Here is a 40,713-nt window from a genome sequence, read left to right as displayed (position 1 = left end):
GTCAGCCCACCGCCACCAACGGATCCCTCGGCGTATACCAATCCTCCCGCCGATCCGGCCGCCGCGCTGGAGGCACTGAAGACCTTGCCGGAAGCCAATCAGGGCGCACTGGCCCTGCCCAATGGCGCGTTCGGCGACCGGGACACGCCGCGGGCCGACAACGTGCTGCCACCCAGCGTGCAGACGTCGTTCAACTTCCCCACCAACGGCAAACCCAGCCCCTTGTTCGGGGCCGAACCGTTTACCCAGCAATTGCTGCTGTTCGAAGAATTCGGCCCGGAAAAACTCGACCCGACCACCCCGCCGCAACTCCTGACGTTCCCGGTGCCCACCACTGGCCCGGCGCCGCAGCAGGATCCGAACAACGTCGCCCGCAGTGGCCCTTCGAGTGCCGCGATTGAAGCATTCATGCGCCAGCCGGGATTGTTTCCGTATCCGTCGCAGTTTTCCAATGTGCTGGATCGCAACCCGTGGAAGGCGCAGATCGAAGCCTTCCTCAATCGCCATCCGGTCGGCTCGCCCGCCGAGGGCCGGCCACCGGGAAAAGGCTGGTCGCATCAGCGCTGGAACGAATTTTATCCTCAGGTTCAGTACAAGACTGTGCAAATGGGCGCCCGGACCAACCAGGGCTTGCGTGACAGAAAGCAATTGCACAACTACGCCAACGGCGAGTTCGCCCCCGGCGGGCTCTACTACCAAACCTCGGACATCCCTGAAACCGCTGGCACCACCAAGGGCATCGATGTGCGTTTTCACTCCAAGATGCCGTTGCAGAATCACAACTCGCTGTGGACCTTCGACGGCTCCGTGCCGCCGAAATTGCTGATGGTGCGCTACGGTCAACCGTTGCTGATGCGTCACTACAACGCCCTGCCGATCGACCCGTCGGCCAACGCCGGTTTTGGCCTGCACACCATCAGCACCCACGAACACAACGGTCACTCCCCCGCCGAAAGCGACGGCTACGCCAACGCGTTCTTTTTTCCGGGGCAGTACTACGATTATCGCTGGCCGATGCAACTGGCCGGCTACGACACCATCAACACCACCGCGCAAGATCCGCGCGCCGCGTTCCCCTGTGCACCGGGCGAAACGCTGTACGTCAACGATGCCAACCCGGGCCTGAAAACCTGTGAAAACGGCAGCATCAAGATCCGTGGCGACTGGCGCGAAACCATGAGCACCCACTGGTTCCACGACCACATGCTCGATTTCACCGCGCAGAACGTCTACAAGGGCAACGCGGTGATGATGAATTACTACAGCGCGCTGGATCGCGGCAACGAAGCCATCGAGGATGGCGTCAACCTGCGCCTGCCCAGTGGTTCGGCGCTGCCGTGGGGCAACCGCGACTATGACGTCAACCTGGTGGTCGCCGACAAAGCCTGGGACGCGAACGGCCAGTTGTGGTTCAACCCGTTCAACACCGACGGCTTTCTCGGGGACCAGATCCTGGTCAACTGGCAGTACCAGCCGCGCTTGAAAGTCCGGGCGCGCAGCTACCGTTTCCGCATTCTCAACGGCTCGGTATCTCGCTACTTCAAACTGGCTCTGGTCCGTGAAATCAGCGGCAATGGCGGCGAGTTTCCGGGGCCGGCGGGTTCGGGGGTTTCCTACAACCGGGTGCCGTTCCACCTGATCGGCAACGACGGCAACATCATGGAACACGCCGTGCCCTTCGACGGCAGCATGGACCTGGATGCCGACGGTGACCGGCAGGACCACAATGCAATCCTGCCCACCCAGGGCATCGCCGAACGCTACGACATCATTGTCAACTTTGCGAAAAACGGCATCAAAACCGGTGACAAGCTGTACTTCGTCAACTTGCTGGAACACAAGACCGGCAAGGGTCCGGAGAAGAACGAACTGTCCCTGGCCGACGTGCTGTCCGAGAAATACAAAGCCGTCATCAAACAAACCAGCAAGGGCCCGCAATGGGACAAAGGCGATCCGACCGTTGGCAAGTTCCTGCAACTGCTCGTGCAACCCTACTCCGGCCAGGACCAGAGCATGGACCCAGTGGCCTATGAGCCTGCCAAACCGGGCAAACCCGCCGGGAAGATCATGATCCCTCTGACCATCAATCGCGACAGCCCGACTGACCAGGCCAAAATCAAACTGGCGCGGCATCGCGAGTTCATTTTCGGTCGCTCCGACGGCACCGATGAAGCGCCCTGGACGGTCAAGACCGACGGCGGTTTTGGCTACAACATGGACCCTCGCCGACTCAGTGCCGCGCCACAATTGGCCAACGGCCCGACCGACGCCGGGTTCTCCGGCGACGGCACGCTCGAAGTCTGGAAAATCAAGAATGGCGGCAACGGCTGGAATCACCCGGTGCACGTGCATTTCGAAGAAGGCGTCATCCTCAGCCGCGATGGCAAGGCGCCGCCGGAATGGGAAAAAGGTGCACGCAAAGACGTCTATCGCATCGGCGAAGGCATCGACAGTTCGGTGGACGTCGAAATGGCGATCCACTTCCGCGAGTTCGCCGGCACTTACATGGAGCATTGCCACAACACCCAGCACGAAGACTCTTCGATGCTGTTGCGATGGGATGTCGAGCATCCGGGCCAGTTCCAGTTGATGCCAACGCCACTGCCGGGTTGGGACGGTGTCACCTACGTGAACTCCGCCGCACTGCCAACCTTCCGCACCGGCGATCGGGACGACGATCACGAAGGCGAGAACAAGAAACCCATAGCCAACCCTGACGTCGCCACCAGCAGCAACGGTCTGCCGCTGACCATCAACGTGTTGGCCAATGACACCGACCCCGACGGCAACCTGCCACTCAAAGTGGTGGGCCTCAGCCAGCCGGACTCCGGCCAGGGCTCAGTCAGCACCGACGGCGTACGAGTGATCTACACGCCACCGGCCTCCGTCGCCGAGCCGTTCACCGCGACCTTCACGTATAACGCCAGTGACGCCAAGGATGCCGTCTCGGAGAACCCGGCAACGGTGTCCGTGTCGGTCGCTGCAACCACTACGGTCAACGAAGACTTGCTGGTGACCAGCGCCTCCGTCACCGCTCGCAGCAACAACCGCTACACCTGGGACCTATCCGGCACGACCTCGCGGGGAACGGGCAACACCCTGACCGTCACCGCGACCACCACCGGTGGGCCACTTAACCTGGGGACCGCGATCCTCACCCCGACCGGCACGGGAGCTCGCTGGAGGGTGTCCGTGACCACCACCGGCAATGGACCGACGCCAAACCCGACCGTCACCGTCAGTTCGACGTTCGGGAAGACCGTGACCGTGCCGATAGCGGCGCATTGAAGTGACATCGGTTGGCGCCCGGTCCATGCAAGGTGGACCGGGCGTCAGACGGTTACAGCAGTTCGGTGCATCGGTTGCTGGATGGGGCCAGGGACGGGCAGCGGGTAATCGCCATTTGATCCGACTCGACTAAAGTTGTCCCTCCGCTCGCCGACTCCTTCCTCTGAACCCACAGACGAAGGACCGTGAGATGTATTACCCCCGAGAAGCTGAAAAAGATCACCTGTTCAACCGCGTGATCCTGCTCACCGTGGCCTGCTGCGTGGTGCTGATCCTCGCCGGCATGGCCCGGCACGAGGGCATTGCCTACGCCGCCATCCGCTTGAGCCCCGTCGAGACCACCGGCACGGTGACGCAGCTGGACGACATCCTGATGAATAGCGACGGTAAAGTGATCCATTACCGCTACACCGATGACAACGGCCAGGCGCACGACGATCAATACGTTGACGAGCGCTATGCACAGAAAACCGCGTATGAAACCGGCGGCAGCATTGACCTGCTTTACTCGCGCTGGCTACCGGGGCAAAACAGCATTGCCCGAGAGCTAAACGGCAATCGTCCGGGGTTTTACATCATGCTGGGTGGGGTGTTGCTGGCGTTGTTGTTCCTGGGGATATCGGCCAGGACGCTGGTGCGGATTTATGCGATGAAGGAAGAGGACCGGTTTTATTGAGTCATGCTGTTCACTTAAGACAATCTTCAGTCGAGCAAGAACCTGTGGCGAGGGGGTTTAGCGAAACGTCGCACCGCCCCGCTCGGCTATGAAGCAGTCGTAAATTCGGACAACCCGGTCTGTCTGAATGGACGCTGGGGGCCGCTTCGCAGCCCAGCGGTAGCAAGCTCCCTCGCCACAGGTTGTCCAGCGCTCGTTGTATCGCGTGAATGCTTTCAAGCAGGGCCGAAAAACCTCTCCACATCCCTACTCCGAAACAGCCACCTGATTACGCCCACGCGCCTTCGCTCGATAGAGCGCTTTATCCGCGTTATTCAGCAAACTTTGAAAATCGTTGTCGCCGATATCCATCGCTGCCACACCGAGACTGGCCGAAATGCGGTGAACCGGCCCGGTCATCAATCCACCGATCGACTGGATCAGTTGCTCGGCGATGTTAAGGGCAACTTCAATGGAGGTGTCCGGGAGCAGGATCGCGAACTCTTCACCGCCGAGCCTGCCGAAGACATCGGTGTCGCGGAAGGACCGATTGATGATCACGCCCATCTGCCGCAACACCTGATCCCCGACCTGATGACCGTATGTGTCATTGATGTGCTTGAAGTGATCCATATCCAGCATCACCGCGCACAACGGTAACCGGTTGTGTTTGCAGTCATGGAACAATTGCTGGGCATGCTCGAAAAAAGCGCGGCGATTTTTCAGGCCGGTGAGTTCATCGGTCTGTGCGGCGTAGGTGGCAATGCGATGGGCGCGTTCCATTTCGCGGGTTAGCTGGAAGGCGGTTTCCAGGGCTTCGGACAGTTTGCGTGTCGCGCTGGCCACGAATGAGGCGAACACAATCACGGCCAGCGCCATGCCGACCTGGATCGCAGACGGTTGAAACAGCAGCCAGAACGTACACGGCAACAACACAAGGCCGATGGACGCCAACGTCATGTATCGATACGCCGAATAACACGACACCGCGCTGACCGACATGCCCACGGCAAAAAGCATGACCAGTGCCTGGGCCAACAGGTCGTTTGCCGGCATGACCGCAAACGCACCCGCCCCCCAGATACCGGCGGACAACATCAGCGTGAACCCGTATCTCTTCTCCCAGCGTTGCGGGGTGCGCTCACTGTCAGGGCAGCGAAACCAGGCCACGAACATCAGGATGCGCAGCAACGACGACGCTGTCAGCAGCCCAATCCACGTAAAAATGACGGCGTGATCAAAACGCTCCCAGCACAGCCCGCACAGCATGATCGCGGCCAGAAAGCTGCCGAAGATTGCAGGGAATGACTGGTGGAATAACTGATGCAATCGATCACTGCGCACCTGCGCTGCGATGACAAAATCCTGGTCGTGCCGAAATCCTGGGCCACCCATTTGATCCGCCTGATCATGATGCTGCGACAAAAAAAGCGATTGTGGCACCCTGCCACTCAGGCAAACAAACAATTACAACTTGTGGGTACTCGCACATTCGCTCTAATGCGCCCCTGAAGGCCTCAGTGACAATCGTCAGAAAAGTAATAGCACACAAGTGCGCTCCTCACGTCCCGTAGTTATCAAGTCCGATGACATGCATCGTCAACGTGCAATGCGTTCGCCCTGCTACGCTTTTGAGGCCTCCAATGGAATCGGGTGATAATCACAAATACGGGGGGAGCCCCTTGACTGTTGAGGTTGCGCAATGTGAGAGCCCAATTTATCAGCGCCGTCATTACCCTGACCATGATAGGTGTGACGACTTATGGATTTATCGAATGGAACGCTGGCGAGCGCGCGCGCCGGGATGCAGTGTGCAAGACAGCTCAACAGCACAAGGAAGAGGTGGAAATTCGAGCGCGAGCGATGGCTGCCGGGCTGTCTGTCGATGCTTACGCCGAAGCCGAGAAAGCCGAAGTCGGCAAACTGGTCAGTTCCCTGGATACCGCGAAGAATGATGCCGAGGTTGAGGCCGTCATAGACGCGCACGCCGCCGAGTTGCAGGCGCAGGACGCCGCCACCGACGCGGAGCTGAAAAACCAGGGCAGCCAGCAATTCCTCGAACAGAAGTTTAAGGAACAGCGGATCACCACGGACATCAAGCAGGAAATTGAACGGGCCGAGAAGGCGGTGGCGGATGCTTGCCGTTAGACCCCACTGACCGCTAACGCTGCGGCGCAACCATCCGAAACCGGATAGAGATGTCGTCGGAAACAACCGTGTCGCCCCATTCACCCTCGCCGACCTTGAAGTCGCTACGCTTGAGCGTTAGCTGGCCATCGAAGATCCCGATGGCGTTCTCCTCTTTCAGGAGGACCGGAACGGTCACCTCACGGGTGACGCCTCTGAGCGTGAGTTCGCCGGTGATCGAATAGCGGTGGTCACCCAGCGTTTTCACGCCTGTCGATTCAAACGTCGCCTCGGGATACTTCTGCGTGTCGAACCAGGCGGACTTTCGCAGTTCGGTGTTGGCGTCCTCGCTGCCGGCATCGATGCTGTCTAGTTTTATGGTCAGCGCAGCATGGCCCGCTGCGGGGTTTGCCGTGTCGAAATCCAGCGTGGCCTTGAACGTGCCAAACGTGCCGTACACCCGCGAGCTGAACTGGTTGTACGTAAAGGAGATCGTGCTGGCGGTTTCATTTACTTGCGTATATTCGGCGGCTTCGGCACAGGAAAAAACGCCAAAGGCCAACGCAACAGCCAGTACGGAAAACGACGGGAATAGAGAACTCATGGGATGCTCCGGTCGTGGCATACGCTGGCCAGACAGGTGGACTAAAGCAAAGAACCGCCGTTTATGCCACTTGGCATCGAGACTTCCGACCACCTGTCGGCAACGTGCATCCGCGCCCGATACGGCCGCCCGGGCAGGTGTTTAATGTCTCAAGCACTCACCGCTTCGGGAGACAGGACATGAAAATCGTCGTCATCGGTGGCACCGGGCTGATCGGCAGCAAGCTCTGCCAGAACCTGCAGGATCTGGGGCACGATGCTTTGGCGGCGTCGCCAAGCACCGGCGTCAATGTCATCAGCGGCGAGGGGCTGACGCAGGCGTTGAAAGGTGCGGACGTGGTGGTCGACGTCTCGAACTCGCCTTCGTTCGAAGACCACGCGGCGTTGCACTTCTTCGAAACCGCCGGGCACAAGCTGATCGCGGCGGAGAAGATCGACGGCGTCAAACACCATGTTGCGCTGTCGGTGGTCGGCACCGAGCGCATGCTCGACAGTGGTTATTTCCGGGCGAAAATGGCCCAGGAAAAACTCATCAAAAAGTCAGGGATTCCGTACACCATTCTGCGGGCTACGCAGTTCTTCGAGTTTATCCATGCCATTGCCCACTCCGGGCGCGAGGAAGGCGACACCATTCACTTGACGTCCGCCGCGCTGCAACCGGTGGCCTCGGCCGATGTAGCGGCGGCACTGACGAACATCGCGTTGAAAGCACCGACCAATCAGACCGTCGAAGTGGCCGGCCCTGAAAACCGCCCCCTCATCGAGTTCGCGAGCGACTACTTGAAGCACACCCGGGACCCGCGCCAGACCGTCGCGGACGACACGGTTCCTTACTTTGGTGCGCCGATCAATGACCAGTCGCTGACACCGGGCGCCAATCCCATGATCGGCGCAACCCGGTTTCAGGACTGGCTTGAGACTCACTAGATGACAAAGCCCAATCAAATCTGAGGCGATGCGCTATGCCACCGCCTCGATCAACTGCATCGGCGTCATCTTCGTGACCATCATCATCACGATCACAAACATCCCCGCAAAACCCGCCACGCCCATCCAGAACCACTTCTGGTAGACCGACCGGTATTGCGCATCGAGCCCCTCGCCCGTCTCCACCGCGCTCAACGCCATCCCGTGCAGCCGCTTTTGCAGCACCAAGACCGGCAGCCACAACGACCCCACGCACAGGAAAATGATCAACGAGGTCAGAATCCATTCCGTGCTCATGGGCAGCCCGGACACTTTCATCAGCAGGTAACCGGTGACGATCTGAATGAAGCCTGCCGGGGTGGTAATCCAGGTGTCAAAACGCACCACCATTCTGGCGACGTGCGCGATCACTTGCGGGTTGCCCGTGCGACTGGCAGCGATCAGATAGAGGTAGGAGCCCATGCCGAACCCGAACAGGAAAATCGCGGCAATGACGTGCAGGTACTTCAGGCACAGATAGAGCATGCTCAGCCCTGCTCGTCAGAAAAGCGCACGGACAGCTGCAGATTGGCCGGATCGTTGATCGCGGCCATGTACTCGTCGACGCTGATTTCGCCCACACAAGGACGGGCACCGGGGGCCGGCGCGTAACCCGCAACCCGTTTTGCCACCAACGCCACGGCCGCGCAGCTCGGGATTTCAGGGCCCTTGTCGTTGTGCGCCGTCAATTGCACGGTCATGGACAGCGGTTGCCCATCAACGCCCTGCCCTTCGACATCGATGTACATCGCACTCAAGCCATCACCAAATCGCTCAAACCACGTCCCCCAGCGGTGCAGCCTTGCCGCCCACGCCGCAGAGTCCCGCACCAGCCCGATTCTCAGCGCCTCGGCGAGCACGTAGTTGGCCACGCCACCGAGCTTCAGGCCCGAGCCTGCCTTGAAACTCAAGGTATGGGCGCCGTAGCGGCCGGCGAAAATATCCATGTCCGGCACATCGACATTGGACAGAACACGGGCCCCCAATTGCGGCATCTTGCGCAGGGTCAGGTCCTGCCAGCCCAGCACCTCGTTTACCTGGCCATTCTTGAGCTGCTTGATGGGTTTGCCCGCGTAGGCCAGCACGCCTTCGACGGTCGAGAGGCCGGGCATCTTCGCCGAGGAAGAAATGCCATGCTCGATCGAGTCGATGCGTTTGAAGCGATAACGATAGTGGTCGATGAGCGCCGACGACAGCGTCGGCACCGAACTGCACCCGCTGAGAATGGCCACGCCGGCGTGCTTTGCGCTCGCGTCGAGTACATCAATGCCATTGACGAAGGTGCGGCAGTCAGCCAGATCGCAGTAGTTGATGCCCGCGTCGATGCAGCTTTGCGCGACCGCATAGGATTGCCCCTGAAACGGGCCGCCGGTGTGCACGACCCACTGGATGCCCATTGCGCTCAGCGTGGAGCAGAACGCGCTGCCCATGGCGTCACCGCACCAACTTTCACAGACACGGCCGGACAGGGTTTTCAGCTCATCGACCTTGCGCTGCAACTTGTGTGAATCGCGGCCCGAGATCACCAGCTCAACGCCCGGCATCGCGACCAAATGCCTGCAAACGATGCTACCGAAATTTCCGTAGCCACCGACCACCATCACCCTGAGTGCCATTCAACGCTTTCCTTAACCATTGGATCATGTCGCCAACCTGCCCGGGACCGGGCGCGGCAAAGCTTTACTGATATCTAACGGACAGGCAAGCAGCGAAGCACTGCAGGTCATTAGCGAACATCAATACACCGTGCCCGCTTAAAGTTACGCACTGAGGGGACGACAAAAAAAGCGACCTCCCGAGTACAGGCCTGTATGGCCTCTGCACTCAGTAGGTCGCCCCTGTCAGTCTTAAAGACTTACGCGCTGAACGGGCCTAGCATTGGCTCGCAACGGTCCGCGCAGAGATAACGGCGTAGTCCTGTTGTCTGACTCGCTGAGTCAACACCAGCATGGTCAGGAAACCTAGTGCAATCAGCACCGGATACGCCAACAACAGTTCGGAAAGCGAGTATTTCCAGGCCAATGGGCGACCGACGCCCAGCATGGCCGCGTACATCCACGACACCGCCGACAGCGAGCCGCAAAACAGCGCCAGCATCCGTGCGCTGAATCCGAGATCGAGCAAAGAGCCGGCCTTTTGCAACGCGGGCAATACCAGGCGATGCAACAACATGCCGTTATAAGTCAGCAAGATGACAATAATGACTTTGGCGTGAAGTTTGGGGTTCATGAAGTAGTTCATACCTTTATCGAGGTAATCAATACCGATGACGGCGATACCGGTTACCCACAACGCGATTAACGCAACTACCACCGACTTCTGCAGACTTTCCATGTGAGCATGATCATGCCCAGTGGACGTTTTCCGTTTCAACAAATCTTTAACCATTGCAATATCACTGGTCAACACCAGACCAATAGCCACACAACACGACACCAAATGAACGTAAATAACGCCCAGTCGCAAAAACTCCATACATTCTTTGTTTTCCTGCAGGCTCATAATTGTATTTATCGCCACGGTAAGTTCTCCACCTTATTCGATAGTACAGATCAGTTCTTCAACAGGGCATTTCGCTATTCAAACCCTGTGCGATCTTACTTTTTATAAGATATGCCAAATCGTCGACCTGACACTGCTTAGCCCATTGAATTACCTGGCAATTCAATGACCGGCTTAGTTGTTACCTCCTGATTTTCAGATAAAAAAATCCTCATTTTCATTCACTGCACATGAGGTTGTTTTTCCACTTCTTTTTTTGCGAGAGCAATAGCATGTCATGGTGACATGCTGAAACATCAGAGGGCACAGAGGCTAGAATGTTCATTTTTTGAGCAGGCTACCGACAAACGGTTACTTCAGTCAAAGCAACTCATCCCGAGGGTAAGTCGGCAACTTCCCGGAAAGCCGCATGATAACTGGCCCGCTTAAATTAGAGGAGCGTCAGATTATTCTATTGGATCCATTAGTTGTTGCGCTACTTACGAAAAGTGCAAGAGAGAGCCGCTCTCATTTACTACCCTCACCGTTGAAACAGTCGGACTTTTTCACTTAAGCGAATTTACGACAACGACCAGGCCGACGTCAGTCTTCAATCGCCGACGCGAGCGGTAACCCGATGCATACTTCGAAACCCTCTTGTCGACCGGTTGCAGGAGAGACCAATTTCATACTCGCATTGACCCCCTGCGCAATGGTTTTGGCAATCGCCAGGCCCAGTCCTGAACCGCTCATTTCACTGTGACCTCGCACAAAACGCTCGGTCAGGTGCTGCAACACCGAGTCCGGCACCGCCGGGCCGCCATTGACTACCCGCAGTTGTGCCTGTTCGGTGAGGCTGACTTCGATCGATTGATCGATTGCGCCGTACTTCCGCGCATTCTCGATCAGGTTGCGCAACAAAATGCCAAAGGCATCCGGGTCGATGTTCGAGTACACGCTGGCCTGGCCTGGCAGATGCAACTCAATACGTTGGCCGCTGCGTTGGTTCCACTCGTCGACCCCATGAGCCAGCAACGGAATCAGGTCCTGAGGCGTTTCGGACAACAGCCCACCGCCCTCGGCCTTGGCCAGTTGCATGAGCTTTTCCGAAAGCCGCGCCAGTTCGCGCAAGGCGTTTTCGATTTTCGCCGCCCGCACTCGCAACGGCCCTTCGGGCGCCTCGTGGTGTAACCGCTGGATCTGCGCCAGGGTCGCGGCCAGTGGCGTGCGCAGTTCATGGGCGCTGTTGGCGGTAAAGCTGCGCTCGGCCTCCAGGGCCTTGCGCAAGCGCTCCAGCAGGTGGTTGACCGCCTCGGCCAACGGATCGATTTCTGCCGGCAGGCGGGCCACCTTGATCGGCGACAGGTCACCCACGCCACGCGCCTCGACCGCACGACGATACGCCAACACACTGCGCAGGCTGATCCGCACGAACAACCAGGTGCCCAACAGGCTGACGGGGATCAGCGCCAACAGCGGCAACAACAAGGCAAACAAGGCTTCCCGCGCGGCTTCGCGGCGATGATCCAGCGGTTCGGCGATCTCAATGAACAACGTTTCGCGCAACGCGCTGGCGCCATACAAGCGGTACTTTTCAGAGGTGGAAAATCCCTCGGTCGGCCGCTTACTGAAGATCTTCGGGTTGGCGTCGTGGGACTGCATCAGGATCTTGCCGCTGGCATCGCGCACCAGGTACGTCAGGTATTCCTTGTGCATTTTCAACGTCGCAACGTGCTGCGCTTCACGGGGTTCCTCCCGGTTGCTGATTTCCAGCACCGCCAGCGGCAAGATCCGTTGCGCAGTCTCTTCCAGCGCACTGTCGAACGCTTCGTTCAACTCATGTTGCACCACCAGCCAGGCGCCGACGGTCGCGCCCAGCCACAGCAAGGTCATGCCCAGGGTCAGGCCCAGGCCGAGGCGTTTTTGCAGGCTTGAAGAAGACTTCATGCGGTCATCAACCGGTAGCCCATGCCGCGCACGGTTTCAATCAGCTCACGCCCCAGTTTTTTACGCAGCCGACTGATGTACACCTCGATGGTATTGCTCTCGATTTCGGCACCGAACGCATACAGCCGCTCTTCGAGCTGCGACTTGGACAACAACGCGCTGGGGCGCTGCACGAACGCTTCGAACAGCGCCCATTCGCGGGCCGTCAGGTCCACGGTGGTGCCGGCACGCTGCACAGTGCGGGCGCTCATGTCGACCTGCAAATCACCAAGTCTGATCTGCGGATTGGGGTTGCCGCTGTAACGTCGGGCCACCGCTGCCACACGGGCCGAGAGTTCAAACAGGTCGAACGGTTTGACCAGGTAATCGTCGGCGCCTGCGTTGAGGCCGGCGATGCGATCGGAAATCTGATCCTGGGCCGTCAGGATAATCACCGGGGTCACGTCCCCCGCCGAGCGCTGCTGACGCAAGAAATCCAGCCCGCGACCGTCCGGCAGCATCAGGTCCAGCAGGATCAGGTCGTAAGGCGTGGTGCGCACGCTGTTGCGCGCATGGTCCAGGCGCTGCACCCAATCGACGGCGTGGCCGTCATCGGCGATCTGTTCGCGCACCGCTTCCCCCAAGCCTGGGGCGTCCTCGACCAATAAAACCCGCATCGGGCACCTCCTGTGGTGGTTGTCGTGCCGCACCTTAATCGCCTTACCTGACGTGAATCTGAAGATTCAGCTGGTTGTCAGGAATGCACCTTAGGGTATGCCACAGACGCCGACCTCGGCAGGAGACAGATCATGAAAACAGGTTTTATTGCCCATACCGCGCTGTTGAGCCTGCTGCTTAGCGGTTACGCCTTGGCCGACGACGACTGCAGCGACCCGGTGAGCGACTGGCAACCGCGCGAAAACCTGCGTGAGCAGGTCGAGCGGCAATACGGCTGGAGCGTGCAACGCATCAAGGTCGACGACGGTTGTTACGAGCTCAAGGGGTTGGACCGCAAGGGCAACGTCATCGAAGCCAACTACTCACCGGCCTCGTTGCGCCTGCGCACCCTCGAGATCCATTTCCGCAACGACGGCGATGCCAGGGATTACCTCGGCAGCCCGCTCTCCGAATGACGCCTCACCTGTCGATGAGTTTTTCCTGCGATTCAGGTTGCTGTCAGCAAGCAGGTCCAGGCTCTCGACCTAACGATCAAAAGGACACCCTCATGAAAAAGATCATCGCAGCCACCTGCCTCGCCGGCGCCATTGCCCTGCCGGGGTTGGCCCAGGCCCGGGAAGTGACCCTGACCACCCAGCTCAAGGACTACAGCGGCAATGATGCTTACCTGGCGATCTACGTGACCGACGCCAATGGCCAATACCAGAAAACCCTGTGGGTGGCCGGCAAGAAGGCCAAGTACTACAAGCACCTGGGCGACTGGGCCCGTGGCAGCGGGATGAACCGGAGCGAGTTTGACGGCGTCAGCGGCGCCAGTGTCGGCAGCGGGCGCACGCTCAAGGTCAGCGTCGAACTGGCAGACACCCTGATCGATGCCGGGTATCAGATCCGCATCGACAGCGCCGTCGAGGACAAACGCGACGCTCGCGCCGATGTCAGCGTGCCGTTGACGTCCAAGGGCACTGGCAAGCCGGCAACCGGCAGCACCTATGTCGAGTCCTTTACTTACGATTTGTAGCACCTGCCCTTTCTGGAGGCTGAACATGCTTCGCCAGTCCCATTCCCTGCCCGGCCTGATCGCGGCCCTGTTGGTCATGCTGTTGGCCATCAGCGGCGCGATCCTGTCGGTCGACCCGGCGCTGGAACGCTTGCACAACACCGCCACCGCGGCCGGGCAACTCAACGTCGGCCAACTGGCCGGGCGTGTCGCCAATCACTTCCCAGGCGTGGAGCAGATCCAGCGCACAGCGTCCGGGACGGTCATCGTCTACTACAACCAGAACGGTCAGGCCGGGGCTGAAACGGTCGACCCACTGACTGGCGAAGGCCTCGCGCCTTATGCACCCTCCGCGTTCACGCGTTGGGTGAAAGAGCTGCACCGCTCGATGTTCCTCGGCACACCGGGCCATGGCGTGTCGGGTGTCGGCGCGTTGTTCATGCTGATGCTGTCAGTGTCCGGCGCGCTATTGCTGGCCCGGCGCCTGGGTGGCTGGCGCAACCTGCTGCGGCCACTGCGCGGCACCTTCAACCAGCGCTGGCATGCTGAAGTCGGGCGACTGGCCTTGCTCGGGCTGCTGCTGTCGGCCTTGAGCGGGCTGTATATGTCCGCCACCACCTTCGGCTTTATCGCCGACGGCAGTCAGAATGAACCCGCCTTCCCCGCCCACGTCAGTGCCGGGCCGGCCTTGCCAGTGGCGAGCCTGCAAGCCTTGCAGGCCACCGACCTGAATGACCTGCGCGAGCTGGTCTACCCCAGTCCCGGCAACCCGAAGGACGTGTTTTCCCTGCGCACCGCCCAGGGCGACGGCTACGTGGATCAGGCCAGCGGCGCCTTGTTGTCCTACCAGGCCCACGACTCGATGCACAACCTCTATGAATTGATCTATCAACTGCACACCGGTGAAGGCCTGTGGTGGCTGGGCCTGCCGCTGGGGCTCTGCGCCCTCTGTGTGCCGTTGATGAGCGTCACCGGCCTCCTGTTGTGGTGGCGCCGGCGCAAGGCGAGCCCGAACATCCGCCACAACAGCCCTGCCCACTCTGCCGACAGCGTGATTCTGGTGGGCAGTGAAAACAACAGCACCTGGGGCTTTGCCAAGACCTTGCATGACGCCTTGCACCTGGCCGGACACCGGGTGCATAGCGCGGCGATGAATCAATACGCCAACGACTACCGCAGCGCCCAACGCGTGATTATCCTCACCGCGACCCACGGTGACGGCGACGCGCCAGCCTCGGCTTCGCAGTTCATGGCGCGGCTGGTCAAATCAGGCCTCAAGCCCGGCCTGCCCTTTGCCGTGCTGGGCTTTGGTGACCGGCAGTTTGCGCAGTTCTGTCAGTACGCCCATCAGGTGCAGGACGCGATGTTGCAGGCCGGTGGCTCGCCGTTACTGGGGCTGGAAACCGTCAACCGCCAGTCCTCTCAGGAATTTGCGCGTTGGGGCCACGCGCTAGGCGAAGTGCTCAAGCATGACCTGACACTGGTCCATGCCCCGCAGCGGCCACAGATCCATCCATTAGAGCTGACAGAGCGCATTGTCTACGGCGAACAGGTGAACGCACCGACCCACGTGTTGCGCTTCAAGGCTCCCGGCGAGCTGCCGGACTTCCTGGCCGGTGACCTGGTCGGGATTGTGCCTCCGGGCAGTCCGATCCCCCGTTTCTACTCGCTGGCCAGCGGTTCGCAGGACGGCGTGCTGGAAATCTGTGTGCGCAAACACAACGGAGGCCTGTGCTCGGAATTCCTTCATGGCCTGGACATCGGTGCGCAGATCGAGGTGTTTATCCAGCCCAACCCGCAATTTCGCCCGGCGTCGGGCACGCACCCGGTGATCCTGATCGGCGCCGGTACCGGCATCGGTCCTCTGGCCGGTTTTATCCGCAACAACACGGCTCGACACCCGATGCACTTGTATTGGGGCGGGCGCAACCCGGCCTCGGATTTTCTCTATGAACCGCAGCTCAATCAATACCTGGCGGACCGACGCCTGACGGCATTGCGCGCCGCCTTTTCTCAGGTTCAGGACCGCTGCTACGTGCAAGACCGGCTGATCGGCGATGCCCTGCCCCTGCGCCGCCTGATTGAAAAAGGCGCTCAGGTGCTGGTGTGTGGCAGTCGCGAAATGGCCAAAGGCGTGATGCAAGCCCTCGATGAAGTATTGGCCCCTCTCAACCTGACGGTGCTGACCCTCAAGGCACAAGGACGCTACCGTGAAGACGTCTACTGAGTTGCAGCGCTACAGCCTGAACGGCGAAACCATGGGCACGCGCTACACCGCCCTGTTTTATGCCGGGGCCGGCATCGATACCGACGAAATTGGTCATCGCCTGGCGCGCGCCGTGGCCCGGGTGGATCAGCAAATGTCCACCTGGAAACCCGACTCGGACCTCAACCGCCTCAATGCCGCCCCCGAGCAGCAATGGATTTCGGTGCCCCAGGAACTGGCAACGGTACTGTCAGCGGCACTGCGTGTCAGTCAGCAATCCGGCGGCGCCTTCGACATTGCCGTCGGTGATCTGGTGAATGCCTGGGGATTCGGCCCCGCAGAACCGACCGTTACAGAACAGGGGCTCGCGACGATGCCGCTGCGCACCCGGCTGTCAGCCAGCGCCGCGTTGGTGGTCGACCCGTTACGCAATCAGGTGCGCAAACGCGCGCCGCTGCACCTTGATTTGAATGGCATCGCCAAAGGGTTTGGCGTCGATGAATTGGCCCGTTGTCTGGAAGGTTTTGGCATCACCCGCTACCTGGTCGGCATCGACGGCGAGATGCGCGCCCGGGGCGTCAAACCCGACGGCCAGTGCTGGACCGTCGCCGTGGAAAAGCCTGACCGGGGCGTGCGTGAAGTCATGGGCGTGATGGAACTTGGCGACGCCGCGATCGCGACCTCCGGGGACTACCGACAGTGGGTCGACGTAGCCGGTCAAGCCTATGCCCATACCATGAACCCGGCCACTGGCGCGCCGCTGTGCAACCCGCTCGCCGCCGTCACCGTGGTGGCTGCTTCGTGCATGCTCGCCGATGCCTGGGCCACGGCGCTGATGGTGCTGGGTGAAACCGAAGGCCCACGCTTGGCTCAGGAACGCGAGATGGACGTGTTGTTCGTGCTGCGCGACGGCCAACAATTCAAGGAAATATCCATTGTCGGCGGCCAGTTGCAGGCGCAGATTGAAACCCGCCCGATGTGAACCGCCCAATGACAGTGAGTCGCGCTCAACCATGAAATTCATGCACAGACACACCGAATCCCACCGCAGTGATCGTATCGGCTGGCTGCGCGCCGCCGTCCTGGGGGCCAACGACGGGATTGTCTCCACCGCCAGCCTGCTGATCGGCGTCGCCGCCGCCAATGCCAGCCACGCCACGTTGCTGGTCACGGGCATGGCGGGGCTGATGGCCGGCGCCATGTCAATGGCCGCAGGCGAGTACATCTCCGTGCATTCCCAGGCCGATACCGAGCGCGCCGATTTGTCCCGCGAACGGGCCGAGCTGGCCAGTGACCCGAAAGCCGAACACATCGAGCTCGCCAACATCTACATGCACCGTGGCGTCTCCCCCGAGCTGGCGCGTCAGGTGGCCGATCAATTGATGGCCCATGATGCGCTCGGCTCGCACGCCCGGGACGAACTGGGCATCAGCGCCACCCTGACCGCCAAACCCTTGCAGGCCGCCCTGGCCTCCGCCGCCAGTTTCGTGGTGGGTGCCGCCCTGCCCCTGGCGGTGACGTTTGTCGCCCCGGAGCACAGCGTGGTGCCCTGGATATCGGGCATGTCATTGGTGTTTCTCGGGACGCTGGGCGCCATTGCCGCCAGAGCCGGCGGCGCCAAGGTCATCACCGGTGCCTGGCGGGTGACCTTCTGGGGGGCGCTGGCCATGGGGATTACAGCGCTGGTGGGGCACTTGTTTGGCGCCGTGGTCTAGCTCACGTTCATCCTGCAAAAAAACAAAGGGCGCCCGATAATTAAACGGGGCGCCCTTTGTACGCTGCCAACCTAGACCACGCCGACGAAATCGCTCGCAGTGAGGGCCACGTGCCCGACCAGATCAATTTGGAAATCGGCGCCATTACCGTTGTTTACATTACCCTCCACATACGTGTGATCGACCCCGCCGACATTGACGAAGTGGTACTTCAATTGCGCCTGGTTGTTGAACTCGTTGCCAGCGCCGTTCCACTCGCCGAGGAAGGTGAAGTCCTGATTACCGGCGGAACCTGCGCCGGAGGTCCGGGCATCGATCAGGGTGAGATCGATATGGTCGGTTCCGTGCGAGAAGTCCGTGATCACGTCACGGCTTGCGGCCGACGTTCCCGAGTCATTGATCGAGCTGAACACAAACATGTCCGCCCCTGCACCGCCGGTCAACGTATCGCGGTTGCCATTACCCGCCAGCGTGTCGGCGCCACCGCCGCCACTCAAGGTGTCGATACCGCCCTGCCCGGTCAGGGCGTTATTGGCGTTGTCACCGGTCAGGGTGTTAGTGCCGCTGCTGCCGATGACATTTTCGACGCTGATCAAGGTGTCACTACCGGTTTGCGAGCTGCTGGCCGAGTTGGTGGACAGGTTGACCGTGGCGTTGGCCGATGTGCCTGACAAGTCATAGGTATCGGTGTCGCCACCGCCGTCGTAGCTGTCATTGCCATCATTGACCGATGCCCGGAAGGTGTCATTGCCCAGGCCACCGAACAGGCTGTCCAGGCCTTGTCCACCCACCAGGGTGTCGTCACCGCTGCCACCGTCCATCCAGTCATTACCGCCCTGGCCTTGCAACAGGTTGCTGACGCCATCGCCCTGGATGTGATCGTCGCCCGAACTGCCGGTGACGTTCTCGATGCCGGTCAGCGAGTCGTTGCCGGTCTGGGTGCTGGTTGACGTGCCGGCGATCAAATCGACCGTGGCTGGCGCCGATGTGGCCGACAAATCGTAGGTGTCGGTGCCCGAGCCACCGTCATAGTGGTCGTTGCCGTCGTTCAGCGAGGCCAGCAGCGTGTCGTTGCCTGCCTCACCAAAGACCGAGTCGTTGCCGGCCAGCCCACTGAGTTGGTTGTTACCGCTGTTGCCATGGATCACGTTGTCCAGCGCGTTGCCGGTGCCGTTGATGTTGTTCGAGCCTAGCAAGGTCAGGTTTTCGACATTGGCGCCCAGGGTATAGCTGACCGAGGACATGACCGTGTCGGTGCCTTCGTTGAGGTTTTCCTGAACCACATCGCCATTGGCATCGACCATGTAGATGTCATTGCCAGCGTTGCCGCGCATCGTATCGTTACCGGCGCCACCGTCCAGCAAGTCGGAACCCAGCCCGCCGTTGAGGACATCATTGCCCGAGTAGCCCATCAGGATGTCCTGATAGTTGGTGCCATTGAGCGTATCACCGAAGAAGAATGAGTTAGTGCCTTCGATGAAGCGCCCTACCGCTTCCGAAGGGTCTGACGTCAGTTGTTCCACGGTGCCGTTGTTGTCGGTGTACGTGGTGACAACCCGCAGCTGCTGGCCGAACTGCGCCGAAGTCGGTGCAAAGGTCGACGCATTCGCCCCGGCGATACTCAACCAGGTCGCGCCCACCAGTGCCTGCCACTGATAGGAGAACCCGCTCGGTCCAGGCAAGCCATCGGCATCCTGGATGGCCGAGGTGTTGGCGGTCAGCCGGTATGGGGCCGGCACCGGACGACTTGGGGTGGTCGGTGCGGTGGCATAACCCGACAGCGTCACGTTGCCGCTCGGCAGGTGATTGGTGATGCTCAGGTTGATCGTGCGGTCGGCGAAGCGCAGTTTTTCAACGCCGATGACAATATCGGTGCCATCGACGTTCGCAGCACCCACCCGCAGGTCCACCACTTTGAACGCCGTGATCAGCTCGCCGCCCGGCCGGGTGTCGGTGAACTTGGTGATGCTGTAATTGGCATAGTTACCCGAGTAGATGGCTGTGTCCGCCGCGCCATCAGCGGTGCCGGCGGCCTGATGGTTATCGCCCAGGACGAAGTCGGGGCGGGTCGATTGCAGACCGGTGAAGTGCTCGGCAAACCCTTGACTGGCGAGCAAGTGATTGAGATCGGCCAGTTTGATCGAATCCCCGACGATCACGTCATTGCCGCCGTTGCCTTGGGACACATCGTCCCCACTGCCGCCAATCAGCCAGTTCTCCGTGGCATTGCCGATCAGGCCCGCCAGCGGATTGGCCGGCGTGACCGTGTTCGCACGGGCATCGCTGAAGCGTGAACCGATCAAGCCTTCAATGTCCGCCAGCAAGGCGTTGAACGGCTGGAACAGCACTGCGGTGCCCGGTGCCGCGACGATATTCTGATTGTTGAGGTCTGCTGCCGCGTCCAGCGCGATGTTCACATCGCTGAAGGCAGCAATATCGAAGCCCACGTCGCCAAGGGCTTCATCACCATCGCCCTGACCCGGAGCGCCCCCCAGGCCCGGCAACAGAATGTCGTCGCCGACACCGCCAAACTCCTGGTCGCCGGTGGAGCCACCGGAAATGATGTCGTCGCCGTCCTCACCGAACAGGATGTCCGGGCCGTCGCCGCCGTAAATCTCATCATTACCGTCACCGCCATGCACCAGGTCGGTGTCGCCACCGGCATCGATGTAGTCATTGCCGGCGCCACCGTACAACTCATCGATCCCGGCTTCACCGTAGAGGTGATCGTTGCCGTTACCGCCAATCACCACATCGAGGGCGCCGGCGCTGGTCCCGGCATAGATGGTGTCGTCCCCTTCCCCGCCATCGAGGAAGTCTTCGATATCCCCGCCATAGATCACGTCGTTGCCGTCGCCACCGTAGATATGGTCGGCACCGGCCTTGCCGTCCAGGATGTCGTCGCCGCCTTCGCCGTAGATCGTATCGTCACCGTCACCGGCGTCGAGCCAGTCGTTGTAGTCGGTGCCGACCAGCACTTCGTGGGAGTTGTAACCCACCGCCGCCGTGCCATCCGGGTTCGTGCCCTGGTCCGGACGGTAGTCCCGAATGTAGGTTTGCGCGGTATGCGTTTCCGGGCTGGTCAGGCTGACCAGCAGGCCGTTACCACCGATCCCGCCCGAGCCACCGGTTGAGTAGACGCCCACATGGTTGGCCGCGATCAGCGTCCCGTACTTGTGCTCGCTCTTGTAGGCCGTGGCACTCGCGCCGGAATCGGTGTAGCTCAGTTCCACGTAGCTGTCGGCATAGCCGAAGACATCACCGGCCAGGTGCCGGGCGTCGGTGGTGCGTTCGATGATGTCTTTGAATTGCTCGGTGACCACCTGTTCGTTGAGGTTGGTCATCGCCGGCAGGCCAAGATCGAGGCGGTACAGGTAATAGAAACGGTCACCGTCCATCAGCCGCTCCATCTGATCCTCGAAGATGGCGTTGAAGGTGGTGCCCAGTTGCCCGGTGTAAACGTGCTTTTCGGCGAGGCCACCGATCCACAGGTCAATCGCGTTATAGCCGTCATAGCCCGCCACATGATTGCCGTTGGCGTCTGCCGCGCCGGAAAGGAAATACGCCGCCTGCTCGGCCGTGACACTGCCACCGGCATAGCTGACGGTAAGACCCGAGACGTCTGCATCGATAATCGCCTGAGCATGAGCCACGTCACCGTCGAAAGAATAAGCGGCGATGAAGTTCACCAGGGACTCGGGGTGAATCATGTTGTTGGCGAAATCACTCCAGCTGGTATAGGGCGTCAGGCCGTCGACGATCAGGTTGGTGTGGTGCTGCGCGCCGGCCGGTGAGGCCCGTTCGGCAATCAGCGCATCGTGAATCTGCTGACGCGCCTGGTTCAGGGTCGGCAGGCCGAGGTCGCGACCACGGGCCAGGTTGATCGTCGCCAGGTCCAGTGGCTGGCCCAGCAAGCCTTGTTGCAACGCCGGGGTGACGAACTCGTCTATTTCGTTGCTGATCTGCCGGGTCATGCCCAAGGCAATCGCCGTTGGCCCTATGTCGGCGAAACCACCGGGGTTGAGGAACGCCTGCTCCAACGCATAGTGCGTAATCGCGCCCGTCAGGTCGTAACCGCCGCTAGCATTTTTCTCCAGAGCGTCGATGGTTTCGCGCAATTGCGAGTGGCCGAAACGGAACGCCGCCTGGCCGTACTCCAGCGAGATGTTGGTGTTGATGCTCGAGTCGTAGGTCACGAACTCCGGCAAGTCAGGGGTGATCAGCCGCGCGTACTGGTCGATCGCGACGTGCTGGTATTCCATCTCCACGGTCAGCTTGGCGGCATAGAACAACTTGTCCTGATCCCAGGACACGGTGACGCCATCGGCCAGGGTGAAGTTGCCATTGGCATCGGTGTAAAAACCGCCGCTGCCGTTACTGATATGTACCTGCCAGTTATGCCGCACATTGACGTCGGTCTGCCCCAGCACCTCGTTCTGCAGGTTGATCAGCTGCACGTTGTGGTCTTCGTGGAAGACGTGGTGAATGGCGGTCAGGCCGAAGTTTTCGTTCACCCGACCATCACCGGCAATGTAGTGGTCGCCCACCGATTGCAGCAGTAACTCGTTGGCCACCGCAAAATCGGCACTGCCGGGGGCGGCGCTGATGGAGAAGTCGGCAAAGTTGACGAAGCTGAACAGGTTCTTCGGCCCCGAGTTGTCGTAGTTGATGACCATTCCATACGGGTTGTTCGCATCGAAGGTGATGCTCATGATGTGGGCATCCAGCGACATCAGCTTCGCCTGATCGATATGCACATCGTCGAAGTGCGGGTTCATGTCCAGCAGGATCGCTTCGCGGGTATACACCGCCTGCACGCCGGCGGTGGTAGGGTCGGCGTCCAGCACATGGCCGTGGGCGTCGCGCACGCGGAAGTTGGCGATGTCGTCCCAGGTCAGGTCGTCACGACCGGTGGCCAGCACGTGGGCGCGCAGTTCGCTCAGGGTTGGCAGGGTCTGGTGGGTCAGCACCCCGTTGAGGGTCCAGGCCGCTTCATCACTCAAGGTCGTGCCGTCGAACAGCGCCGCCCCGGCGATGAATTGGCCAGGGTGATTGGGGTCCGCCACCCACTGGCGCAGCAACTGGGTCACGGCCTCGTTGGAACCGTAAGTCTGGTTCTGATCGATGTACGGCGAGTCGAGGTTGACGTATTGCGCCTGGCCTTGCCCGTCCACTTCGCTGACAGAGGCGCGGTGTACTTTGATCGAGTAAACCGGTTGTCCGTCCGGGCCTATGGAGCCATAAAGCGGATCATCCGGCGCCAGGGGAATGGTGATCGTCGCGTTCTGGTTGGGCTTGTTGATGAAGTCCAGGCCGTGGTCGAAGAACTGCCCGAACAAGGTGAACCAGCCGGTGGTCGACGGGTCGCCGCTGACGGTGTTCTGGTTGCGGATGTAGTACTGGCCCGAGTCCGGCGAGGTGGTATCGACTTCACCGATGGTGCCGAGGATGCCCGGATCCGTCACGATGGCCACGCCGTTTGCCGTGTGCTGGATATGCCCATTGGCATCGGTGGCAAAGGTCACCCCGCCGCTGACGATGGTCTGGCTGATCATCCGTGGCGTGTAGTCCACCAGCGAAGCTGTCGGATCGCTATACAGTGAACTACTGTCAGTCATGGGCGTGGCACCGACGGGAACGCCCGGCCCTGCCAATGCGGCGTTATCCAGGTTCTGATGAACGTAGTGCGTGTAGTCGGAGTGGGTCAGGCGAATGAAGTTCTGCCCGAAACTGCCCCAGGCCTGACCGTCCTGGGTCAGGTTGTTGAAGTGCCCGGACACATCGCGCAAGCCGATCGGGTCCCGTGCGCCGTTGTACCAGCGGGTTTCGCCGGCCGGGATATCCAGAGGGTTGAAGCTGCCGAGAATCCCGAGCACATGGACGTTGCCATCCGACCCGCTGTAGCCGTACAGCGGTTCACCGGCGGCGTTGTAACCCACGACATGAATGGTTGGAAATGTAACCTGCTGCTCAAGAAACGAAATATCGTTTTGATTGAGGGTGAAGCGCTTTAGCTCATACATGGCAATCTCCAGATATCCGTTGAGTTGCAGGGTTTTCCAACCGACTTATCACGATGATCAGGGAACCGGACCGATGGCAAAAGATGCAAAAGTCGAATCAAAAAACGAGACTTTTGTCGGTGACCAGACTGAGACTTTGGTCGAGCCTCCCCCGCCTCGAGAGCGTGGCAAGCGGGCAATCTGGCGCACCCGCTTCAAGGCCCGGACACGCAACCTGAGCCGCTCCACACAGTTCGTGATTGCCGCGGCATTGATCCTGGGACTGACGATGTTTTTCGTCGGCAACCTGGTGAGTGCACGAATCGAACGGGCCGCCGTGCAAAGCGCCGCCGAAGCCGGCGCCCATTACATGGAAGCGTTTCTGGAACCCTACGTACAGGAGATGAGTCGCGATAACGGCTTGTCGCCCACCAGCGTCGAATCCCTGGACCGCCTGATGGAAAGCCGTTCACTGAAACGGCACATCGTCTCGATCAAGATCTGGCGCGCGGACGGCACCGTGGTTTACAGCACCGACAAATCCATCACCAATCGCAAATTCCCGATGGATGAAATCGCCGAGGCGCTCAAGGGCAATGTGGTCACCGACCTTGAGGACCTGGATCAGGAAGAGAACGAGTTCGAGCGAAAGCTCAACGTACCGCTCTATGAAATCTATGCGCCGCTGCGGGAGTTCAACACCGGAAAAATCATCGCGGTGGGCGAGTTCTATGAAATGGCGACCAGCCTGGAGCAGGAAATCAATCGTATTCGTCAGCAAGTGTGGATGGTTGTCGGTGCCGCGACGCTGGCGATGCTGACGTTGCTGTTCTTCCTGGTGCGACGCGGTGACCAGATCATCCAGCGCCAGCAAGTCGCATTGCGGTTGCGGCTCCTGGAGCAAACACGCTTGCACATCAGCAATGCTGCACTACAGCGCAAGATGACCACCGCGACTCAGGAGTTCTCACGCATCAACGAACTGACCTTGCGCCGCATCGGCGCGGACTTGCATGACGGCCCGGCACAGCTGATGACGCTGATCCTCATCCGGCTCGATGACCTGGCTGAAAACTGCACCGACATCGATCAGGAATCCCTGGAAACCATCCGCGGCGCTGCCACCGATGCATTGCGTGAGGTGCGTGATCTGTCGCGGGGGCTGGCACTTCCCGAAATCAACGACCTGAGCCTGCCGGAGGAGTTGCAACTGGTGGCGCAGCGCCACGAGCAACGCACCGGCACCAAGGTCAAATTGTCGCTGGGGCCGCTGCCTGAGGTGACGTCATTGCCACTCAAGCTCTGTCTTTACCGGTTTGTCCAGGAAGCCCTCAACAATGCGTACCGCCATGCCCAGGGCAGAGGCCAGGCCATCAATGCCGATTACATTGACGGGCTGTTGTACATCAGTGTCAGGGACAGTGGACCGGGCATGGCAGCTGACGCCATGGTGGTCGAGACCGCCGGCAGGACCCGGCTCGGGCTGGCGGGTTTGCGCTATCGCGTGGAATCGTTGGGCGGGTTGTTCAGCATCGAGTCGTCCAGCGCCGGCACATCAGTGAACGCACAATTCAACCTCTAGTCACGAACCACCCCGGGCATCTACATGAATACCCACCCCGATGTGCAGGCGGCCGACGGCCTCACGCTCCCAATAACGCCGAAGGGCCGTCACCGCCTCGACCCGGTTGCGTGCGTGCAACTTCTGCATCACGCAGGTCATGTAGTACTTGACGGTTTTTTCGCTGATCAACAGTTTTGAGGCCACTTCTTTATTGGTCAGGCCCTTTGAGACCTCACGAATAATCTGCTCCTCCCGATGGGTGAGGTCGATCTTGCGGACTTCAGCCTCATGCTTTTTGAAATTGCTCAGCAGCTTATTGGCAAATTCGGGGGTGATATACGTTTCGCCCCTCGCGATCGACCGGATCGCCAGCACCAGATCCGGCCCGCTGACGCCTTTCAACACATAACCGCGCGCGCCCGCTTCGAGCGCCGAATAGGCGTCATCTTCAGACTCCGACACCGTCAGCATCAGCACCTTTACGTCAGGCAACTGGGTGGAGATAAATCGCACCACGGCGAATACGTCGCCCGGCATATTGACGTCCATCAGCATCACATCCGGTCGCATTCGTATCGCAATGGCCTGGGCTTCATCCGCGCTGCCACCCTGCTCCACGATTTGCAAATCCGCTCTCTTCCTCAGCGTATTGGCCACGCCTTCACGCAATAAAGGATGATCATCGGCGATGCCGATCCGGATGAAAGGGTTCATGACGCGCTCCTGAAAGGGTCAAGTATTCGAACACCATTGATTAATAGCAGCTAACCCGGGCGGATGCCGGTTACTGGTCGCAAGTACCGCAGGCTTTGAGGACGATAATTAGACTTAGGTCGCACGAAATTCGACCGACAAAAAGCCATCCTCATCACAAGCCTCTGAAAAAGAATGACCCAACCCGTTGTTTTTCAACACTGTCAAAAGCGTCAATAAAATATTGACGCGTAAAAACCGGATCGGGGCATCATCCGACCAACAGTCGTTCCCCTACGCTGAGGTACATGAATCCACGGCACGGGAACCTCCCGATGGACAAGAAAAACCCGCAGCGTTCCGAATTTGCCGAGGTGTTTTTTCGGCTGCGTCATACGTTCTATTCACTGGCCGGTTTCAGTGGCGTGATCAACGTGCTGATGCTGGCGCCGGCCATCTACATGCTGCAGGTGTATGACCGGGCGCTGGTCAGCAGCAACCTCACCACGCTGCTGATGCTGACCCTGCTGATGATCGGTCTGTACACCTTGCTGGCCATGCTGGAAGTGGTGCGCACTCGCGTAATGATCCGGGTCGGCAACCGACTGGACATGGCCCTGAACCGGCGTGTCTTTACCGCCGCTTTCGAGCGCAACCTGCAGCGTGCTGGCGGCAACCCGGCGCAAGCCCTGCAAGACCTCGCGCAAGTACGCCAGTTTCTTACCGGCAACGGCCTGTTTGCGTTCTTCGATGCGCCGTGGACGCCCATTTACCTATTCGTCGCCTACTTGATCCACCCCTTGCTCGGGATCGTCACCCTGTGCGGCTCGCTGATTCTGGTATCCCTGACCTGGCTCACTGAAATCGCCACCAAAAAGCCGTTGAACGAAGCGAATCTAGCGTCACAAATCTCGGGCACTTTTGCCAACAACAATCTGCGCAACGCCGAAGTCATCGAGGCCATGGGCATGCTGCCGGCTATCACTCAACGCTGGTTCGGCAGCCACCTGCGGATTCTCGAAATGCAAACCCTGGCATCCGATCGGGCCGCCTACATCAGTGGACTGGGGCGTTTTGTGCGGATCGCCCTGCAATCGCTGATCCTCGGCACCGGCGCCCTGCTGGCCATCGAAGGCTCGATCACCCCCGGCATGATGATCGCATGCTCGATCCTTAGTGGCCGCGCCCTGGCCCCCGTCGAACAACTGATCGGCGCCTGGAAGCAACTGCTGACCAGCCGTCGCGCCTGGGCACGGCTCAAGCAGCTGCTGCAGGAATTTCCGCCCCGGGCCGATGCGATGAAGCTGCAGCGTCCATTGGGCATGCTCTCGGTTGAACACCTGCACGCCGGGGCGCCGGGCATGAGCCAATCAATCCTTCGCGGGCCGCACTTCAACCTGTCACCGGGTGAATCACTGGGCATCATTGGCCCGTCCGCGTCGGGCAAATCAACCCTGGCACGGCTGCTGGTGGGCATCTGGCCGGCGCAAAGCGGCAAAGTGCGGCTCGACGGTGTGGACGTCTACCTGTGGAACAAGGAAGAGCTCGGCCCCTGGGTCGGTTACCTGCCCCAGGACGTGGAATTGTTCGAAGGCACCATCGCCGACAACATTGCCCGCTTCGGTGAGGTCGACAGTGACGCGGTGATCGTGGCGGCCAGACGGGCCGGTGTGCACGACATGATCCTGCGCTTTGCCCACGGTTACGACACCACCCTGGACGTCGACGGCAACCCGCTGTCCGGCGGTCAGCGCCAGCGTATCGGCCTTGCCCGTGCGTTGTACGGCGAGCCGTCAATCATCGTGCTGGATGAGCCGAACGCCAACCTCGACGACGCCGGGGAAAAAGCCCTGATCGAAGTGCTCGAAGACCTCAAGTCGCGGGGGTGCACCACGGTGCTGATCAGCCACCGTCCGAGCATCCTCGGCACTGTCGACAAAGTCCTGATGCTGCGCGAAGGCAGCACGCAATTGTTCGGCCCCCGGGACGAAGTGTTCGCGGCGTTGCGCCAGACCAGCGTGCTGCCGACGGTGGGCGCTCCGACCCTGTCAGCCGTTCGGGGGAGAGAATAAATGAGCGCCTTGAGTCTTGATCCGCGAGGCCAGGAATTGGTGCGCGCGGCAGCCAATATCGATGTCGACGACCATCGCCCGGCACGTTGGGGCGTGCTGCTGGTGATCCTCGGCTTTGGTGGGTTTCTGCTTTGGTCATGGCTGGCACCGCTGGACGCCGGCATCGTCGCCACCGCCACGGTCAAGGTCACCAGCAACCGCAAAACCATCCAGCACCTCACGGGCGGCAGTGTCGAAACGATTCTGGTACGCGAAGGCGACAGCGTCAGCAAGGATCAGGAACTGGTGCGGCTCGACGCCACCCAGGCACTCTCTGAACAAGGGGTGGTGAACGCGCAATACATCGCCACCAAAGCCATGGAAAACCGCCTGGAAGCCGAACGCGATGGCGCCGCCGATGTGGTTTTCGACCCTGCCATGTTGCAACGCTATGCCGGCAACGATCACCTGAACGACGCCATCAACCTGCAACGTCATCTGTTTGCCACACGCCGCACCAGCCTTGAGGGCGAGATCGGCATCTTGCGCGAGTCGCTCAACTCCGCCGAGGCGCAGATCAAGGGTTTGCAGCACATCTACAGTGCCCGTTCGGCGCAGATAGGGTTTCTCAATCAGGAGCTGGTCGGGGTCCGCCAACTCGCCGCCGAAGGCTACGTACCCCGCAACCGCATGCTGGAGCTCGAACGCACCGGTTCGGACTTGAACGCCTCGCAGGCCGATAACCTCAACAACATTGCAAGGGCCCGGGGCCAAGTCGCCGACATCAAGCTGCGCATCCTGCAGCGCGAGTACGACTACCGCAAGGAAGTGCAGTCCCTGCTGGCCGATGTGCAGAAGGAAAACAGCGCCCTCACCGACCGGTTGCAGGCCCTGGATTATCAGGTCCGGCACACGGTGATCCGCTCGCCCATCGACGGCATGGTCCAGGGCCTGAACGTGTCGACCATCGGCGGCGTGATCGCGCCCGGTTTCAAGATCATGGAAATCGTCCCGGCCCACGAACCGTTGCAGATCGACGCGATGGTGCCGGTGCAGGCCATCGACCGAATGGCGTCAGGCCTGCCGGTGACCATCTCGTTCCCCGCGTTCAATCACGTGCAGACACCGAACATTCCGGGCCAGGTGCTGACCATTTCCGCCGATCGCCTGGTCAGCGACGACAACAAACAACCCTACTATTTGGCGCAGATCGAAGTGACGCCCGCCGGCATGGCCCTGCTTGGCAGCAACCACATCCGCGCAGGCATGCCCGCGTCAGTCACCATCAAGACCGGTGAACGCAACATGCTCAGCTACCTGTTGAAGCCGCTGCTGGACCGCGTCAACAGTGCGTTCAAGGAGCAATGACGTGAGCAGCCGCGGTCGGTTCATCGGTTTCGTCGCCCTGTTGGGCCTGGCTCAGTCGGTGGCGGCGCTGGACCTTCGCGAGTCCTGGAACCTGATGCAGTTCCAGGGCCCGACCTACCTTTCCGCCGGTCACGAACGCGATGCCGCGCTGGAAAACCGCACCATCGGTCAATCCGGGCTGCTGCCGAAAATCGGCATCACTGCCTTCGACAACCACATAAACGGCACACAAAAGCAGCCGGATTTTTTCGGCAATAGCCAGACCAATGACCTGAACTACAACTCCCGGGGCGCCACCCTGCAACTGCGCCAACCGCTCTTCAACAAGCAGAAAATGGCCGAGTATCGCCAAGGCGAATATCAGGCCGAGTACGGTGTGGCGGTGTTCGACGGCAAGGCGCAGGATGCGGCCGTCAAGCTGGCCGGGCGCTACTTTGACGTGTTGCTGGCCCACGAGACCGTGGAACTGGCGATGGCCAAACTCAAATCATTCAATGAACAAGTGGCTTCGACCCAACGGCGCAAGGACCTCGGCGACGGCACCATCACAGACGTCGACGAAGCGGTGGCCCGTCGTGACCTGGCCCAGGCCGAGCTGATCGAAGCCGAAGACAGCGTCACCGTGGCACGGCGCCTGTTGCAGGAATACCTCGGGCAGACACCCGATGAAATCGCCACCCTGCAAGACTCCTTCCCCACGCCGCCGCTGCAACCGGACAATCTGCAGGAATGGATTATTCGCGCGGGAACCGACAGCCCCTCGATCCGGGCCCGCCGCTTGAACGTCAACACCGCCGACGAAGAAGTGGCCAAGGCCAAGGCCGGTCACTGGCCGACCCTGGATCTGGTGCTGGGCTACACCGCCGCCGACAGTGAAACCCTGTCCACGCAAAACCAGCGCAACCGCTACAGCTCGGCCGGCGTGGAGCTGAATATTCCGCTGTACAGCGGCGGCTACGTCAGCGCACGCGCCCGGCAAAGCGTCGCCACCCGGGATCAGGCCGAAGAAGACCTGAATGCTACTCGCGAAGAAATTATTTCCGGCACCACCCGGGAGTTTCGCGGCGTGCAGAGCGGCGAAGCGCGCATCCGTGCCTTGGAAAAAGCGGTCAAATCCAGCGAGCGTTCACTGGACTCCTCGAAAAAGGGTTTCCTGGCCGGGTCCAGCACCAACGTCGACATCCTCAACGCCCAGGAACAGATCTACACCGCCCGGCGTGACCTGTTCGAAGCGAAGTTGCGTTACCTGCTGGCCAAGCTGCGGCTGGCGGCCGATGTTGGCGCATTGGGGGATGACGACATCGCCAGCGCCAATGCCTACCTGGGGCCGAAGTTGGCGTTTTGAACCGCTGCACCAAACGCTTGAGCAACATCAACAAATAGGTGATCCGCCTGGGGTATCTTGGCGTGACTTTGCGCCCTGAGGATTCGCCATGCCTTCTACCCCCACCGAAGTGGACGTCGCAATTATCGGCGGTGGCCAGTCCGCACTCGCCGTGGCTTACTTTCTGCGTCGAACAGGGCGTTCGTTTGTGATTATTGATGCCGAAGCCGGACCGGGCGGCGCCTGGCGGCACGGCTGGCATTCCCTGCGACTGTTCTCACCCTCGACCTGGAGCTCCATCGCCGGCTGGATGATGCCGCCGGTCACGGACGGCTACCCAAGCCGCGACAACGTACTCGATTACCTGCACCAGTATGAGCAACGCTACCAATTCCCTACCGCGCGGCCCTATTGGGTGAACGCGATTGAACGCCGGGACAATCGCCTGCACCTCAAAAGCGATAGCCGGAGCTGGCTGGCCCGCACGGTGGTCAGCGCGACGGGCACCTGGCGCCATCCCTTCCTGCCGCACTACCCCGGCATTGAAACCTTCACCGGCCAGCAAGTGCATTCCGCCCACTACGTCGACGCCAAGCCGTTTGCCGGAAAAAAGGTCCTGGTGGTGGGCGGTGGCAACTCCGGTGCACAAATCCTCGCTGAAGTCTCGCAAGTGGCTGACACCACCTGGGTCACCCCACAGCCGCCACAATTTCTCGCCGATGACGTCGATGGCCGAGTGCTGTTCGAACGCGCCACCGAACGCTGGAAAGCCCAACTCGCCGGCACCGTCATTGAACAACCGGTCGGTGGCTTGGGCGATATCGTGATGGTGCCGCCCGTCATCGAAGCCCGGGAGCGCGGCGTATTGCACGCGGTTCGGCCCTTCCTGCGCTTTACCGAAACCGGCGTGGCGTGGGCCGATGGCTCGCAAACGCCGGTCGACGCGGTGATCTGGTGCACCGGGTTCCGCCCGGCCCTTGGCTATCTGCAATCACTGGGCGTGTGCTCCGCCGATGGGCGCGTGGCCGTCGAAGGCACGCACTCCATTCAAGAGCCGCGCTTGTGGCTGGTGGGCTATGGCGACTGGACCGGCGCCGCTTCCGCAACACTGATCGGCGTCACGCGCACGGCACGCAGCACCGTGGAAGAAATCGATCGATTTTTAACGGAACACTGAATGTAAGGGTCATCACCGCGGTGGGGGCGATTCATCGCCCCAAGGTCTTTCGTAAAAAACTCGCCGACGCCGGCATAACTGTTTCCCCCGTATCTGACTTAAATCAAAGACGGGTAGCCCGTTCACGCCGACATTTAGAGCCAGCATTCGCACCAGCGCATTCGCGGTGAGTGCAGAGAACTCTCGTCTCGTCTCGTGGAGGCTGACATGGCTACCCAACTGCAAGGCACTCAACCGATTATCCCGCCGACGGTCCCCCATCCGCTGGCGGGCAGCTTGCGAAAGGTCGAGCCCAAGCGACTGTCCCTGAGTTTGCTGATCGCCCTAGTGGTCGGTTCGATGATCGGCAGCGGTATTTTCAGCCTGCCGCAGAACATGGCGGCCAGTGCCGGAGCCGGGGCGATTCTGATTGGCTGGTTGATTACCGGGGTCGGCATGCTGTCCCTGGCCCTGGTCTACCAGTCCTTATCCAACCGCCAGCCGGCCCTGGACAACGGCGTGTTTGCCTATGCCCGGGCTTTGGGCGGCGAATTCCTCGGCTTCAATTCCGCCTGGGGCTATTGGATCAGCGCCTGGATCGGCAACGTCAGTTACCTGGTGATTCTGTTCGCGGCGCTGAGTTACTTCTTCCCGCTGTTTGGTGAAGGCAATAACAAAGCGGCCATTGCCGGGGCGTCTGTGGTGCTGTGGTCGTTGCACTGGATGATCCTCAGGGGCATGCGCACCGCGGCGCGGGCCAACGCGTTGACGACGATCGCCAAGATTGTGCCGTTGCTGCTGTTTATCGGCCTGGTGATCGCAGCCTTTCAGAAAGAAACCTTCACGGTCGACTTCTGGGGTTCGTCGGCACTGGGCAGCACGCTTGATCAAGTCAAAAGCACCATGCTGGTCACCGTGTGGGTGTTCATCGGGATCGAGGGCGCCAACGTGTTTTCCGCCCGCGCCGCAGAACGGGCCAACGTCGGTCGCGCCACGGTCATCGGTTTTGTCATCACCCTGTTGCTGCTGATCGCGGTGTCCCTGTTGTCACTGGGCATTCTCAGACAACCGGAACTTGCCGCGCTGAAAAACCCGTCGATGGCCGGCGTGCTTCAGGCGGCGGCCGGGCCTTGGGGCGCAGTGCTGATCAGCATCGGTTTGATCATTTCGGTGGGCGGCGCCCTGCTCGCCTGGACGCTGCTGGCAGCGGAATCGGTGTTCACACCGGCCAAGGAAAACGTCATGCCGGGGACACTCGCCGTGGAAAACACCCAAGGCGTGCCGGCCCATGCGCTGTGGATCACCAACGGCTGCATTCAACTGTTCCTGTTGCTGACACTGTACTCGAGCGCCAGCTACCTCGCGCTGATTTCCCTGGCCACGTCGATGATTCTGCTGCCGTACCTGTTCAGCGGTCTGTACGCGCTGAAATTGACCTGGCAGGGCCAGACCTACGCCGGTCACAGGGGCCTGCAACTGCGCGACATGGCCATCGCCCTGGTCGCCACGCTGTATTGCGTATGGCTGCTGTATGCCGCCGGGCCTAAATACATGCTGCTCAGCGCTTTGCTTTACGCCCCCGGCTCGTTGATTTACCTGGTCACGATGAAGTCTCGCCAGGGCCAACCGCTCAGTGGTCCTGAAACTGGACTGTTGATCATCATCTGGACGGCGGCTGCCTTTGCAGGGTGGATGCTGTGGTCCGGGACGCTGGCCTTGTAAGGGCGAGTGAACATCGGGCAGCCCGCCCCCTGGCCTTGAAACCGGCCAGGGGGCTTTTTTATCAGAACGATGAGCTTGAAGACGGATCGATGAGCGTGAGGTCGACGCTGTCACGGTACTCCGGCACCGACACCGACCAGCCCAACTCCAGGCTGATGCGCCGACGCAAGACATCCGAGGCATTGGGCTCGCCGTGCACCACATAGGTGTGTTTCGGCGGCCGCTTGAACCCGCGCAGCCACTCAATGATCTCGTCGGCGTCAGCGTGCGCGGACAGGGTTTCCATCGGCACCACCTCGGCCCGGATCGGCACGTCCTTGCCGTGGATACGCACCGAAGGCGCACCGGCGATGATTTGTGCACCGCGGGTGCCGCCGGCCTGGAAGCCCGGGATCAGCAGGGTATTCAGCGGATTCGGCGCCAGTGCCTTGAGGTGGTGCAGCACCCGCCCTCCGGTTGCCATGCCGCTGGCGGCGAGAATTACCGCAGGGGTGCGCATCTGATCCAACTCGATCGAGTCGCGGGTCGCGCGGACAAAATGCGTGCCTTGGCACATGCCTTCGCATTCCTCCAGCGACAACCTGTGCTCACTGCGAAAACGCTGATACAAGCGCGTGACATCCGTCGCCATGGGGCTGTTGAGGTAGATCGGCAAGTCTGGGATCGCATGCTGCTGTTTGAGTCGATACAAGTGATACATCAACAACTGCGCTCGCCCGACCGCAAACGAGGGCACCAGGGTGATGCCATGGCGCAGCGCGGTGCGGGTGATGACCTCGGCCAGTTGTTTCTGCGGCGACTCTTCAGGGTGCCGACGGTCACCGTAGGTCGACTCTATGAGCAGGTAATCGGTCTGTTCGATGGTTTCCGGGGCGAACATCAACGGATCGTTCGGCCGCCCCAGGTCCCCGGAACACACCAGCGTGATGCCATCGGCGACGATTTCAACGGTCGCGGCGCCCAGGATATGCCCGGCCCCGCGCAACAGAATACTGAGCCCCGGAACAATCGTGACCCGGTGGTGCAACTCCACCGGATGCAACAGCTTCAGTGCGCGTTCGGCGTCCTGCTCGGTGTAAAGCGGCAACGCCGGGGCGTGTTTGGAAAAGCCGTGTCGATTGGCGAATTCGGCCTCTTCTTCCTGCAAGCGACCACTGTCTCGCAGCAAGATTTTGACCAATTCACAGGTGGCGGGCGTGGCATACACCGGACCGCGATAACCATTGCGCGCCAGCACCGGCAAGTAGCCGCTGTGATCCAGATGGGCATGGGTCAGCACGATGGCCTGGAGGTCGCGAACCGGCAGCTGGAAAGGGTCCCAGTTGTGCAAGCGCAGTTGCTTGTAGCCCTGGAACAATCCGCAATCGATCAGCACATGTTGATCGCGATGCTCCAGCAAGTACTTGCTGCCCGTGACGGTGCCCGCAGCACCAAGAAATGTCATTCGCATGGCCGGCTCCTTGAACATTCATGGAAGCGCTATTGATCGCTCCTTTCGGCTCAAGGGCAGTTGATTTTTATCAACTGTGGCGCAACGGGTGGCCGTTCAGTCGAGCCAGGGGCGTGGCTTGACGAACATCAAACTGCACGGTGCGTGGTTCAAGACGCTCTCGGCGGTACTGCCGATGAACCGGTCGATCCCATGGCTATAAGCCGTCCCCAGCACCACCATGTCGAATGCGTGCCGCTTGGCGACCAGACCGATGACTTTGTGTGGAATGCCGGTCAGCAGGTGTCGGCGTTGTTTGTCGATGCCGTAGCGTTCGGCAAGTGCCTCGAAGGCCTCTTCCTGGGCATCGTTGACCGCGTCTCTCAGGCTGTCATCCAGACTCAGGGTCGGCACACTCATCGTTGCGTCGCCCACCACCGACCAGTTGCTGACGTTAAGCAGGTGCAAGGCACCGCCACAGGAGACCGTCAGTGTCGAGGCCAGGTCGAGAATCCGGTCGTTGAGCCCCTGGGTCAGATCCTCCAGATGGGACAGATCGATGACCGCGAGAATGTTCACCGGCTTGGGATTCCTGGCTTCTGTGACCAGATGCAAATGGGCCGGGCAGTCGCGCAGCAACAGCCAGTCCAGTGGCCGATGGAACGCTCGGTCGAGTGCCGGTACGTGGTGAGTGTCCTTGATCACCAGATCCGCATGGAAATCGTTGACGTATTCAAGCAGGTGCGCCCGGCTGGATTTGGCCCAGACCACTTCAGTGGTCACCTGAAACCCGCTGCCTCGATGAAACCGGGCTTGCTGTTCCAGCCACTGACGATGCACCTGCAAGTAGCCCTCCCGTGCCTGGGCCATCGCGTCGTGATCAAACAGCCCGGCCACCGCCAGCGCCTGCACATAGTCGAAGGCGACGATGTGCAACAACGCACCCGTTGCACTGGCCAACGCATGTGCGCGGTCGAACGCCGGAGTCCGGATCATTTCGCTGGGTGCAATCAATAAGATACGTTTGAGTTTCAGCATCACCTACCTCGTCCTGGAAGCGATTTATTGCCTTACCGCAAACCCGACTCCTGTCAGCGTTTGTGCAGCTCTTCAGGCTGATGGCGGCTGCAAAGCTGTTGTGTGAGTATCAGGCGTTATCCAGCGAGGGCTCTGATCTTTGTCAACTAATGGGAGTCTTTCGGCGGGCGTCCCCATCGACCTGCGGCTCACAGAAGCATTGTTGATTTAACTCAATGATTTTTCGTCGCCCAGGCGTAGAAAACACTGACCCGCTAATGACGAAGGCTCGCCATGTTGACCGTCACGCTGATCAATACACTGGTGGTGATCATCGTCGTGGTCATCCACTACGAATGCCTGTTACGGCTCAACGATTGGCTGCCCCGCCTCAAACTCTGGAGCCGCTTCAGGATCGTCGTCGGGGTATTCGGGGCCCTGTTTGCCCACGCATTGGAAGTCTGGTGCTTCGCGTTGGTCTATTACCTAATGGTGCGCTCCGGCGAATGGGGCACCTTGACGGGTAACTTCGATGGTTCGTTCATGGACTGCGTGTACTTTTCCTTCACCACCTACACGACCATCGGCTTCGGCGATATTTCACCGGTAGGCAACCTCAAATACCTGACCGGCCTGCAAGCGTTGACCGGTCTGGTGCTGATTACCTGGACGGCGTCCTTCCTGTTTCTTGAAATGCAGAAGTACTGGAAGCGCAAATAACCGTGCCAGTTTTCGAGTTCAGGCTCATGCACCGGGGCGGTCCCGGGTATCGGCTTCGGAAGCGGTTTCGCGCTGCCAGGCCCGTTGCAACAGATCGATGACCTCTTGATCCGACGTCTGAGAAAAATCCAGGTACCAATAGCCAATCGACATGAGCCATTCGGGGATGATCGGGCAGATCAGCTCATCCACTTCGCGGCGCAACGCCTCGACGGTTTCGAGCGGTGCGACGGGCACCGCGACCACAATCCGCGACGGCGCCTGTGCACGCGCCGCATGGATTGCCGCCTGCATCGAAGCGCCGGTCGCCAGGCCGTCGTCGATCAGGATCACCACCCGATCCTTGAGTTGCACCGGCGCGCGCGTTCCCCGGTAAACCTGCTCGCGACGCAACAACTCGCGGGTTTCCCGGGCGACCACGACATCGAATGCCGCCTTGTCGATGGGGTGAGCCCGTAGCGCGTGTTCATTGAGAATCTGAATACCGCCGCTGGCAATGGCGCCCATGGCGTACTCTGGGTGTGACGGCACGCCCAGCTTGCGGACCAGCATCAGGTCCAGGCGCACCCCAAGGGCGGTCGCCACCTCATAGGCCACCGGAACCCCGCCACGGGGCAACGCGAGAATGATCACATCGGGGCGGTGAGCGTATTGCAGCAACGGTTCCACCAGGCGTCGACCGGCGGCGGGCCGGTCCTGCAAAGTGGTGGGCAACGAGAGATTCTGACTCATCGGAAAACCTCCTCAGGCGATCAGGCCTGTCGGCTCGCCTCTCAACTGCGCACCGTCGATTGTCGTGCTGACGACGGTGCGCATCAACCTGGTCTCGATACCGTCTAGACCGCCAGCACGTTGCACGGCACCTGATACAAAATATGCTCGGTGGTGCTGCCCAGAAGCTTGTCGACGCCGGAGGACTGGACCTTGCCCATCACGATCACATCCACCTCGTGTTCGTGGGCAAATTCACTCAATGCCTGGACCGGATGGCCGGACACCCTGTGGCAACGATCCGCCGGCACACCGTATTGGCCGGCGAGTTTCTCGAAGGCTTGCTGCAGGTCCTTGCGCAGCGCTTTGGTCAAGTCCGCCAGGGTCAATCCATCCATGTCCGCCAGAAAAGCCGCCGAAATGTCACAGGCGTACAGCAAATGCAATTCGGCATCGCACTGGATGGCGAGGCTGGTGGCCTGACTGATGATTCGGTCGTTCAGTGTGTTGTCGGGGGACTCGGTGTCGAACACTTCCACCGCGGCCACGATCTTGCGCGGCCAGCCGTCGCCATCCCCCCCGCCCACCAGATAGACCGGCATCGGACAGTGGCGCAGCAAGTACCAATCCAGTGGCGTGAAAAAGACGCGTTTGAGCGCTGATTCGTGCTGCACCTGCTTGATCAACAGATCGGGCTGCATTTCCGTGACGTGATCGAGGATGTCTTGCTCCATATCCTCGGCCCAGGCCACCTCCGTGGTCACATCGATGCCCTCGCCGCGCAGCGTCTCGGCCTGCGCCTGGAGCCAGTCGCGATGGTCCTGGAAGTAGCGCTGACGAGCCATTTCCCGATCTCCTTCCTCCAGCAGCGACAACAATTTGAACGAAGGAATGAAGGCGGCGATATGCAGGCTCGCGCCGCTGGCCTTGGCCAATGCCGCCGCATGTTTGATCGCTGCGGAATGGCGCAGGGCCGGGTTGATGATGAGTAACAAGCGTTGATACTGGCTCATGATGTGACTCCCGTCAGGTGGACATTCGACACGCACCCCGGCGCGGCAAGACTCAGGGATTTGCCGGCGTCCATTGCCAGTTCAGCACCTCGGGCAGGTCTTGCCCGTGCTCGATGAGGTAGAGCTTGTGCCGCTCCATCGTCGACCAGTAGCGCGACCGCGCGGTTTGCAGCTGATCGCGCAGCCGCGGCACCCGCTCGACAACGTCCAGCGCCAATTGATATCGATCCAGATTGTTGATCACCGCCATATCGAACGGGGTGGTGGTCGCCCCCTCCTCCTTGAAGCCACGGACGTGGAAATTGTCATGATTGGTGCGTTTGTAGAGCAGACGGTGGATCAGCGCCGGGTAACCGTGGAAGGCGAAAATCACCGGTTTGTCGACGGTGAACAGCGCATCAAACGCCGAGTCCGACAACCCATGGGGATGCTGGAAGGACGGCTGCAATACCATCAGGTCGACCACATTGACCACCCTCACCCGCAAGTCCGGCACGTACTCGCGCAACAGGGTCACGGCGGCCAGGGTTTCCAGGGTCGGCACGTCACCGGCGCAGGCCATGACCACGTCCGGGTCGTCATCGTTCTGGCTGGCCCACCCCCAGCGACCAATGCCGGCCTGGCAATGGCAAATGGCGGCATCGATGTCCAGCCACTGCCATTCCGGTTGTTTGCCGGCGACGATGACGTTGATGTAATTGCAGCTCTTGAGGCAATGGTCAGCCACCGACAACAGGCAATTGGCGTCGGGCGGCAGGTAGATGCGCACCACGTCCGATTTTTTGTTCGCCACCAGGTCGATGAAGCCCGGATCCTGGTGGGAGAAGCCGTTATGGTCCTGGCGCCAGACATGGGAAGTGAGCAAATAATTGAGCGAGGCAATGGGTTTGCGCCATGGCACTTCGCTGGCAGTTTTCAGCCATTTGGCGTGCTGGTTGACCATCGAATCGACGATATGGATGAACGCCTCGTAACAGGACAGCAGACCATGACGCCCGGTCAGCAAATAGCCTTCGAGCCAGCCCTCGCACACCTGTTCGCTGAGGATTTCCATGACCCGGCCATCGGCGGCCAAATGGTTGTCGTCCGCCTCCAGTGGCGCCATCCACGTCTTGGCGCTGACCTCGTAGACCGCGTCCAGCCGGTTCGAGGCGGTTTCATCCGGGCCGAACAAGCGAAAGTTGCTCGAGGCCAGGTTGTTTTTCATCACATCGCGCAAAAACGTGCCCATGACTCGCGTGGCCTCGGCGCGCAAGCTGCCAGGAGCTTCGAGTTTCACCGCGTAATCGGCAAATCGCGGCAGGTTCAGCGGCCGCAACAACGCCCCGCCGTTGGCGTGGGGGTTGGCACTCATGCGCCGATGCCCGGTCGGTGCCAGCGCAGCGATGTCAGGCAGCAACGCGCCATCGGCATCAAATAGCTCATCGGGACGGTAACTGTTGAGCCATTCCTCCAGTTGCCGCAGATGAGTCGGTTGCTGGAAATCGGCCAAGGGCACCTGATGCGCACGCCAGGTGCCTTCGACACGATGGCCATCGACGAACTTCGGCCCGGTCCAGCCTTTGGGCGTACGCAACACCAACATCGGCCAAAGCGGCCGCTCTGGCGCCCCGGATGGTCGAGGCTGGCGCGCTTCGCGCTGGATCTCGCGGATTTTCAGCACCATCGTCTCCAGCGTCCGGGCCAGGGCCTGATGGACCTGCGCCGGCTCATCGCCTTCAACGAAATACGGGGCGTAGCCATAGCCATACATCAGGGCCGACAGCTCATCCTCGCTGATGCGGGCCAGCACTGTCGGGTTCGCAATTTTGTAACCATTGAGGTGCAGGATCGGCAATACCGCACCGTCACGCGCCGGGTTGAGAAACTTGTTGGAGTGCCAGCTCGCCGCCAGCGTGCCGGTTTCGGCTTCACCGTCGCCAATCACGCAGGCGACGATCAAATCGGGATTATCGAACGCCGCGCCATAGGCGTGGGCCAGGCTGTAACCGAGTTCACCGCCTTCATGGATCGAACCGGGAATCTGCGCCGACACATGGCTGGAGATTCCGTAAGGCCAGGAAAACTGCCGGAACAGGCGAACCAGGCCGTTGGTATTGCGCTCCACCGAGGGATAACACTCGGTATAGGTGCCTTCCAGGTAAGTCTGAGCCACCACGGCGGGGCCGCCATGGCCAGGGCCGGCCACGAACAGCATGTTCAAGTCGTACTGATTGATCAGCCGGTTGAGGTGCGTATAGATCAGGTTCAGCCCCGGCGTTGTGCCCCAGTGACCGAGCAAGCGTGGCTTGATGTGCGCCA

30 protein-coding genes are annotated in these 40,713 nt (G+C 60.5%); 16 read left to right on the top strand and 14 right to left on the bottom strand.

All coding sequences use genetic code 11. From position 1 onward, the window contains the following. Both K0F88_RS23190 and K0F88_RS23185 read left to right on the top strand, forming a co-directional pair. A partial coding sequence (locus K0F88_RS23190; RefSeq protein ID WP_257605334.1) for an Ig-like domain-containing protein occupies window positions 1–3,288 on the top strand: 3,288 nt, incomplete at its 5' end. Between the two features lie 190 nt (window positions 3,289–3,478). Further along, window positions 3,479–3,964 (top strand): DUF3592 domain-containing protein, encoded by a 486-nt coding sequence (locus K0F88_RS23185; RefSeq protein WP_094467837.1) that lies wholly within the window; start codon window positions 3,479–3,481, stop codon window positions 3,962–3,964. A 246-nt stretch (window positions 3,965–4,210) separates the two neighbouring features. Here K0F88_RS23185 and K0F88_RS23180 read toward each other — a convergent pair whose 3' ends face one another. Continuing rightward, window positions 4,211–5,338 (bottom strand): diguanylate cyclase, encoded by a 1,128-nt coding sequence (locus K0F88_RS23180; protein ID WP_094467838.1) that lies wholly within the window; start codon window positions 5,336–5,338, stop codon window positions 4,211–4,213. Between the two features lie 294 nt (window positions 5,339–5,632). On the opposite strand from K0F88_RS23180, the gene K0F88_RS23175 reads away from it, so the two are divergent. Beyond that, a complete protein-coding gene (locus K0F88_RS23175; protein WP_306823153.1) occupies window positions 5,633–6,091 on the top strand; it encodes a hypothetical protein in 459 nt (152 codons plus the stop codon). A 13-nt stretch (window positions 6,092–6,104) separates the two neighbouring features. Here the strand turns inward: K0F88_RS23175 and K0F88_RS23170 are convergent, their stop codons facing one another. Then, a complete protein-coding gene (locus K0F88_RS23170) occupies window positions 6,105–6,674 on the bottom strand; it encodes a YceI family protein (RefSeq protein WP_094467839.1) in 570 nt (189 codons plus the stop codon). 179 nt (window positions 6,675–6,853) lie between these two features. On the opposite strand from K0F88_RS23170, the gene K0F88_RS23165 reads away from it, so the two are divergent. After that, window positions 6,854–7,600, top strand: coding sequence for an SDR family oxidoreductase (locus tag K0F88_RS23165; RefSeq protein WP_094467840.1), 747 nt, complete (start codon window positions 6,854–6,856; stop codon window positions 7,598–7,600). Between the two features lie 33 nt (window positions 7,601–7,633). Here K0F88_RS23165 and K0F88_RS23160 read toward each other — a convergent pair whose 3' ends face one another. The 5 genes from K0F88_RS23160 to K0F88_RS23140 form a co-directional block, all read right to left on the bottom strand. Beyond that, entirely contained in the window at window positions 7,634–8,125 is a 492-nt protein-coding gene (locus K0F88_RS23160) for a DUF2269 domain-containing protein (RefSeq protein WP_094467841.1), read from the bottom strand. A 2-nt stretch (window positions 8,126–8,127) separates the two neighbouring features. Then, window positions 8,128–9,255 carry a saccharopine dehydrogenase NADP-binding domain-containing protein gene (locus K0F88_RS23155; protein ID WP_094467842.1) on the bottom strand — a complete coding sequence of 376 codons (1,128 nt, stop codon included), beginning with the start codon at window positions 9,253–9,255 and terminating at the stop codon, window positions 8,128–8,130. 256 nt (window positions 9,256–9,511) lie between these two features. Next, window positions 9,512–10,159, bottom strand: a complete 648-nt coding sequence (locus K0F88_RS23150) for a hypothetical protein (RefSeq protein ID WP_094467843.1) — start codon at window positions 10,157–10,159, stop codon at window positions 9,512–9,514. Between the two features lie 564 nt (window positions 10,160–10,723). Further along, entirely contained in the window at window positions 10,724–12,067 is a 1,344-nt protein-coding gene (locus K0F88_RS23145; protein WP_219096656.1) for a HAMP domain-containing sensor histidine kinase, read from the bottom strand. Then, on the bottom strand, window positions 12,064–12,723 hold the full coding sequence (locus K0F88_RS23140) for a response regulator transcription factor (protein WP_219096655.1): 660 nt from the start codon (window positions 12,721–12,723) through the stop codon (window positions 12,064–12,066). Before K0F88_RS23140 ends, K0F88_RS23145 begins: the two co-directional genes overlap by 4 nt. Window positions 12,724–12,855: 132 nt before the next feature. Here K0F88_RS23140 and K0F88_RS23135 point away from each other — a divergent pair, with 132 nt between their 5' ends. The 5 genes from K0F88_RS23135 (at window position 12,856) to K0F88_RS23115 (ending at window position 17,642) form a co-directional block, all read left to right on the top strand. Continuing rightward, window positions 12,856–13,179, top strand: a complete 324-nt coding sequence (locus tag K0F88_RS23135; RefSeq protein WP_219096654.1) for a PepSY domain-containing protein — start codon at window positions 12,856–12,858, stop codon at window positions 13,177–13,179. A 92-nt stretch (window positions 13,180–13,271) separates the two neighbouring features. Next, window positions 13,272–13,742 (top strand): DUF2271 domain-containing protein, encoded by a 471-nt coding sequence (locus tag K0F88_RS23130; protein ID WP_219096653.1) that lies wholly within the window; start codon window positions 13,272–13,274, stop codon window positions 13,740–13,742. Between the two features lie 25 nt (window positions 13,743–13,767). After that, a complete protein-coding gene (locus K0F88_RS23125) occupies window positions 13,768–15,948 on the top strand; it encodes a PepSY domain-containing protein (protein WP_219096652.1) in 2,181 nt (726 codons plus the stop codon). Further along, complete coding sequence (locus K0F88_RS23120) at window positions 15,932–16,909, top strand: FAD:protein FMN transferase (protein WP_257605333.1); 978 nt, start codon at window positions 15,932–15,934, stop codon at window positions 16,907–16,909. Before K0F88_RS23125 ends, K0F88_RS23120 begins: the two co-directional genes overlap by 17 nt. A 31-nt stretch (window positions 16,910–16,940) precedes the next feature. Beyond that, the gene (locus K0F88_RS23115; protein ID WP_219096651.1) at window positions 16,941–17,642 is read left to right on the top strand and encodes a VIT family protein; all 702 of its coding nucleotides are present in this window, start codon (window positions 16,941–16,943) and stop codon (window positions 17,640–17,642) included. A 71-nt stretch (window positions 17,643–17,713) separates the two neighbouring features. Here K0F88_RS23115 and K0F88_RS23110 read toward each other — a convergent pair whose 3' ends face one another. After that, the gene (locus K0F88_RS23110; RefSeq protein WP_219096650.1) at window positions 17,714–23,665 is read right to left on the bottom strand and encodes a peroxidase family protein; all 5,952 of its coding nucleotides are present in this window, start codon (window positions 23,663–23,665) and stop codon (window positions 17,714–17,716) included. Between the two features lie 73 nt (window positions 23,666–23,738). Between K0F88_RS23110 and K0F88_RS23105 the strand changes: the two genes are divergently transcribed. Continuing rightward, window positions 23,739–25,226 carry a sensor histidine kinase gene (locus K0F88_RS23105; protein WP_094467856.1) on the top strand — a complete coding sequence of 496 codons (1,488 nt, stop codon included), beginning with the start codon at window positions 23,739–23,741 and terminating at the stop codon, window positions 25,224–25,226. Here the strand turns inward: K0F88_RS23105 and K0F88_RS23100 are convergent, their stop codons facing one another. Continuing rightward, on the bottom strand, window positions 25,227–25,922 hold the full coding sequence (locus K0F88_RS23100) for a response regulator transcription factor (RefSeq protein WP_094467857.1): 696 nt from the start codon (window positions 25,920–25,922) through the stop codon (window positions 25,227–25,229). Between the two features lie 314 nt (window positions 25,923–26,236). Here K0F88_RS23100 and K0F88_RS23095 point away from each other — a divergent pair, with 314 nt between their 5' ends. The 5 genes from K0F88_RS23095 to arcD all read left to right on the top strand — a co-directional run bounded on the left by K0F88_RS23095 (window position 26,237) and on the right by arcD (window position 33,522). Beyond that, complete coding sequence (locus K0F88_RS23095) at window positions 26,237–27,973, top strand: type I secretion system permease/ATPase (RefSeq protein WP_219096649.1); 1,737 nt, start codon at window positions 26,237–26,239, stop codon at window positions 27,971–27,973. After that, complete coding sequence (locus K0F88_RS23090) at window positions 27,974–29,320, top strand: HlyD family type I secretion periplasmic adaptor subunit (protein ID WP_094467859.1); 1,347 nt, start codon at window positions 27,974–27,976, stop codon at window positions 29,318–29,320. Between the two features lies 1 nt (window position 29,321). Continuing rightward, on the top strand, window positions 29,322–30,665 hold the full coding sequence (locus tag K0F88_RS23085; protein WP_257605332.1) for a TolC family outer membrane protein: 1,344 nt from the start codon (window positions 29,322–29,324) through the stop codon (window positions 30,663–30,665). Between the two features lie 88 nt (window positions 30,666–30,753). Beyond that, a complete protein-coding gene (locus tag K0F88_RS23080; RefSeq protein ID WP_094467861.1) occupies window positions 30,754–31,821 on the top strand; it encodes an ArsO family NAD(P)H-dependent flavin-containing monooxygenase in 1,068 nt (355 codons plus the stop codon). A gap of 207 nt (window positions 31,822–32,028) precedes the next feature. Further along, a complete protein-coding gene (gene arcD / locus K0F88_RS23075) occupies window positions 32,029–33,522 on the top strand; it encodes an arginine-ornithine antiporter (RefSeq protein WP_094467862.1) in 1,494 nt (497 codons plus the stop codon). 61 nt (window positions 33,523–33,583) lie between these two features. Here the strand turns inward: arcD and K0F88_RS23070 are convergent, their stop codons facing one another. Both K0F88_RS23070 and K0F88_RS23065 read right to left on the bottom strand, forming a co-directional pair. After that, the gene (locus K0F88_RS23070) at window positions 33,584–34,972 is read right to left on the bottom strand and encodes an MBL fold metallo-hydrolase RNA specificity domain-containing protein (RefSeq protein WP_255141753.1); all 1,389 of its coding nucleotides are present in this window, start codon (window positions 34,970–34,972) and stop codon (window positions 33,584–33,586) included. A gap of 96 nt (window positions 34,973–35,068) precedes the next feature. Continuing rightward, the gene (locus tag K0F88_RS23065) at window positions 35,069–35,989 is read right to left on the bottom strand and encodes a universal stress protein (RefSeq protein WP_094467865.1); all 921 of its coding nucleotides are present in this window, start codon (window positions 35,987–35,989) and stop codon (window positions 35,069–35,071) included. Window positions 35,990–36,262: 273 nt separating this feature from the next. Here K0F88_RS23065 and K0F88_RS23060 point away from each other — a divergent pair, with 273 nt between their 5' ends. Further along, window positions 36,263–36,688 (top strand): potassium channel family protein, encoded by a 426-nt coding sequence (locus K0F88_RS23060; protein WP_094467867.1) that lies wholly within the window; start codon window positions 36,263–36,265, stop codon window positions 36,686–36,688. A gap of 24 nt (window positions 36,689–36,712) precedes the next feature. Here the strand turns inward: K0F88_RS23060 and K0F88_RS23055 are convergent, their stop codons facing one another. The 3 genes from K0F88_RS23055 to K0F88_RS23045 all read right to left on the bottom strand — a co-directional run. After that, complete coding sequence (locus K0F88_RS23055; RefSeq protein WP_094467341.1) at window positions 36,713–37,420, bottom strand: phosphoribosyltransferase; 708 nt, start codon at window positions 37,418–37,420, stop codon at window positions 36,713–36,715. 104 nt (window positions 37,421–37,524) lie between these two features. Further along, a complete protein-coding gene (locus K0F88_RS23050; RefSeq protein ID WP_094467868.1) occupies window positions 37,525–38,412 on the bottom strand; it encodes a universal stress protein in 888 nt (295 codons plus the stop codon). A 52-nt stretch (window positions 38,413–38,464) separates the two neighbouring features. Then, window positions 38,465–40,713, bottom strand: a 2,249-nt coding sequence (locus K0F88_RS23045; RefSeq protein WP_257605331.1) for a phosphoketolase, incomplete at its 5' end; no start/stop codon positions are given.

Origin of the sequence: Pseudomonas sp. UMAB-40, from assembly GCF_900095275.1 — a bacterium.
Taxonomy (GTDB): domain Bacteria; phylum Pseudomonadota; class Gammaproteobacteria; order Pseudomonadales; family Pseudomonadaceae; genus Aquipseudomonas; species Aquipseudomonas mandelii_B.
Note: the sequence above shows the minus strand (reverse complement) of the source record. Positions and strands in the feature narration are given on the sequence as shown.

Coding starts and splice junctions, on each gene's coding strand:
- K0F88_RS23065 (WP_094467865.1), bottom strand. CDS start 35,989: ATGCTGAAACTCAAACGTATCTTATTGATTGCACCCAGCGAAATGATC.
- K0F88_RS23090 (WP_094467859.1), top strand. CDS start 27,974: ATGAGCGCCTTGAGTCTTGATCCGCGAGGCCAGGAATTGGTGCGCGCG.
- K0F88_RS23125 (WP_219096652.1), top strand. CDS start 13,768: ATGCTTCGCCAGTCCCATTCCCTGCCCGGCCTGATCGCGGCCCTGTTG.
- K0F88_RS23100 (WP_094467857.1), bottom strand. CDS start 25,922: ATGAACCCTTTCATCCGGATCGGCATCGCCGATGATCATCCTTTATTG.
- K0F88_RS23055 (WP_094467341.1), bottom strand. CDS start 37,420: ATGAGTCAGAATCTCTCGTTGCCCACCACTTTGCAGGACCGGCCCGCC.
- K0F88_RS23070 (WP_255141753.1), bottom strand. CDS start 34,972: ATGCGAATGACATTTCTTGGTGCTGCGGGCACCGTCACGGGCAGCAAG.
- K0F88_RS23145 (WP_219096656.1), bottom strand. CDS start 12,067: ATGAAGTCTTCTTCAAGCCTGCAAAAACGCCTCGGCCTGGGCCTGACC.
- K0F88_RS23060 (WP_094467867.1), top strand. CDS start 36,263: ATGTTGACCGTCACGCTGATCAATACACTGGTGGTGATCATCGTCGTG.
- K0F88_RS23155 (WP_094467842.1), bottom strand. CDS start 9,255: ATGGCACTCAGGGTGATGGTGGTCGGTGGCTACGGAAATTTCGGTAGC.
- K0F88_RS23105 (WP_094467856.1), top strand. CDS start 23,739: ATGGCAAAAGATGCAAAAGTCGAATCAAAAAACGAGACTTTTGTCGGT.
- K0F88_RS23130 (WP_219096653.1), top strand. CDS start 13,272: ATGAAAAAGATCATCGCAGCCACCTGCCTCGCCGGCGCCATTGCCCTG.
- K0F88_RS23185 (WP_094467837.1), top strand. CDS start 3,479: ATGTATTACCCCCGAGAAGCTGAAAAAGATCACCTGTTCAACCGCGTG.
- K0F88_RS23080 (WP_094467861.1), top strand. CDS start 30,754: ATGCCTTCTACCCCCACCGAAGTGGACGTCGCAATTATCGGCGGTGGC.
- K0F88_RS23140 (WP_219096655.1), bottom strand. CDS start 12,723: ATGCGGGTTTTATTGGTCGAGGACGCCCCAGGCTTGGGGGAAGCGGTG.
- K0F88_RS23135 (WP_219096654.1), top strand. CDS start 12,856: ATGAAAACAGGTTTTATTGCCCATACCGCGCTGTTGAGCCTGCTGCTT.
- K0F88_RS23115 (WP_219096651.1), top strand. CDS start 16,941: ATGAAATTCATGCACAGACACACCGAATCCCACCGCAGTGATCGTATC.
- K0F88_RS23050 (WP_094467868.1), bottom strand. CDS start 38,412: ATGAGCCAGTATCAACGCTTGTTACTCATCATCAACCCGGCCCTGCGC.
- K0F88_RS23110 (WP_219096650.1), bottom strand. CDS start 23,665: ATGTATGAGCTAAAGCGCTTCACCCTCAATCAAAACGATATTTCGTTT.
- K0F88_RS23095 (WP_219096649.1), top strand. CDS start 26,237: ATGGACAAGAAAAACCCGCAGCGTTCCGAATTTGCCGAGGTGTTTTTT.
- K0F88_RS23170 (WP_094467839.1), bottom strand. CDS start 6,674: ATGAGTTCTCTATTCCCGTCGTTTTCCGTACTGGCTGTTGCGTTGGCC.
- K0F88_RS23165 (WP_094467840.1), top strand. CDS start 6,854: ATGAAAATCGTCGTCATCGGTGGCACCGGGCTGATCGGCAGCAAGCTC.
- arcD (WP_094467862.1), top strand. CDS start 32,029: ATGGCTACCCAACTGCAAGGCACTCAACCGATTATCCCGCCGACGGTC.
- K0F88_RS23160 (WP_094467841.1), bottom strand. CDS start 8,125: ATGCTCTATCTGTGCCTGAAGTACCTGCACGTCATTGCCGCGATTTTC.
- K0F88_RS23180 (WP_094467838.1), bottom strand. CDS start 5,338: ATGGGTGGCCCAGGATTTCGGCACGACCAGGATTTTGTCATCGCAGCG.